General features: G+C 72.1%; 52 protein-coding genes, 1 tRNA gene and 2 pseudogenes (1 of these 55 only partly in view). 22 read left to right on the top strand and 33 right to left on the bottom strand.

Annotated features, from left to right (window positions below):
• The 4 genes from ACWC97_RS14755 to ACWC97_RS14740 all read left to right on the top strand — a co-directional run.
• Positions 1-869: the 3' portion of a metallophosphoesterase gene (locus ACWC97_RS14755; RefSeq protein ID WP_352275649.1), read on the top strand. 70 nt of this gene lie to the left of the window's left edge; the window shows 869 of its 939 coding nt (coding positions 71-939); its start codon lies beyond the left edge, outside the window; its stop codon occupies positions 867-869.
• Positions 870-970: 101 nt separating this feature from the next.
• A tRNA-Pro gene (locus ACWC97_RS14750) sits at positions 971-1,044 on the top strand.
• Positions 1,045-1,289: 245 nt separating this feature from the next.
• Positions 1,290-2,123: a DUF4365 domain-containing protein gene (locus ACWC97_RS14745; protein WP_450649510.1), complete on the top strand. Its 834-nt coding sequence runs from the start codon at positions 1,290-1,292 to the stop codon at positions 2,121-2,123.
• Entirely contained in the window at positions 2,120-2,275 is a 156-nt protein-coding gene (locus tag ACWC97_RS14740; RefSeq protein WP_450649508.1) for a hypothetical protein, read from the top strand. Before ACWC97_RS14745 ends, ACWC97_RS14740 begins: the two co-directional genes overlap by 4 nt.
• A gap of 46 nt (positions 2,276-2,321) precedes the next feature.
• Here ACWC97_RS14740 and sigJ read toward each other — a convergent pair whose 3' ends face one another.
• The gene (sigJ, locus tag ACWC97_RS14735; protein WP_450649507.1) at positions 2,322-3,320 is read right to left on the bottom strand and encodes an RNA polymerase sigma factor SigJ; all 999 of its coding nucleotides are present in this window, start codon (positions 3,318-3,320) and stop codon (positions 2,322-2,324) included.
• A gap of 105 nt (positions 3,321-3,425) precedes the next feature.
• On the opposite strand from sigJ, the gene ACWC97_RS14730 reads away from it, so the two are divergent.
• The 3 genes from ACWC97_RS14730 (at position 3,426) to ACWC97_RS14720 (ending at position 5,291) form a co-directional block, all read left to right on the top strand.
• A complete protein-coding gene (locus ACWC97_RS14730; RefSeq protein ID WP_450649505.1) occupies positions 3,426-3,848 on the top strand; it encodes a hypothetical protein in 423 nt (140 codons plus the stop codon).
• A 108-nt stretch (positions 3,849-3,956) separates the two neighbouring features.
• Positions 3,957-4,136 carry a hypothetical protein gene (locus ACWC97_RS14725; RefSeq protein ID WP_352275657.1) on the top strand — a complete coding sequence of 60 codons (180 nt, stop codon included), beginning with the start codon at positions 3,957-3,959 and terminating at the stop codon, positions 4,134-4,136.
• 348 nt (positions 4,137-4,484) lie between these two features.
• On the top strand, positions 4,485-5,291 hold the full coding sequence (locus ACWC97_RS14720) for an SGNH/GDSL hydrolase family protein (RefSeq protein ID WP_352275659.1): 807 nt from the start codon (positions 4,485-4,487) through the stop codon (positions 5,289-5,291).
• On the opposite strand, the gene ACWC97_RS14715 is transcribed toward ACWC97_RS14720, so the two are convergent.
• A complete protein-coding gene (locus ACWC97_RS14715; protein WP_450649503.1) occupies positions 5,261-5,806 on the bottom strand; it encodes a nuclear transport factor 2 family protein in 546 nt (181 codons plus the stop codon). The genes ACWC97_RS14720 and ACWC97_RS14715 overlap by 31 nt on opposite strands.
• Positions 5,807-5,883: 77 nt before the next feature.
• Positions 5,884-6,720 carry a class I SAM-dependent methyltransferase gene (locus ACWC97_RS14710; protein WP_450649501.1) on the bottom strand — a complete coding sequence of 279 codons (837 nt, stop codon included), beginning with the start codon at positions 6,718-6,720 and terminating at the stop codon, positions 5,884-5,886.
• A 70-nt stretch (positions 6,721-6,790) separates the two neighbouring features.
• On the opposite strand from ACWC97_RS14710, the gene ACWC97_RS14705 reads away from it, so the two are divergent.
• Positions 6,791-8,647 (top strand): S9 family peptidase, encoded by a 1,857-nt coding sequence (locus ACWC97_RS14705; protein WP_352275662.1) that lies wholly within the window; start codon positions 6,791-6,793, stop codon positions 8,645-8,647.
• 98 nt (positions 8,648-8,745) lie between these two features.
• Positions 8,746-9,645, top strand: coding sequence for an SURF1 family protein (locus tag ACWC97_RS14700; RefSeq protein ID WP_450649499.1), 900 nt, complete (start codon positions 8,746-8,748; stop codon positions 9,643-9,645).
• A 137-nt stretch (positions 9,646-9,782) separates the two neighbouring features.
• Here the strand turns inward: ACWC97_RS14700 and ACWC97_RS14695 are convergent, their stop codons facing one another.
• The 7 genes from ACWC97_RS14695 to ACWC97_RS14665 all read right to left on the bottom strand — a co-directional run bounded on the left by ACWC97_RS14695 (position 9,783) and on the right by ACWC97_RS14665 (position 16,388).
• Positions 9,783-11,105, bottom strand: a complete 1,323-nt coding sequence (locus tag ACWC97_RS14695) for a hypothetical protein (RefSeq protein ID WP_450649497.1) — start codon at positions 11,103-11,105, stop codon at positions 9,783-9,785.
• The gene (locus ACWC97_RS14690) at positions 11,102-11,677 is read right to left on the bottom strand and encodes a SigE family RNA polymerase sigma factor (protein ID WP_352275814.1); all 576 of its coding nucleotides are present in this window, start codon (positions 11,675-11,677) and stop codon (positions 11,102-11,104) included. Before ACWC97_RS14690 ends, ACWC97_RS14695 begins: the two co-directional genes overlap by 4 nt.
• Positions 11,678-12,044: 367 nt before the next feature.
• Positions 12,045-13,109, bottom strand: a complete 1,065-nt coding sequence (locus ACWC97_RS14685; RefSeq protein WP_352275668.1) for an aspartate-semialdehyde dehydrogenase — start codon at positions 13,107-13,109, stop codon at positions 12,045-12,047.
• Positions 13,106-14,377: an aspartate kinase gene (locus ACWC97_RS14680; RefSeq protein ID WP_352275670.1), complete on the bottom strand. Its 1,272-nt coding sequence runs from the start codon at positions 14,375-14,377 to the stop codon at positions 13,106-13,108. The genes ACWC97_RS14685 and ACWC97_RS14680 overlap by 4 nt, the downstream gene beginning before the upstream one ends.
• Positions 14,378-14,578: 201 nt before the next feature.
• A complete protein-coding gene (locus ACWC97_RS14675) occupies positions 14,579-15,238 on the bottom strand; it encodes a DUF5063 domain-containing protein (protein ID WP_352275673.1) in 660 nt (219 codons plus the stop codon).
• Positions 15,239-15,397: 159 nt separating this feature from the next.
• Positions 15,398-15,997, bottom strand: coding sequence for a recombination mediator RecR (recR, locus tag ACWC97_RS14670; protein ID WP_124719582.1), 600 nt, complete (start codon positions 15,995-15,997; stop codon positions 15,398-15,400).
• A gap of 55 nt (positions 15,998-16,052) precedes the next feature.
• Complete coding sequence (locus ACWC97_RS14665; RefSeq protein WP_352275815.1) at positions 16,053-16,388, bottom strand: YbaB/EbfC family nucleoid-associated protein; 336 nt, start codon at positions 16,386-16,388, stop codon at positions 16,053-16,055.
• Between the two features lie 348 nt (positions 16,389-16,736).
• Between ACWC97_RS14665 and ACWC97_RS14660 the strand changes: the two genes are divergently transcribed.
• Positions 16,737-17,585, top strand: a complete 849-nt coding sequence (locus tag ACWC97_RS14660; RefSeq protein ID WP_352275675.1) for an SLATT domain-containing protein — start codon at positions 16,737-16,739, stop codon at positions 17,583-17,585.
• Between the two features lie 101 nt (positions 17,586-17,686).
• Here ACWC97_RS14660 and ACWC97_RS14655 read toward each other — a convergent pair whose 3' ends face one another.
• The 3 genes from ACWC97_RS14655 to ACWC97_RS14645 form a co-directional block, all read right to left on the bottom strand.
• Positions 17,687-18,337, bottom strand: a complete 651-nt coding sequence (locus ACWC97_RS14655) for a hypothetical protein (protein WP_352275816.1) — start codon at positions 18,335-18,337, stop codon at positions 17,687-17,689.
• Positions 18,338-18,447: 110 nt separating this feature from the next.
• A complete protein-coding gene (locus tag ACWC97_RS14650) occupies positions 18,448-19,143 on the bottom strand; it encodes a GntR family transcriptional regulator (RefSeq protein ID WP_352275677.1) in 696 nt (231 codons plus the stop codon).
• Positions 19,144-19,334: 191 nt separating this feature from the next.
• Positions 19,335-20,690 carry an aspartate aminotransferase family protein gene (locus tag ACWC97_RS14645; protein WP_352275679.1) on the bottom strand — a complete coding sequence of 452 codons (1,356 nt, stop codon included), beginning with the start codon at positions 20,688-20,690 and terminating at the stop codon, positions 19,335-19,337.
• A gap of 232 nt (positions 20,691-20,922) precedes the next feature.
• Between ACWC97_RS14645 and ACWC97_RS14640 the strand changes: the two genes are divergently transcribed.
• Entirely contained in the window at positions 20,923-22,830 is a 1,908-nt protein-coding gene (locus ACWC97_RS14640; RefSeq protein ID WP_450649493.1) for a protein kinase domain-containing protein, read from the top strand.
• 18 nt (positions 22,831-22,848) lie between these two features.
• On the opposite strand, the gene ACWC97_RS14635 is transcribed toward ACWC97_RS14640, so the two are convergent.
• Positions 22,849-23,256, bottom strand: a complete 408-nt coding sequence (locus tag ACWC97_RS14635) for a hypothetical protein (RefSeq protein WP_450649492.1) — start codon at positions 23,254-23,256, stop codon at positions 22,849-22,851.
• A 155-nt stretch (positions 23,257-23,411) separates the two neighbouring features.
• On the opposite strand from ACWC97_RS14635, the gene ACWC97_RS14630 reads away from it, so the two are divergent.
• From ACWC97_RS14630 to ACWC97_RS14620, 3 genes are all read left to right on the top strand, one after another.
• Positions 23,412-24,248, top strand: coding sequence for a helix-turn-helix domain-containing protein (locus ACWC97_RS14630; protein WP_450649490.1), 837 nt, complete (start codon positions 23,412-23,414; stop codon positions 24,246-24,248).
• Entirely contained in the window at positions 24,245-24,481 is a 237-nt protein-coding gene (locus tag ACWC97_RS14625; protein ID WP_450649488.1) for a DUF397 domain-containing protein, read from the top strand. The genes ACWC97_RS14630 and ACWC97_RS14625 overlap by 4 nt, the downstream gene beginning before the upstream one ends.
• A gap of 164 nt (positions 24,482-24,645) precedes the next feature.
• The gene (locus ACWC97_RS14620; RefSeq protein WP_450649486.1) at positions 24,646-26,634 is read left to right on the top strand and encodes a YncE family protein; all 1,989 of its coding nucleotides are present in this window, start codon (positions 24,646-24,648) and stop codon (positions 26,632-26,634) included.
• A gap of 74 nt (positions 26,635-26,708) precedes the next feature.
• On the opposite strand, the pseudogene ACWC97_RS14615 reads toward ACWC97_RS14620, so the two are convergent.
• Positions 26,709-26,828: pseudogene (locus tag ACWC97_RS14615) on the bottom strand (VOC family protein); the annotation flags it as partial.
• A 75-nt stretch (positions 26,829-26,903) separates the two neighbouring features.
• On the opposite strand from ACWC97_RS14615, the gene ACWC97_RS14610 reads away from it, so the two are divergent.
• Both ACWC97_RS14610 and ACWC97_RS14605 read left to right on the top strand, forming a co-directional pair.
• Complete coding sequence (locus ACWC97_RS14610) at positions 26,904-27,725, top strand: S1 RNA-binding domain-containing protein (protein WP_352275687.1); 822 nt, start codon at positions 26,904-26,906, stop codon at positions 27,723-27,725.
• Between the two features lie 66 nt (positions 27,726-27,791).
• Positions 27,792-28,226 (top strand): annotated as a pseudogene (locus tag ACWC97_RS14605) (GNAT family N-acetyltransferase).
• Between the two features lie 256 nt (positions 28,227-28,482).
• Here ACWC97_RS14605 and dnaN read toward each other — a convergent pair.
• Entirely contained in the window at positions 28,483-29,619 is a 1,137-nt protein-coding gene (dnaN, locus tag ACWC97_RS14600; RefSeq protein WP_450649484.1) for a DNA polymerase III subunit beta, read from the bottom strand.
• 426 nt (positions 29,620-30,045) lie between these two features.
• On the opposite strand from dnaN, the gene ACWC97_RS14595 reads away from it, so the two are divergent.
• Positions 30,046-31,569: a helix-turn-helix domain-containing protein gene (locus ACWC97_RS14595; protein WP_450649645.1), complete on the top strand. Its 1,524-nt coding sequence runs from the start codon at positions 30,046-30,048 to the stop codon at positions 31,567-31,569.
• 93 nt (positions 31,570-31,662) lie between these two features.
• Here ACWC97_RS14595 and ACWC97_RS14590 read toward each other — a convergent pair whose 3' ends face one another.
• The 3 genes from ACWC97_RS14590 to ACWC97_RS14580 all read right to left on the bottom strand — a co-directional run bounded on the left by ACWC97_RS14590 (position 31,663) and on the right by ACWC97_RS14580 (position 35,291).
• Positions 31,663-32,553 (bottom strand): glycoside hydrolase family 19 protein, encoded by an 891-nt coding sequence (locus ACWC97_RS14590; protein ID WP_352275692.1) that lies wholly within the window; start codon positions 32,551-32,553, stop codon positions 31,663-31,665.
• A gap of 325 nt (positions 32,554-32,878) precedes the next feature.
• On the bottom strand, positions 32,879-33,760 hold the full coding sequence (locus ACWC97_RS14585; protein WP_450649482.1) for a glycoside hydrolase family 19 protein: 882 nt from the start codon (positions 33,758-33,760) through the stop codon (positions 32,879-32,881).
• A 247-nt stretch (positions 33,761-34,007) separates the two neighbouring features.
• Positions 34,008-35,291: an adenylosuccinate synthase gene (locus ACWC97_RS14580; protein ID WP_450649480.1), complete on the bottom strand. Its 1,284-nt coding sequence runs from the start codon at positions 35,289-35,291 to the stop codon at positions 34,008-34,010.
• A 186-nt stretch (positions 35,292-35,477) separates the two neighbouring features.
• On the opposite strand from ACWC97_RS14580, the gene ACWC97_RS14575 reads away from it, so the two are divergent.
• Positions 35,478-36,332: a diacylglycerol kinase family protein gene (locus ACWC97_RS14575; RefSeq protein WP_352275696.1), complete on the top strand. Its 855-nt coding sequence runs from the start codon at positions 35,478-35,480 to the stop codon at positions 36,330-36,332.
• Positions 36,333-36,379: 47 nt separating this feature from the next.
• The gene (locus ACWC97_RS14570) at positions 36,380-37,975 is read left to right on the top strand and encodes a hypothetical protein (protein ID WP_450649478.1); all 1,596 of its coding nucleotides are present in this window, start codon (positions 36,380-36,382) and stop codon (positions 37,973-37,975) included.
• 141 nt (positions 37,976-38,116) lie between these two features.
• Here the strand turns inward: ACWC97_RS14570 and ACWC97_RS14565 are convergent, their stop codons facing one another.
• Positions 38,117-38,563, bottom strand: a complete 447-nt coding sequence (locus tag ACWC97_RS14565; RefSeq protein WP_352275822.1) for a GbsR/MarR family transcriptional regulator — start codon at positions 38,561-38,563, stop codon at positions 38,117-38,119.
• A gap of 242 nt (positions 38,564-38,805) precedes the next feature.
• Here ACWC97_RS14565 and ACWC97_RS14560 point away from each other — a divergent pair, with 242 nt between their 5' ends.
• The 3 genes from ACWC97_RS14560 to ACWC97_RS14550 all read left to right on the top strand — a co-directional run bounded on the left by ACWC97_RS14560 (position 38,806) and on the right by ACWC97_RS14550 (position 41,775).
• Positions 38,806-39,729, top strand: coding sequence for an ABC transporter ATP-binding protein (locus tag ACWC97_RS14560; RefSeq protein ID WP_450649476.1), 924 nt, complete (start codon positions 38,806-38,808; stop codon positions 39,727-39,729).
• Positions 39,726-41,372 carry an ABC transporter permease gene (locus ACWC97_RS14555; RefSeq protein WP_450649474.1) on the top strand — a complete coding sequence of 549 codons (1,647 nt, stop codon included), beginning with the start codon at positions 39,726-39,728 and terminating at the stop codon, positions 41,370-41,372. The genes ACWC97_RS14560 and ACWC97_RS14555 overlap by 4 nt, the downstream gene beginning before the upstream one ends.
• Before the next feature lie 73 nt (positions 41,373-41,445).
• Positions 41,446-41,775, top strand: a complete 330-nt coding sequence (locus tag ACWC97_RS14550; RefSeq protein WP_352275702.1) for a hypothetical protein — start codon at positions 41,446-41,448, stop codon at positions 41,773-41,775.
• A 111-nt stretch (positions 41,776-41,886) separates the two neighbouring features.
• Here ACWC97_RS14550 and ACWC97_RS14545 read toward each other — a convergent pair whose 3' ends face one another.
• From ACWC97_RS14545 to ACWC97_RS14485, 13 genes are all read right to left on the bottom strand, one after another.
• A complete protein-coding gene (locus tag ACWC97_RS14545) occupies positions 41,887-43,116 on the bottom strand; it encodes a cytochrome P450 (RefSeq protein WP_450649472.1) in 1,230 nt (409 codons plus the stop codon).
• Between the two features lie 107 nt (positions 43,117-43,223).
• The gene (locus tag ACWC97_RS14540; RefSeq protein WP_450649470.1) at positions 43,224-43,922 is read right to left on the bottom strand and encodes a response regulator; all 699 of its coding nucleotides are present in this window, start codon (positions 43,920-43,922) and stop codon (positions 43,224-43,226) included.
• Positions 43,919-45,235 (bottom strand): sensor histidine kinase, encoded by a 1,317-nt coding sequence (locus ACWC97_RS14535; RefSeq protein ID WP_450649643.1) that lies wholly within the window; start codon positions 45,233-45,235, stop codon positions 43,919-43,921. Before ACWC97_RS14535 ends, ACWC97_RS14540 begins: the two co-directional genes overlap by 4 nt.
• A 245-nt stretch (positions 45,236-45,480) precedes the next feature.
• Positions 45,481-46,365, bottom strand: a complete 885-nt coding sequence (locus tag ACWC97_RS14530; RefSeq protein ID WP_450649468.1) for an alpha/beta hydrolase — start codon at positions 46,363-46,365, stop codon at positions 45,481-45,483.
• Positions 46,366-46,525: 160 nt separating this feature from the next.
• The gene (gene kynU / locus ACWC97_RS14525) at positions 46,526-47,734 is read right to left on the bottom strand and encodes a kynureninase (protein WP_450649466.1); all 1,209 of its coding nucleotides are present in this window, start codon (positions 47,732-47,734) and stop codon (positions 46,526-46,528) included.
• A complete protein-coding gene (locus ACWC97_RS14520; RefSeq protein ID WP_352275710.1) occupies positions 47,727-48,575 on the bottom strand; it encodes a tryptophan 2,3-dioxygenase family protein in 849 nt (282 codons plus the stop codon). The genes kynU and ACWC97_RS14520 overlap by 8 nt, the downstream gene beginning before the upstream one ends.
• 213 nt (positions 48,576-48,788) lie before the next feature.
• Positions 48,789-49,202, bottom strand: coding sequence for a DUF3151 domain-containing protein (locus ACWC97_RS14515; RefSeq protein WP_352275712.1), 414 nt, complete (start codon positions 49,200-49,202; stop codon positions 48,789-48,791).
• A 46-nt stretch (positions 49,203-49,248) separates the two neighbouring features.
• Positions 49,249-50,829, bottom strand: a complete 1,581-nt coding sequence (locus ACWC97_RS14510; RefSeq protein ID WP_352275714.1) for an MFS transporter — start codon at positions 50,827-50,829, stop codon at positions 49,249-49,251.
• Positions 50,830-50,972: 143 nt separating this feature from the next.
• Positions 50,973-52,148, bottom strand: coding sequence for a MalY/PatB family protein (locus ACWC97_RS14505; protein ID WP_450649463.1), 1,176 nt, complete (start codon positions 52,146-52,148; stop codon positions 50,973-50,975).
• Positions 52,149-52,244: 96 nt separating this feature from the next.
• Positions 52,245-53,276: a class II fructose-bisphosphate aldolase gene (gene fbaA, locus ACWC97_RS14500; RefSeq protein WP_385203314.1), complete on the bottom strand. Its 1,032-nt coding sequence runs from the start codon at positions 53,274-53,276 to the stop codon at positions 52,245-52,247.
• Between the two features lie 210 nt (positions 53,277-53,486).
• Positions 53,487-54,026, bottom strand: coding sequence for an orotate phosphoribosyltransferase (gene pyrE, locus ACWC97_RS14495; RefSeq protein WP_136326594.1), 540 nt, complete (start codon positions 54,024-54,026; stop codon positions 53,487-53,489).
• A 72-nt stretch (positions 54,027-54,098) separates the two neighbouring features.
• Positions 54,099-54,899 carry an aldose epimerase family protein gene (locus ACWC97_RS14490; RefSeq protein ID WP_450649461.1) on the bottom strand — a complete coding sequence of 267 codons (801 nt, stop codon included), beginning with the start codon at positions 54,897-54,899 and terminating at the stop codon, positions 54,099-54,101.
• 75 nt (positions 54,900-54,974) lie between these two features.
• Complete coding sequence (locus ACWC97_RS14485) at positions 54,975-55,928, bottom strand: carbon monoxide dehydrogenase (RefSeq protein WP_450649459.1); 954 nt, start codon at positions 55,926-55,928, stop codon at positions 54,975-54,977.
• Between the last annotated feature and the right edge of the window lie 35 nt (positions 55,929-55,963).

The raw sequence follows: 55,963 nt of genomic DNA, 5'->3' as shown, positions 1-55,963 counted from the left end.
CCTACGCCGCCGGATTCGAGGCCCGCTCGTTCCGGCTGCGACGGGTCACCATCCCCGTGCTGCCGCACGGGGCACGCCCGTTGCGGGTGCTCCAGGTCTCCGACATCCACATGGTGAGCGGCCAGCGCAAGAAGCGCGCCTGGCTCCAGTCGCTGGCCGGCCTGCGCCCGGACTTCGTCGTGAACACCGGCGACAACCTCTCCGACCCCGAGGCCGTGCCCGAGCTGCTCGACGCGCTCGGCCCCCTGATGGAGTTCCCGGGGGTGTACGTCTTCGGCTCCAACGACTACTACGGCCCGAAGCTGCGCAACCCCGCCCGCTACCTGGTGGAGAAGGCCCGCGGCAAGCACGGCCTCAACGGGAACGCCCCCGCGGTCGGCGTCGTCCACAACCCGTGGGAACCCATGCGCGACGCCTTCGACGAGGCGGGCTGGCTGGGCCTGTCCAACACCCGGGGCCGCCTCAAGATCGACGGCATGGAGCTGGCCTTCACCGGCCTGGACGACCCGCACATCAAGCGCGACCGCTACGCCGAGGTGGCAGGCGGCCCGGAGACCGGCGCCGACCTCTCCATCGGCGTCGTCCACGCCCCGTACCTGCGCTCCCTGGACGCCTTCACCATGGACGGCTACCCGCTGATCCTGGCCGGTCACACCCACGGCGGCCAGCTCTGCATCCCCTTCTACGGCGCCCTGGTCACCAACTGCGACCTGGACACGGACCGGGTCAAGGGCCTCTCCACCCACTCCGTGGACGGTCGCCGCGCCTACCTCCACGTCTCCGCCGGCTGCGGCACCAACCGCTACACCCCGGTCCGCTTCGCCTGCCCCCCGGAGGCGACGCTCCTGACCCTGACGGCCCGGGACTGAACCACCGGCCCCCTTCCCCGCCCCGCTCCACAGAAACCGGATTTCGTCTGCGGGCGCGGGTGGGCTAAAGTAATCGATGTCGCCGGGACACCAGCGACGATCGGGGTGTAGCGCAGCTTGGCAGCGCGCTTCGTTCGGGACGAAGAGGTCGTGGGTTCAAATCCCGCCACCCCGACAGCCAGTAAGACCAGGTCAGGGGCCTGATCCGAGAAATCGGATCAGGCCCCTGAGTGGTTTCCGAGACCTTTCGGGAGCCGTTTGGCACCCCCGCTCGGGCCACGGATCGAGCGAGGGTGCCGCTCCGGCGCCCTGGCCGTCCCACGCCCGCCGCTCTCCACACGAGGCGCCTTCCCTTACCCCGTTGTCAGACCCTGGTGGCACGCTGAAAGCGGACAACCACGGATCGTGAGGGGGCGGGGCATGACGAGGATCCCGAGTGGGCGGAGGGTGGAACAGGCGGCGGTGAACGCCTTGCGGGCGCTGCTGCAGAGCCACGATCACGTCGTGGAGGAGATCTCGGGGCAGAACGACTACGGCGAGGATCTGTACGTCACCTTCGCCCACGCCGGGCGGGTGACCAACGACGTCATCAAGGTCCAGGTGAAGGGCGGCGTCTCGTGGAGACGGTCGTACGGCTACGCGGTGCCGGTGCGGCAGCACGGCGAGACGTGGGCAAACGGCAACGTGCCCGTGTTCTGCGTCGTCTTCGATCCGGACACGGAGCAGTTGTACTGGGCCAACGCCACGAAGCAACTCCGCGTGGGAAGACAGAAGGGCCACCGGCCGCGCACCATCAGACTGTCCGGGTCGTCGGTGCTGGACGACAACACCGTGGCGGACTTCGTGAACGAGGCCCGTGCGTACGTCGGCGGGTACCGGGGACGGAACGCGGTCCTGGCCCACCTGGGAGAGATGGCGGGGGTCGTCTTCGATCGCTCGGACCATGTCCTGCACTGGGTCAACGAGTTCGATGAGCAGCTGATCTTCTGGCAGCGCCCCGGGGAGCCCCATGCCACCCTCCTCCACAGCGACCTCGACTGGAATCCGATACCGATCAGGCCGAGCGGGCTGCTTCTGCCGGGCGCCTGGGCCCAGGGGCTCGATCTCGGCGGGGACTTCCCGGAGGAGCTCCGGCGGAGCATGCCCATCCCGTTCATCAGTGGAGTGATCCTGAACATGCCGGAGGCCCTGTGGCTCGCGTCCTGCTTCTCCTCAACGGAGCGAGCCCGGCGCGGTGTCGGGGTATCGGGATGAGAGAGGTCGGCGCCCAGGCCCTCGCCGATCCCGCCGCCGGGATCGCCTACAGCTACACCCGGAGGCGGTTCTCGTTCGGCGGGGGTGGAGGAGCGCCCGAGAACCACCGGCTGATCGCGGCGGTGGCGGCGTGCGCCCGGAGCGTCGGCTGAAAGTGCGGGCCGTGTCGGGCTCCCTGGACGGGTACGGCCCCTGCTGTCACTCCTCGTTCTTTGTGTCCCCCGCGCCTCCCGTGCCCCCTGCGCCTTCCGTGTCTCCCGCGCGGCCTCCGCCGCCTGTCCAGGGGCGGAGCTTCTCCGGATTGCGGACGGCCCAGATGTGGCTGATGCGATCGCCGGTGAGCTGGAACGCGGCCACGGTCAGCGTGACCCCCGCGTGCTGGGCGACCAGGCCGGGGCGGCCGTTGACCGAGCGTTCCAGGAGTTCCAGCCCCGGGGCCTTGTCGGCGATGTAGATCATGTACTGGGCGATGCGCTCACTGCCCTCGACCGGCCGGAGGACGGCACCGACCAGGCCGCCGCCGTCGGCGGTCAGTGCGGCGTCGGGATCGAGGAGGCCGACCAGGGCCCTGATGTCCTTGGCCTCCCACGCCTCCTTGAAGTGCCGCACCAGCCCGGCCTGATCGGACACCGGAAGGGCCGGAGGCCGTGCCCGTTCGGCCCCGATCCGCCGACGCGCCGAGGAGGCCAGTTGCCGGCAGGCCGCGGGCGTACGGTCCATGATCCCGGCGATCTCCGCGAAGCTGTACCGGAAGACGTCGTGCAGGACGAACGCCACGCGCTCGGCGGGCGTCATCGACTCCAGTACGACGAGAAAGGCCATGTCCACCGACTCGTCCAGGGTGACCTGGTCGGCCGGATCGGCCGCCTCCGCAGCGCCGCCGACCGGCCGCCCGCCGAGCCACTCCATCCGGTCGGGCAGTGGGTCGGGGATCCACGCGCCGACGTACGCCTCGCGCCGGACCCGTGCCGAGCCGAGCACATCCAGGCAGATGCGGCTCGCCACCGTCGTCAGCCAGGCGGCGGGTGATTCGACGGCCTCCCGACGCCGCGGCGACAGCGCGTACCAGCGGGCGTAGGTCTCCTGTACGGCGTCCTCCGCCTCGGCCAGCGAGCCGAGGAGCCGGTAGGCCAGGTTGATCAACCGGCGCCGCTCGCCGTCCATCGCCCCGGGGGCTCTGTCGAACGCCGTACTCATGACCATGTTCGCCCCCCGTTGCCGCCTCACATTCCGTGGGGCTGCTTCGTCGAATCATCGAGAGGTTACTGACCACCGCCGCGAGGCAGAAGAGGGGACCGTGTCATGGCCATACGGGCGACGGAAGTACCGGGTACGGCGGAAGCGGACGCGGGCACGACATCGGGGGGCCTGGTCACCTTTGTGCAGGTCGCGACGGTTCTGCAGACCTTGGCGATCTTCTTCCAGGCGGTGACGGCGGGGCTGCTGCTCGCCACCTCCTACGGTGAGACGCTGCACGGCGTCGGTGCGCGGGTGATGTACGGGGCGTCGATGCTGTACGTACTCGCGGCGGTCCTCCTCTGGCGGCCGGGCGGCGGTTCGCCCCGGTCGATCGTGTACGCGTCCGGTTTTCTCGTACTCGCCTCGGCGCAAGTGGTGCTGGGGATCGCGCATGTCCCCTCGGTCCACGTTCCGCTCGGGGTCCTGATGTTCGGGCTGAGCGTGCTGGTGCTGGCCCAGGCGCTGGTCCGCCGCCCGAGGGCGTGATCCGGAGAGAGCCGCACTCGACAGACACAACCCGGAATGCACCTTTTGTCACCGCGTGCGAGTCTGGTCATGGCCCATCGTCCGAAAGCCGCAACAGGAGGCACGATCGTGGGCAAGAAGCAGACTCGACAGAATCGGGGCGCCCGCACCGGCGGCCACGAACGCAGCTCCACCCCGGAGACCAAGGGGACCCAGGAGCAGGAGCGGCCGACGGCCGCCCAGGAAACGGTGCGCTCGATCTCGGAGCAGGTCTCCCACCGGAAGCAGCGGAGGTTCGGCCACAACTGACCCTCCCACCCCCAGACGATGGCGGAAACGGGTCACGCCCAAAGCTGATCCGCCGGGCAGCCCCCGAACCGCCACCCCAACCGCCCTCCGCGGCGGCACTCCCACCGGGTGCCGCCGCGGAGGGCGGTTTCACGTGGTGAATTCCTGACTCCGCGCGCCTCCGCACCACCCCCGTCCGGGGCTCGGACGGGGGTTTGTCTACGCGCGGAGTTATGACACCCGAACGATCATTCGGGCATATCAGACTAGTTCTTCCCCAGCTATTACCGGCCGGTACTGACAGCTGCTAGAAACGTGGCGCTCGATCAACCCCCCACCCACCCCCCACATTTCGGAGGGCTGACAGCCATGTCAGTACGGAGATTCTGGGCGTCCGCATCCACCCTGGTCCTTGCCGCCGTCGCCGCACTGGGCGTTGCCCAGCCCGCTTCGGCAAGCTCCTCGGCCGCCGCCGGCGGGTACGTCGCCCTCGGCGACTCGTACTCCTCCGGCGTAGGTTCCGGAAGCTATATCTCGGACAGCGGCGACTGCCGCCGCAGCACCAAGGCCTACCCCTACCTCTGGGCCGCCGCCAACTCGCCTTCCTCGTTCGCCTTCGTGGCCTGTTCGGGCGCCACGACCAGCTCGGTGGCCTCCACCCAGCTCGGGTCGCTCAGCTCGTCCACCGGCCTGGTCAGCGTCACCGCGGGCGGGAACGACGTCGGTTTCGCCAGCGTCATGCAGGACTGTGTGCTGTCCGGTGAGACCGCCTGTCTCAGCAGCATCTCCACCGCTGTCTCCCAGATGAACAACTCGCTTCCTTCCGGCCTGAGTTCGCTCTACGCGTCGATCCGTTCGCGGGCGCCGCAGGCCCATGTGGTGGTGCTGGGCTATCCGCGCTTCTACCAGCTGAGCGGCAGCTGCATCGCGGGCCTCACCGAGAAGGAACGGTCCGCCATCAACAACGCCTCGGACGTCCTGAACGGGGTCATCGCCAAGCAGGCCGCCAACGCCGGGTTCACCTTCTCCAGCGTGGTCGACGAGTTCACCGGGCACGAGCTGTGCTCCGGCGACGCGTGGCTGAACAGCGTGACGCTGCCGGTCTACAACTCGTACCACCCCAAGGCCGCCGGTCAGTCCGGCGGCTATCTGCCGGCCTTCCGCTCGGCCGCGTAGGACGCGGGCGACGGAGGTACGGGGCGCGGCGGGCCGCCCGGGTTCTCCCACGGCGGTCCGCCGCGCTCGGACGACTCGGGCGACTCGGACAACTCGCGCGGCTCGGGCCGGAAGCCGGTGATCGCGCTGATCCGCCCCGCCTCGTCGAACACGAAGAAGTGCAGGGCGAGCGACTCCCCCGGGTGCCGGTGCGCCCCGGGCGCACCGGCCTCCGACGCGCCCGGGTCCAGGTCCGGGTCCAGGCCCAGGTCCGTTTCCATCACGAAGCGGGTTCGGACGGCGGCCCGCCGCGCCCCGGCGTCGGTCACCACGGACTCGACGCGCACGCTACGGCCCTCCGGGCACGCGCGGCTGAACCGGAGGTACCGCTCCTTCCCGCGCACGTACTCACGTGTCTGCGGCACCTCGTACAGCACGTCGTCGGCCAGGGTGGCGGCGAGGGCGTCCCAGTCGCGGGCCTCGGCCGCGCTCCAGTACGTCTCCACCGCGGCGCGCAGATCGGCAGTCGTCGTCATGGATCCGAGTGTGGACCCCGGCACTGACAACCGGCCCGGACCAGGGCCTGGGCGCGTCCCGGGATCCTCTCCGGATCTCAGGAAGCGACGGCCCTCGACGCCTTGATGGAGTACATGAGCGGAATGCGCGGCCGGTCGGCGGGGAAGCGGTAGAAGCCGTCGTCCCGCCGCTCCAGCGTGGGGAACCGGGCGAAGAGCGAGACGTCGTGCTCGTGCAGGAACTCGATGCGCAGCCCGGTCGCGGCCAGCGCCGAGACGACCTCGCCGATCGGGTGCGTCCATTCGACGCTGCGGTTGTGGACGGTGGGCGCGTCGAAGTCCGCGTACGTGCCCGGCGTCTCGTCCACCCAGGCGTCGCGGCTGAAGTAGTCGTACGCGATCGTCGTCCCGGTCCCGTCGTCCAGACAGTCCGTCATCGGGTGGAACTCGGCGAGGTAGAGGAAGCCACCCGGTGCCACGAGCGAGGCGGCGGTCTCGGCCCAGCGGACGATGTCGGGCAGCCAGTTGAGCGCGCCGACGCCGGTGTAGACGATGTCGTACGAGGAGTCGGGGACGGCCTGCGCCGCGTCGTAGACGTCGGCCGCGACGAACGCCGCCCGGTCCGGGGAGAACCCCAGCTCGTGGGCGAGGGAGCGCGCGGTCTCGACGGCCGGTTCGGAGAAGTCCAGGCCGACGACCTGCGCGGCGCCGTGCCGGGCCCAGGAGAGGGTGTCGACCCCGATGTGGCACTGGAGGTGCAGGAGCGACCTGCCGGTGACGTCGCCGACCTCGGCGAGTTCGAAATCGCGCAGGGCCTCCTTGCCCGCGCGGAAGGAGGCGAGGTCGTAGAAGTCGCTCCCGGCGTGGATGGGGACCCGCTCGTCCCAGTGTGCGCGGTTCCCCTCGTGCCAGTCGGCGGGGGTCGGTAGATGCATGGTCCGGAGGTTATCCACAGGCTGGGGGCGGGGCGAACGAATTGTCGGCGTCGCCGCGCAGAATGGGGGCATGACTGAGACCACCGGCTCGACCGGACCGACCGGATCGACAACGCCCGCTCCCGCTTCCACGCCGACGTGGGAGCAGCGCTTCCGGGCGCCGCGGGTGTCGCTGCCCGACTGGGCGGAGGACGCCCCCGACCGCGCGCTGTTCGTCTCCAACGCGACGGGCACGTACGAGCTGTACGCGTGGGACCGCGCCACCGGCGAGCAGCGGCAGGTGACCGACCGACCCAACGGCACGACGGACGGGGCGCTGACGCCCGACGGGGAATCGATCTGGTGGTTCGACGACACCGACGGGGACGAGTTCGGGGTGTGGATGCGCCGGCCGTTCCACGGTGGCGGGGCCGACGAGCCGGCGGCGCCCGGTCTCGGGCCCGCGTACCCGGCCGGGCTCGCCATCGGCCGGGACGGCACGGCGGTGATCGGTCGCTCCACCGACGAGGACGGGACGACGGTCCATGTCGTGCGGCCCGGGGAGCCCCCGGTGGAGATCTACCGCCACCGCGAGTCGGCGGGCGTCGGCGACCTCAGCCAGGACGGGACGCTGATCGCCCTGGAGCACACCGAGCACGGCGACGCGATGCACTCCGCGCTGCGGGTGGTCCGGCCGGACGGGTCGACGGTCGCCGAGCTGGACGACACCGAGGGCGGTACGAAGGAGCTGGGGCTGACCGTGCTGGGCTTCGCGCCGGTGGCCGGGGACACCCGGCTGCTGGTCGGGCATCAGCGCCGGGGCCGCTGGGAGCCGATGATCTGGGACCCGACGACGGGCGAGGAGACGGAGCTCTCGATCGGCCTGCCCGGTGACGTGGTCGCCGAGTGGTATCCGGACGCCTCGGCGCTGCTGGTCGTGCACGCCTTCGAGGCCCGCAGCGACCTGTGGCGGTACGTGCCGGGGGCGGAGGGCGGGCCCGTCCGGGTGGAGACGCCCGCCGGTTCGGTGTCGGGGGCCACGGCCCGGCCGGACGGCACGGTGGAGTACCTGTGGTCCTCGGCCGCGCAGCCGCCGGTGATCCGGTCCACCTCGGGGGCGGTGGTGCTCGATCCGCCGGGCCCGAAGGCGCCGGGGTCGGTCCCGGTGGAGGACGTGTGGGTGGACGGGCCCGGCGGCCGGATCCACGCGCTCGTGCAGCGCCCCGCCGCCCCGGCCGAGGGGCCGTTCCCGACGGTGTTCGAGCTGCACGGCGGCCCGACCTGGCACGACAGCGACGCCTTCGCCTCCGGCCCGGCCGCCTGGGTGGACCACGGCTACGCGGTCGTCCGGGTCAACTACCGCGGTTCCACCGGTTACGGCCGGGCGTGGACGGACGCGCTGAAGCACCGGATCGGGCTGATCGAGCTGGAGGACGTCGCGGCGGTCCGGGAGTGGGCGGTGAAGTCCGGCCTCGCGGACCCGGAGCGGCTGGTGCTCTCCGGCGGCTCGTGGGGCGGTTACCTGACCCTGCTCGGCCTCGGTACGCAGCCGGACGTCTGGGCCCTCGGCCTCGCGGCGGTCCCGGTCGCCGACTACGTCACGGCGTACCAGGACGAGATGGAGGACCTGAAGGCGATGGACCGCACGCTGCTGGGCGGTACGCCGGAGGAGGTGCCCGAGCGCTTCGAGGCCTCGTCCCCGCTGACGTACGTCGACGCGGTGCGGGCGCCGGTCTACATCTCGGCGGGCGTCAACGACCCGCGCTGCCCGATCCGCCAGATCGAGAACTACGTGGACCGGCTGAAGGAGCGGGACGCGCCGCACGAGGTGTACCGGTACGACGCGGGGCACGGTTCGCTCGTGGTGGAGGAGCGGATCAAGCAGGTCCGGCTGGAGCTGGACTTCGCCCGGCGCCACCTGGGCGGGGCTGAGGCGCCCGGCGCGTAGGCGGAAGGCGGGAAGTGGAAGGCCGAGGGGCGGGGTGCGCGACGCGTGGGCGGGCACCCCGCTCCGGGCGGGCGGAGGGAGGACCGTACCGTGGAGGGGTGTACCGGTTCCTGCTGACCCCGCGCTGGTGGGGGATCAACCTCTTCGTCGTGCTGGCCATTCCGTTCTGCGTGTTCATGGGCACCTGGCAGCTCGGCCGTTTCGAGGACCGCGTGCAGACGCACGACGCGGCCGAGAAGCAGCCCGCACCGGGCACGAGAGCCGCCGAACCGATCGACCGGCTGCTGCCCGTGAGCACGGTGACCTCGGGCCGCCCCGCCACCGCCACCGGCCGGTACGCCGACCAGTTCCTGGTGCCCGGCCGGGAGCTGGACAAGAAGCCCGGCTTCTACGTCCTGAGCATGCTCCGCACGGACAGCGGCAAGGCGCTGCCGGTGGTACGGGGCTGGCTGCCCGGTGAGCCCGGCCGGACCGCCGTGCCCGCCGCGCCGACCGGCACGGTCACCGTGACCGGCGACCTCCAGGCGTCCGAGACCGCCTCCACCGACGGGGTCGACACGCGGGGCGGGCTCCCCGCCGGCCAGCTCGGCATGATCAGCGCCGCGTCCCTGGTCAACCTCGTCCCGTACGACGTCTACGACGCGTGGGTGACGGTCCAGGACACCGGGGAACCGGGGGCGGCCAAGGCGTCCGGGGCGCTGCGTCCCGTACCGGCGGCGGTGGCGCAGGGCACCGGGCTCGACCTGAAGGCGTTCCAGAACCTCGGCTACACCGGCGAGTGGTTCGTCTTCGCCGGGTTCGTGCTCTTCATGTGGTTCCGGCTGGTCCGCCGCGAGGCCGAGGCGGCACGTGACCAGCAGCTGGGTCTGGTCGCGGAGACCGGACCCGAAGCCGGGGCGGATGCGGAGGCCGGAGCCGAAGCCGGAGCCGATGCCCAGGCGGGCGCGGCCGCCGACCACGGGGACGACAAGGCGGAGGCCCCGTCCCGGACGGCCTGAGGGCCCGTGGGCGGTACGTACGTGCACGGTACGTACGCCGCACGGGTCCCATGCGTACCGCGTGCCGCGTGCGTCGCACGTATCGCGGTGCGCCGCGGGTGCCATGCGTGCCGCGTGCGCTGTGCGGGACGACGGGGTCAGGAGGCCGGGGCCAGTACTCCGGTCCGGTAGATCGTGCCCGAGCAGGCGTTGGAGATCCGCGTCTGTGCGACCGGCGCCCCCGCCTCCGGGATGTGGGTCACGGCGATGCTGCCGTCCTGCGTGCCGCCGCTGCCGTCCTCGCTGCCCAGCTGCGCGACGGTGGCCGCGTTCCCGTCGCCGCTGCCCGCTCCGGCCGCGGCGCCGCCCGCCCCGCCCGTGTCGTCGCTCGGCGTCGGGCTAGGCGAGGCTCCGGTGGACGGGCAGGTGTCCTTGGGCACCCAGGCGAACTTCACCTCGTACGCCATCGACGGCTTCAGCAGCACCATCCGCTGCTCCTGAGAGGGGTCGGGCAGCCCGGACGCGGCGTCACCGGCGGTGTGCTGGACGACCGCGATCCTGGACGGGTCGGCCGCGCCGATGGCCTGGAAGCCCACACTGCCGCTCGCGCTGACCGAGCACTCCGTGCCGGAGACGTTGGCGATCCGGAAGGTGCCGTAGACCGTCCCGTCGGGGCCGGCCGCGCCGGTTTCGGCCGAGGCGACGCCGAGTTGCCCCGCGTCGCAGCTCGGCAGGGAGTCGGCCGAGGCTCCGTGCGGGTCGGCGGTGCCGCCGGACAGCCCCCCGCCTCCGTCGGAACCGTTGGTGTCCGCAGGGCCGTCGGCGCTCGCGGGCCGGTCCGGGTCGCCGTCGCCCTGGCCGTCGGTGGACCCGTTGGTGTTCTTCCCGCCGGCCTGTGCGCCGCGGTCCGTTCCGTTGCCGCCCTGCGCCTGCTCGCCGTGTCCGGCCATCGCGGTCTTGGCGGTGCTGGACCCGTCCGAGTTCGCGACGTGCACGAGGGCGGGTACGGCGGTGCCGATGAGCAGCGCCGCCGCGGCCATACCGACGACGGCCTGCCGCCGCTTGGCCCGCCGGGCGGGAACCGCGCGCTTGAGGTGGTCGAGCGTGCCGTCGACGGGCTTCAGGTCCTTGACGGCGCCGTGCATCAGGTCGCGCAGCACGTCCCCGTCGAAGGCGCGCCCGCCGCCGTCACCGTCCGGGGCTTCGCCCGGGGAGTCGTCGGGGGCGTCGTGCGGCCCCGCTCCGAAGAGCCCTCGCAGGTCCCGTACGTTCCGCAGGTCGCGCAGGTCCTTCAGCGCCCGCGGATCACTCAGGTCACCCAACTCGTCCGGACCGGCCGGCTCATCGGGACCGGCCAGTTCGTCGGGGCCGACCGGCTCGTTCCGGTCCTCGGCGCCGGCGGGGCGGGGAGCCTCGCTCCCGTTCCCGTTCCCACGTTCCTGTTCGTGCTCGGGACCGTTTCCGTTCGTACGGCGGCTCATGCCTGCGCCTCCATCACGACCCGCAGCGCGGCGATCCCGCGTGATCCGTACGCCTTGACCGAACCCAGGGATATCCCGAGCGTCTCGGCGACCTGAGCCTCCGTCATGTCCGCGAAGTAGCGCAGTACCAGCACCTCCCGCTGGCGCCGCTGCAGCCCCCGCATCGCCTTGATCAGCGCGTCCCGCTCCAGCTGGTCGTACGCCCCCTCCTCCGCGCTCGCCATGTCCGGCATGGGCTTGGAGAGCAGCTTCAGCCCGAGGATGCGGCGGCGCAGCGCGGAGCGGGAGAGGTTGACGACGGTCTGGCGCAGATACGCGAGCGTCTTCTCCGGGTCGCGCACCCGGTTGCGCGCCGAGTGCACCCGGATGAACGCCTCCTGCACCACGTCCTCGCAGGAGGCCGTGTCGTCCAGGAGCAGGGCGGCGAGGCCCAGCAGCGACCGGTAGTGGGCCCGGTAGGTCTCGGTGAGGTGATCGACCGTCGTTCCGGCGGCCACGCCCTCCTCAACGCCCCCGCGTTGCGCGGGCAACCTGGTGGAGCGGGCTGCGGGCATGGGCGCGATCACCGGCATGCCGCCGGGCGCGCGGGGCCGCCGGAGCGGGCGCACCGAAGCGCCGCGCAACGGGCCCACCACTGTGATGTCGAGAACCTCTGCCACGCCAGTTGGACACATTTCCCCCCGTCAGGGTTGTACGCGCGCGGCACCGCGTTCCCCGCCGTGCGACATGCCCTCATACGTACCTGCTCTTCCCCGAAGACCCCGGATGCCCCGAATGCGCGCCCCGCCGCGCCAGGGGTGACGACAGAGACGCACCTCTCCGGGCCAGTGGTTGCAGCAGGCCGGAAATCATCGTCGGATACCGCGACACCCCAGCTCAAGAGGTTGAGAGTTTCAACTTACTCACAGAGCGTTCACAGACCGTACAAAAGTGGTCCGTTCAGGACCGGGGGAACTCGGCGGCCACCGATTCGGCGATCTGTGCCACGTTCAACGCGGCCCCCTTGCGGAGGTTGTCGCCGCAGACGAACAGCTCCAGGGCGCGCGGATCATCCATCGACCTGCGCACTCTTCCGACCCAGGTCGGGTCGGTGCCGACGACGTCGGACGGTGTCGGGAAGTCGCCCGCCGCCGGGTTGTCGTACAGCACGACGCCCGGTGCCGTCGCCAGGATCTCGTGGGCCCGGTCGACCGCGATCTCGTTCTCGAACCTGGCGTGGACGGACATCGAGTGCGTCGCGACGACGGGTACGTACACGCAGGTGGCCGAGATGCGCAGCTCCGGCAGGTCGAGGATCTTGCGGCACTCCTCGCGGATCGCCAGTTCCTCCGACGACCAGCCGTCCCCGGCCTCCGTTCCGGCCCAGGGCACCACGTTGAGCGCGACGGGCGCGGCGAAGGGGCCGGCCTCCGCGTCGCCCAGGACCCGGCGCACGTCGCCCGGCTTGGTGCCCAGCTCCGTACCGGCGACCAGCGACAGCTGCTCGCGCAGTGCCGCGACGCCGTCCCGGCCGGCCCCGCTCACCGCCTGGTAGGAGGAGACGACCAGTTCCCGCACCCCGAACTCGGCGTGCAGCGCGCCGACCGCGACGATCAGCGCGAGCGTGGTGCAGTTCGGGCTCGCGACGATGCCGCGCGGCCGGATCCGTGCGGCATGGGGGTTGATCTCGGGGACGACCAGCGGGACGTCCGGGTCCAGCCGGAAGGCGGCGGAGTCGTCGACGACGACCGCGCCCTTGGTGGCGGCGATCGGTGCCCACCGCGCGGAGACCTCGTCGGGGACCAGGAACAGTGCCACGTCGACCCCGTCGAAGACGGATTCGGTGAGTTCGAGGACCTCGCTCTCCTCGCCGCGCACGACCAGCTTGCGGCCGGCCGAGCGCGACGAGGCGACCAGTCTCACCTCGCCCCAGACGTCCGCGTGCTGCGAGAGGATCTGGAGCATGACGCCGCCGATCGCCCCGGTCGCGCCGACGACCGCGAGCGAGGGGCGGCGGGCGGTCATCGGCCGGTGCCTCCGTAGACGACGGCCTCGTCGGAGTCGCTGTCGAGGCCGAAGGCGGTGTGCACGGCGCGGACGGCCTCGTTGACGTCGTCGGCGCGGGTGACGACCGAGATGCGGATCTCGGAGGTCGAGATCAGCTCGATGTTGACCCCGGCGTCCGACAGCGCCTCGAAGAAGCCCGCGGTGACCCCCGGGTTGGTCTTCATACCGGCGCCGACCAGCGAGATCTTCGCGATCTGGTCGTCGTAGCGCAGCGAGGCGAAACCGATGCCGTCGCGGTTGCGCTCCAGGGCGTCGATGGCCTTGCGGCCCTCGGCCTTGGGCAGGGTGAACGAGATGTCGGTCAGCCCGGTCGACGCGGCGGAGACGTTCTGCACCACCATGTCGATGTTGATCTCCGCGTTCGCGATCGTGCGGAAGATCGAGGCGGCCTCGCCCGGCTTGTCCGGCACTCCGACGACGGTGATCTTGGCCTCGGAGACGTCATGGGCGACTCCGGAGATGATCGCGTGCTCCACCTTCTGGTCCCCTTGCGGCTCGTTGCTGACCCAGGTGCCGCGCAGTCCGGAGAAGGACGAGCGGACGTGGATCGGGATGTTGTAGCGGCGTGCGTACTCGACGCACCGGTGCAGCAGCACCTTGGAGCCGGACGCGGCCAGCTCCAGCATGTCCTCGAAGGAGATCCAGTCGATCTTCCGGGCCTTCTTGACGACCCGGGGGTCGGCGGTGAAGACGCCGTCCACGTCGGTGTAGATCTCGCAGACCTCGGCGTCCAGCGCGGCCGCGAGGGCGACGGCGGTGGTGTCGGACCCGCCGCGTCCGAGGGTGGTGATGTCCTTCTTGTCCTGGGACACGCCCTGGAACCCCGCGACGATCGCGATGTTCCCCTCGTTCAGCGCCGTACGGATCCGGCCCGGCGTCACATCGATGATGCGCGCTTTGTTGTGGACCGAGTCGGTGATGACGCCTGCCTGGCTGCCCGTGAACGACTGGGCCTCGTGGCCCAGGTTTTTGATCGCCATCGCCAGCAGGGCCATGGAGATCCGCTCTCCGGCGGTCAGCAGCATGTCGAACTCGCGCCCCGCAGGGATCGGGGAGACCTGCTCCGCGAGATCGATCAACTCGTCCGTCGTGTCGCCCATCGCGGACACCACGACAACCACCTGGTTGCCGTTCTTCTTGGCATCGACGATTCGCTTGGCGACGCGCTTGATGCCCTCGGCATCGGCTACGGAGGAGCCTCCGTACTTCTGCACGACAAGGCCCACGTGCGCTCCTCGCTCAGTCCATTACTGCGGTCGACTCAGTCTAACGAGCGGTCCGAAAACGCCCCGTTGATACCACATGGTGAGATGTTTCGCTCACCAATCGATCACCGACGCTCCGCACCGGGCCAACCGCACCGGCCACATCGGCCGCACGATCCGCACCCCGACCGCACGCGGACGCGAGCAGCAGGAACAGCTCCGCTACTGCACCGGGCGCAGGCCCAGCGGGCCCGCGATCTCCTCGGCCATGACGCGGCCCGCCTCCTCGGCCAGCTCGTCGTCGATGGTCTCCGAGTCGGTGTCCAGACCGTCCAGCTCCTGGAGGGGCTGGTTGAGGCGGATGTGGGCGATCAGGGACTGGAGGGCGCGCAGGGTGGCGGAGGCGGTGGAGCCCCAGTTGGAGAAGTAGGAGAACTGCCACCACCACAGGGCCTCGGTGGTGCGGTCCTCCTCGTAGTGGGCCAGGCCGTGGCGCAGGTCGGTCACCAGGTCGGCCAGGCCGTCCGAGATCCGGGCGGGGACCGGGGCCTTGCGGGGCTCGTACGGGTCGAAGACCTCGGAGTAGACGTCGATCGGCTCCAGCAGGACGGCGAACCGCTCGCGCAGCCCGTCCGCGTCCGGCTCCGCGCCCAGGTCCGGCTCGTAGCGCTCGTCGGGGACGATGTCCTCGTACGCGCCGAGCCTGCCGCCCGCCAGCAGGAGCTGGGACACCTGGAGCAGCAGGACGGGAACGGCTTCCTCGGGCTCCTCGACCCTGGACACCTCGGTGACCGCGACGATGAACGTCTTGATCTGGTCGGCGATCTGGACGGCGAAGTCGTCCGGGTCCTGCGTGACGGAGTTCAGCGTGGCGTCGGACATCGAGGGGACCTCCCGCGGAGCACGGTCGCAAACGGTGAGTAGAACATAGCGCCGCCGAACCTAAAGCTGCCGTGAGTCGCGGCACCGGTCGGGTAAACGGCCGCCGGAAGAACACCGAAGGACGCATCGCCTCCGGCTCCGGCACCCGCACCGGCGGTGTCAGACATCGAGCAGGCGCCTCCCCTCGAAGGCACGGCCCAGGGTCACCTCGTCCGCGTACTCCAGGTCGCCGCCGACCGGCAGACCGCTGGCCAGCCTCGTGACCCGCAGGCCCATGGGCTTGACCATCCGGGCGAGGTACGTCGCGGTGGCCTCGCCCTCCAGGTTGGGGTCGGTGGCCAGGATCAGCTCCGTGATCGACCCGTCGGCGAGGCGGGCCAGCAGCTCGCGGATACGCAGATCGTCCGGGCCGACGCCCTCGATCGGGCTGATCGCACCGCCCAGTACGTGATAACGGCCGCGGAATTCGCGGGTCCGCTCGATCGCGACGACGTCCTTCGGCTCCTCGACCACGCAGATCACCGACGGGTCGCGGCGTGTGTCCCGGCAGATGTTGCACTGCTCCTGCTGCGCGACGTTGCCGCAGACCGAGCAGAACCGCACCTTGTCCTTGACCTCCAGGAGCGCGTGGGCGAGCCGGCGCACGTCGGTCGGCTCGGCCTGGAGGATGTGGAAGGCGATCCGCTGCGCGCTCTTGGGACCGACGCCGGGCAGCCTGCCCAGCTCGTCGATGAGGTCCTGAACCACGCCTTCGTACAACGGGAACGCCTTCCTTTCCTACCTGCGTCGTCTGGTTTCTCGGTGGGCGCGGGGCTCAGAAGGGGAGGCCGGGCATGCCGCCCAGGCCCTGGGCCAGCGGGCCCAGCTTCTGCTGCTGGAGCGCCTGCGCGTTCTCGTTCGCCGCCTGGACCGCGGCGACGACGAGGTCCGCCAGCGTCTCGGTGTCCTCGGGGTCGACCGCCTTCGGGTCGATCACCAGGTTGCGGAGCTCGCCGGAGCCGGTGACGGTGGCCTTCACGAGACCGCCGCCCGCCTGGCCGTCGACCTCGGTCCTGGCCAGTTCCTCCTGGGCCGCGGCGAGGTCCTGCTGCATCTTCTGGGCCTGCTGCAGCAACTGCTGCATGTTGGGCTGCCCGCCACCGGGGATCACGGTCACTCCTGGCAATTCGACGACAAAAAGCTTCGGTATGCCGAGCCTACGTGCTCCCCGGACAACGCGCCCCACTCACTCACGGGCAACTCTTTCGGGTGAGTTTCAGGCGGCCCTTGCCGCGCTCGTATACCTGATCACAGGACCGGCGCAACCGGTAATCACGCGTTTTCTCCCCCATGGCCCACCGTTCGGCGATAGGAAGGGCATACACATCAGGACACCCAGGCACATCGGCCGTCACTCAATGTCACCGTCACGGTACTGTCGGCCACGCCGGAAAGCAGTGCGCACCCACCCCGTCTCGCCCATCGCCATGTCAGGCGTCGCTACGCAGAGGAGTACCCGGTGAGCCAGCCGGAGATGCAGCCCGAGGGGCCGCCCCGCAACGAGCCCGGTCCGGGCTCCGGCTCACGAGGCCGGGACGACCGGGGGCGGGACGATCGAGGCCGGGACGATGACGATCGGGGACGGGACGACCGGGGGCGGGCGGTTCGGGGACGCCGGGGGCGGGGCGGGGACCTGACCGTCGCACCGTTCCCGCTCGGCGACTGGGGCGAGCCCTCCGACCGTCTCGACGAGGTCTACCGCTGGGTCGAGGCCGACGCGCTGCGCACCGCCACGTGGTACCTGGGCGACCGGGTGCGCAAGCGCCGGGCGGCCAGGACGCTGCGGATGGGCACCGCGCTCGGGGCGGTGGCGGGCGCCGCGCTGCCGCTGCTCGATCTGACCGGGGCACTGCGCGGGGTGGCGGGCTGGGGCTATCTGTCGCTGTTGCTGGGCGCCGCGTGCATGGCCTGCGACCGGTACTTCGGGCTCACCTCGGGCTGGATAAGGAATCTCGCCACCGCCCAGGCCGTGCAACGGCGGCTCCAGGTACTCCAGTTCGACTGGGCGTCGGAGTGCGTACGGGAGATGCTCGGGCCGACCGAGGGGACGGCCAGCGAGGCGGCGGAGCGGTGCCTGGGGGTGCTGCGGCGGTTCTCGGAGGACGTCGCGGAGCTGGTGCGTACGGAGACGGCGGACTGGATGGTGGAGTTCCGGGCCGGGCCCGCGCCGATGGGGATGCAGGCCCTGTCGTCGAACGCCGGGAGCACCGCGCGTCCGGACCCGGGGACGCTGTCCGGGCGGTTCCCGCTGCAGACGCTGGCCCGGCCGAACATGCCGCGCCAGCGCCCGCCGGAGTCCCCCCGCTGACACTGCCGGAGTCCCCCGTTGAGACCCCCGGGGCCCTCGCTGACACTGCCGGAGTCCCCCGCAGAGCCCCTGAGGCCTCTCCGGCCCCCAGGTCCCGGGGCCTACCCGAAGACGATCATCGATCCCTGGGCCAGGCTCCGGGTCGCCGCCGCGTGCAGCCCGAGCCAGACGTGCCGCTCGCGGGCGAACGGGCCGTCGTCGTACGGCGTCGACGCGGACGGCTCCTCCAGGGAGGTAGGCGCGGCGGGCGGCAACGGCGCGGCCGGCGGGTTCGCCGGGTCGATACCGATGGCCGGGGCGACGAACTCCAGCTCCCGCAGCAGCCCGTGCGAGGAGCCGAGCGGGCCGCCGCCCTCCAGCAGGTCGTCGGCGGCGAGCGGGGTGGCGAAGTCCAGCGGGACGTACGCCCCGGCGTGGTCGTAGTGCCAGACCAGGTGGGACTGGCGGGCCGCCTCCTCGAACATCTCCAGCAACTGCTCGTAGTCGCTGCCGAGTTCACCGACCGGGGTGACGGCCAGTCCGCTGAGCTGGAGCAGGTGGGCGCGGCGCAGGCAGTGCAGCGCGTCGTAGTCGAAGCCCGCGACGGGGGCCACTTCGCCGGTCAGGCCCGGCATGTAGGCGTACACCGGGACGGACGGCAGTCCGGCCTCGCCCAACGCCTTGTCGTAGGCGGCGATCTCTTCGGCGAACGGGTTGTCGGGGCTGTGGCACAGCACATCGACGAGGGGGACCAGCCACAGGTCACAGGCCACGAGGTCTCGCTCTCCCACGGGTGCGCATCGGAATGTTCGGGGTGGTCGGGACAGCGTAATGCGGCGTGCGCGCCACGCACAGTGGACCCGGTCCTCCGCGCCCCCGCGCGCTACCGGTTCTCCGTCGCGAGCCGGTCCGCCCAGCCCAGCGCGTGGTTCTGATAGTCGTCCAGCACGGTGCGCACCGCGCCGGGGTCGCCGATCGTGATCGCCGCGACCAGGTCCTCGTGCCCGTTCCAGAGCGCGTCCCGGCCGCCGGCGTCGCGGCGCAGGTACGGCACCGCGAACACCCATGCCTGTACGCGGAGTCGGTGCAGGAACTCGTTGATGTACGCGTTGCCGACGAGGGCGCCCAGCTCGCGCCAGAACCGCAGGTCGTAGCCGATGAGGATGTCCAGGTCGCCGCCGCGGGCCGCCCGCGCGGCCTCCTGGGCGCGGCGGCGTACGGCGACCAGGCGGTCCAGGTACGCCGAGGGGGGCGCGACCGGGGCCCCGCCGCCGAAGTAGACGCTGCGGACCACGCCGTCGATGACCAGGCTGCGGGCCTCGACCAGGGACCGGTAGTCGGCGACGGTGAACTCCCGCACCCGGAAGCCCCGGTGCTGGTCCGTCTCCAGCAGTCCCTGGGCGGAGAGATCGAAGAGCGCCTCGCGCACGGGGGTCGCCGACACGCCGTACTGGTCGGCGATCTGCTTGACCGTGAACTCCCGCCCCGGCTGGAGCCGTCCGGCGAGAACCTCGTCACGGAGCGCGTCCGCGATCTGCTGCCGCAGTGTGCTGCGGGTCACAGCTCCGCTCGCGCGCATGGCGCCCCTCCCCGTTCCTTTTACCTGCGGTCACCTTAATCCAGGGCCGCCGTGCCCGTATCCGGGCAGAAGGGGAACCTGAGCGGTGTCGGAGGGCTGGGGAGGGGCGCCATCACGTCACGAGGGGTCCGTCACGCAGCGCGTCACGGGGTGCGCCACACGGTGTGTCACGCGGCGCGTCACGGGGTGCGTCACGCGGTGTGCTCGTCGGCCACCGAGAGCGCGGCGTCGAGGGCCGCGAGGCCCTCCTTCGCCTCGGCCTCGGTGATGTTGCAGGCGGGCACGGCGTGGGTGCGGTTCATGTTGATGAAGGGCCACAGGCCGTTCTTCTTGGCCGCCGCGCCGAAGGCCGCCATCGGCGCGTTGGCCTCGCCCGTCGCGTTGTACGGGACCAGCGGCTCGTGGGTCTCCTTGTCGCGGACCAGGTCCAGCGCCCAGAACGCGCCGAGGCCGCGGACCTCGCCGACGGACGGGTGGCGCTCGGCGAGTTCGCGCAGGCCGGGGCCGAGGACCGTCTCGCCGATACGGGCGGCGTTCTCGACGACCTTCTCGTCCTCCATCACCCGGATGGTGGCGACGGCGGCGGCGCAGGCCAGCGGGTGGCCGGAGTACGTCAGTCCGCCCGGGTAGGGGCGGGTGTCGAACGTCGCGGCGATCTCGGCGGAGATCGCGACGCCGCCGAGCGGCACGTAACCGGAGTTGACGCCCTTGGCGAAGGTCATCAGGTCGGGCACCACGTCGAAGTGCTCGGCGGCGAACCACTTGCCGGTGCGGCCGAAGCCGGCCATGACCTCGTCGAGGATGAAGACGATGCCGTAACGGTCGCAGATCTCGCGGACGCCCTTGAGGTAGCCGGGCGGCGGGGTCATGATGCCCGCGGTGCCGGGGATGGTCTCCAGGATGATCGCGGCGATGTTGGCGGGGCCCTCGTAGGCGAGGGTGTCCTCCAGGTGCTGGAGGGCGCGGGCGCACTCCTCGGCCTCGGTCTCGGCGTAGAACGGCGAGCGGTAGAGGAACGGCGCCCAGAAGCGGACGACGCCCGCCGAGCCGTTGTCGGACGGCCAGCGGCGCGGGTCACCGGTCAGGTTGATCGCGGTGGAGGTGGCACCGTGGTACGAGCGGTACGCGGAGAGAACCTTCGTGCGGCCGGTGTGCAGCCGGGCCATCCGGACGGCGTTCTCGACGGCCTCGGCGCCGCCGTTGGTGAAGAAGATCTTGTCCAGGTCGCCGGGGGTGCGCTCGGCGATGAGGCGTGCGGCCTCGGAGCGCGCCTCGATCGCGAACGCGGGGGCGAAGGTGGCGAGCTTGCCCGCCTGCTCCTGGATCGCGGCGACGACGGTGGGGTGCTGGTAGCCGATGTTGGTGTAGACGAGGCCGCTGGTGAAGTCGAGGTAGCGGTTGCCGTCGTAGTCCCAGAAGTACGCCCCCTCGGCGCCGGCGACGGCGAGCGGGTCGATCAGGCCCTGGGCGGACCAGGAGTGGAACACGTGCGCTCGGTCGGCGGCCTTGACGGCCGCACCGGCGGCGGGGTCGACATGAGGGGTCATGCGGCGAGCGTAGGCCGTACCGGGAGCGTTCCGACATGACCACCTTGTATGGCGTGGGGCGTTCCGCTGGGCAGGGTGTCGGGTCGCCGGAAGTGCTTCCGGTGGTTCCGGAACCGCAACCGCTCCGGGCGTGCCCCGCGTGCATCCCTATGATCGTGCGGGCATCGGGCGGACCAGACCGGGCCCGGCCGGGCAGAGTGCCGATCCCTGGGGGAAGGACGTGTCAGCGTCAATGCAGAGCCTGACACCGCAAGATCCGCGCACCATCGGCGCCTACCGGCTGTTGGGACGGCTCGGCGCCGGGGGCATGGGCCAGGTCTATCTGGCCCGGTCCGAGCGGGGCCGGACCGTCGCGATCAAGCTGGTACGCGCTGAGCTGGCCGAGAAGCAGGAGTTCCGGGACCGCTTCCGCCAGGAGGTGCGGGCCGCCCGCCAGGTCGGGTCCGCGTGGACGGCCCCGGTGCTGGACGCGGACACGGAGGCCGCCGTGCCGTGGGTCGCCACGGGGTACGTCGCCGGGCCCTCGCTGCACGCCACGGTGACCGGCCGCCCGCGCGCGGCGGGGGCGCCCTCGGGGGCGTACGGTCCGCTGCCGGAGCGCTCGGTGCACATCCTGGGGTCCGGGCTCGCCCACGCACTCGGGGCCATCCACGCGGCGGGGCTGATCCACCGCGATCTGAAGCCCTCCAACATTCTGCTGACGATCGACGGTCCGCGTGTCATCGACTTCGGCATAGCCCGGGCCTTCGACACCGCCACCGACGGCGGGGTCACCCGCACCGGCGCCCTGGTCGGTTCGCCCGGGTTCATGGCGCCGGAGCAGGTGCGCGGCGAGCGGGTGACCCCGGCGTGCGACGTGTTCTGCCTCGGCACGGTGCTGGCGTACGCCTCGACCGGCCGGCTCCCGTTCGGCACCGGCGACAGCCGGGTGCACGCGCAGATGTTCCGGATCGCGCAGGAGGACCCGGACCTGACCGGGGTCCCGGTGGACCTCGTCGACCTGGTGCGGGACTGCCTGCACAAGGACCCGGCCGCCCGCCCGACGACCGAAGCGATCCTGGACCGGCTGGCGGACGCCGACCCCGCCGAGCCGTGGCTCCCGGGCGCCTTGATCGCCCAACTCGGCCGTCACGCGGTTGAGTTGCTGGACTCCGAGGATCCTGAGGACCCTGAGGTTCCGGAGGGGGCCGCGGGGTCCGCACAGGCCGCCGGGCCCGAGGGTGCCCGGGGGTCCGAGGGCCCGGAGGATCTGTCGGGCTTCCCGGGGGAGCGGTCCCGGGAGCACCCCCGGACGACCCCGCCTCCCGGTTACGGCCCGGCCCCCGGCCACGGCTACCCGCAGCAGACCCCGGCCCCGGCCCCCGGCTACGGTTACCCGTCGCAGACCCCGGCCCCCGGCTACGGCTATCCACCGGCCGCCCAGCCGCATCCCGGCGAGGGTTTCGGTGCGCCGCAGCCCCCCATTGGGTACGGCTACCCGCCGCAGCACCAGCAGGCGTCGTACCCGCACACCGGCTTCGGGCCCACGCCCCCCTTCGGCCCCACCCACCCCGGCAACCCCCACCCCGAGCCCGAACCGGCCCGCCGTGGCAAGGGCTCGACCATCGCGCTCGTCATCGTCGCCGTGCTCGTGGCGATCGGCGCGGGCGGCTCGGTCTACACGCTCATGAACGAGGAGCCGACGGACCACCACCGCCCCGACCGCTCCACCACCGCCCCGTCCTCCCCTGACGCGGACGGCCCGGCCCCGTCCCCCGGCACGGACGGGAAGAACGGCGACGGCGCCATCCCCACCGGCTACCTCGGCACCTGGACCGGCACCATCGACAACCCGGCCGGGCGCTCCACCCGGAAACTCGTCATCCAGCAGGGCTCGGTCGGCCAGAGCGTCCTGACCCTCACCGCCGAGGGCCCGCTCGACAACGGAAACACCTACCGCTGCGTCTTCCGGGCCGACCTCGCCGCGGAGCCCGCCGAGGGCGGCCCGGTCAGGGTGGGACCGTCCGAGGTCGAGTCCGGCGAGCCGATGACGTCCTGCACCGCCGGCGGCGCCACCACACTGACCCTGCACCCGAACGGCACCCTGACCCGCGAGAACAGCGCCAGCGGCGACCGGCTCACCTACACCAAGGGTGGCTGACCTCGCGGCCCCACGCCCTCAGTTCAGTATCGCCGTGGCCGTGCTGAGCAGCAGCAACGTGTGGACGAACCTGCCGGGAGCGGTGGGCGGGAAGTACCACGACACCGGCCAGGTACGGCCGTGGAGAGCCGGAACCGGTACGTAGCTGACCCGGCCGGGCGCCGCGTTCAGCACCACGGCCCCGTCCGGCCACGCCTTCCCCTCGGCGCTCCCGGCCGGCACGAGGAAGTACACCGACCGTTTCCCACTGGCCTCGGCCACCACCGGACCGGGCTCACCGCCCGTGATCGTCTCCATCATCAGGGCGAGCCGACGCCCTGCGTCACCGTCGAAGCGCACGGCGTCGAATTGGACTCCTGTTTTGCGCAGTTGAAATCCGGAGTAAGGAATCCACCCGAATCCGACCGCACTTTTCGTTGCGTTCACAGGACCAGTCTTCCCCTGACTGGCTAGCGTTTCCTCAGGCCACACAGGGGCGTCGCACACTCGTTGACCTGCGCGAACTCCTCTGAATTCCAGTCGAGTCGGGCTGATTCGAGTAGTGACCGGTTGAGACCGGTCGAGTCGAAAGGGGATCGCACATGGCGCGAGCGGAGAACAAGGAAACGGCCAGTGCCATGGCCAGGATCGTCGCCGACATGGCGCGTGATCTGCGCACCGAACGGGGCTGGACGCAGACCCGGCTGGGCGAAGAGCTCGGCTACTCCGCGGCAGCGGTGAGCGCGATGGAGACCTGCGCCCAGCCAGCCAGTGACGAGATGTTGGTGGGTCTGAACGAGGTGTTCCACGGCGAGACGAAATTCTTCAACCGCTGCCGCCGGTACATGCGGCTGGAGACGTACCCGGAGCAGTTCAAGAACTACGCGCTGCTGGAGCAGGAAGCGCTCAGCCTTCGGCTGTACGCCACCTATCTCATCGATGGTCTCTTCCAGACCGAGGCATACGCGCGAGCGCTGATCGGCGGAGGATACCCGCCACTGCCCCACGATCGGGTGGAGGAGCTGGTCAGCGCGAGGATGGCACGTAAGGCACTGTTCGACCGCGAGCCGCCGGCTCTGATCGAGGTCGTTCTGGAAGAGTCGGTGCTCAGGCGGATCATCGGCAGCAAGGAGATCATGCGGGAGCAGATGCAGTACTTGGTCGAGTGCGCCCAGCGCCGCAATGTCACGCTTCGGGTGCTCCCTCTGGACGCCGGGCTGGGCGGGGAGTACGCCGGAGGACATGGCGGCCTGAGCCTGATCGAGACTCCGGACCACCAGCACCTCGCCTACTTGGAAGCACAGGAGGAGAGTTGGACGCTCAGCGACCCGGCGAAGGTGAGTACGTACTCCCAGCGGTGTGCGAAGATCCAGTCACAGGCCATGGGTCCTCGTGAATCGCTGGACCTGTTCAAGCGGTTGGCAGGAGAAACGGAATGAGCACGTCCCTCCGGTGGTTCAAATCCAGCTACAGCAACGCCAGCGGCGGCCAGTGCGTCGAGGTGGCCTTCGACTGGCACAAGTCCTCGTACAGCAACGCCAGCGGCGGTGACTGCGTCGAGGTGGCCACTTGCCCGCACGCCGTCCATGTCCGGGACTCCAAGGTGACCGACGGGCCCGCCTTCGCCGTGGCTCCAGGAGCCTGGGCTGCGTTCCTCACCTGGGCGGACTGAGCGAAACGGAACAATTCGCGGGTCGGGGACGGTCATCCGGACCCCGGCACCGCAAATGTGTGCGACCCGTGGACGTACATGTCATACCCTGCGTGCGTGGGGTCGCGTCCCGTCTCTTGTCGACGGATGCCTCGGCCCCCCTCTTACCGTGGGGGTAATTCATTTTGCGTACGCGCAGAATCTCGACCGCGACCACGCTCGCGGTCCTCTTCAGCTCAGTGGTTCTGGTCGGCGGGGCGGCGAATCCGGCCGCCGCCGACTCCAGCAAGGTCATTCCCGCCGCTTCCGTCGGCGATGTCGTCGCGGACGGCGTGCACCACCGGGTCTTCATCAGTGACCCGGTCACCGGCAAGGTCCTCGCCACCGACTACAGCGGCAACGTGGTCGGCACCATCCCGTCCCTGCCCGGTGTGAAGGGTCTCGAACTCTCCGCCGACTCCGGCACGCTGTACGCCGGTGTCCCCGGCGCCGACGCCATCGCCGTGATCGACACCGCCGCTCTGGTGGAGTCCGCCCGGTACGCGACCGGCGAGAACACCAAGCCCGCCTATCCGGCGCTGGCCGGCGGCAAGCTCTGGTTCGGCTACGGGGCGGCGGCCGAGGGCAACATCGGCTCGCTCGACCTGTCCGGCGAGGAGCCCGTCGTGGCCCTGGACCAGGACCCGGACCGTACCTGGTACGCGGCGCCGACCCTGGCGTCCACGCCGGGCGCCCCGAACACCCTGGCCGCCGGGATCGAGGGGCAGAGCCCCGTCCAGCTCGCTGTCTACGACGTCGCCTCGGGGACGGCCACGCGCACCGCGCAGACCCGTACCGACGGGAGCAACCTGCGCGACCTGGCGCTGACGCCGGACGGTTCGCAGGTCGTGGTGGCCAGCGGGTACCCGTACAACCACCAGTCGTACAAGACCGCGGACCTGACGCCGGGGATCGCGTACCCGTCCAACTCGTACCCCAACGCCGTGGACATCGCACCGGACGGCACGGTGGCCGCGGGCATCGACGGCATATACAGCCCGGACGTGTACGTCTACAAGCAGGGCTCCACCAAGGCGATCCGGACGTACGACTTCCCCAACACCGGCAACACCAGTGGTGCGGACACGCTGACCCCGGCCGGACTGGCCTGGGCTCCGGACAACAGCCGGTTGTTCGCGGTCACCGAGAACAGCTACGGTGTCCGCTCGCTGCGGGTGCTGACCGAGGCGATGAAGTCGCCGACGACGGTCACGGTCAAGGCTCCGGAGAAGTCGGCGCTGAACAAGAAGCTGACCGTCACCGGCAAGGCAAGCTCGGCGAGCCCCTTCCCGGCCGGCGCGAAGGCCACGGTCACCCGCACCGACATCGAGTCGCCCAAGGGCAAGGCACTGCCCGCGGTGACGCTGAAGTCGGACGGCAGCTTCTCGTTCACCGACGCCCCGACCGCGGGCGGCCAGGTCACGTACAAGGTGACGTACGCGGGCGACGCGTCCCACTCGGCGGGCTCCGGCTCCGCGAAGGTCTCCGTGCCCCGCACGGTGCCCTCGCTGACCCTGAACCACAACAAGGCGCTGTACTCGTACGGTGCCGACGTGACGTTCACCGCGCACCTCGGCAAGACGTACAAGAACCGCACCGTCGAGCTGTGGGCGGACCCGTTCGGCGCGGACAAGCCGAACAGGCTGGTGAAGACCGGCAAGGTCAACTCCAAGGGCAACCTGTCCGCCGTCATCGCCATGACCCGGGACACCACCGTCACCGCGGTCTTCAAGGGTGACGGCCGGTACGCGGGCAAGACGACCAAGTCGACCTCGTACGCGAAGGTGAAGGTCTCGACCTCCATCTCCAAGCAGTACAAGACGGCGAAGATCGGCAAGACGTCGTACAAGTACTTCCACAAGAAGACCGACCCGGTCTTCACGACGTCGATGACGTACTACAAGAACCGCGCCCACAAGCTGTCGCTCCAGCTGAACTACCAGGGCAAGTGGTACGACGCGGGCTCGGACTACTTCAAGCTCGGCACCAATGGGAAGACCATCATCACGCTGAAGGGCACCCATGAGACGGGGTACCGGATGCGTATGCGGGTTTCCTACATCAACGGCAGCTCGGGCGACTCGGTGAACTCCACCACGCACAGCTCCTGGCAGTACTTCTACTTCACCAAGTAGCCGTACGCCGAAACGTCGTTCGACCGCGGGGCCGGGTGATCCACCCGGCCCCGCACCCGTCCGTCCGGCCCCGGTTACAGATACGGGCCGGTGATCAGCTCGATCGCGTAGCCGGAGGGGTCCTTGAAGTACACGCCTCGGCCGCCGTGCTCGTTGTTGATCTCGCCCGAGCAGCGCATCTGCGGGTCGGCCCAGGCCTTCCAGCAAAGGCAGTTGGTGGACAAGGCGGCCTTGTCCCTACAGGCGGCACGGCCCGTAGACTCGCCTCCGTGTCCGAGCCGACCCCCGACCCCCGCCTTCGGGCCTTGACCGACCGTCTCCGGCCGGGGGCCGCGAGAACGGTGAAGGTCGTCGGTTTCGACGGAGCGGACACCCTGGTGCGGCTGGTGGACGCCGGAGCAGAGACGGCCGAGATCGGTCGGATTCCTCAACACGAAGCGTCGATGCGCCGGACGGGGCACCCGTCCGAGCTGTTCGAGCTGGGCCAGGAGATCAGGGCCGAAGAGATCGGACGCTGGCGGGAAGGGCAGCTGCACTTCTCCGCCAGGGCGTGCGAGATTCCGGCCCTGCGATCCTTCCTCCTCGCGCTGGACCCCGGGCAGGTCGTCACCGGCACAGTTGCCGCGGTGCACAACTTCGGGGTGTTCGTCCACGTCGACGGCGAACCGGACGGTCCGTGCACCGGCTTCATCCGGGTGCCGGACCTGTCGTGGGAATGGATCACCCACCCCTCCGAGGTGGTCGAAGCCGGCCGGCGGATCGCCGCCGAGGTGATCATCGCGGAGACGCGCTCCGGGCAGGCCATGCTCTCCCTGAAGGCTCTGAAGGAAGACCCACTCATCCGGTTCGCGGATCAGCTCGGGCGCGTCCTCACCGGAACGGTCACCAGGATCGTCCCCTTCGGTGTGTTCGTACGGCTCGCCCCCGACGTGATGGGATTCCTCCACCTCTCCGAGCTGACCGCCGAGCCGGAGCGCGCCCCGGAGCAGTTCGTCGATGAGGGCGAGCCCATCACGGTGAGGGTCACCGAGGTCGATCTCCCGCGTCACCGGGTACGACTCGCCCTCGTCCACGGGTCCGACAGAAGCTGAGACGTCATCTCGGCACATGGGGCGGCCACTTGGAGGAGCCGGGTGTCACGGATACGCTGCCGCTCCATGGTCACCAGCGGTGGAAGCAAGGGGTACGAACTCTCGACGGACCCGGATCGCCTCGATGTGGAACGGGTGCACCACTGGCTCTCGACGGACGCGTTCTGGGCACTGGGACGCAGCCGGAAGACGGTCGAGGACGCGGTGCGCGGATCGCTGAACTTCGGCATCTACGACGCGGAAGGCACCTAGGCCGCCTACGCCCGTGTGGTCACCGACCGTGCCACCTTCGCCTGGCTCTGCGATGTCTACGTCGCCCCGGCCCATCGTGGCAGGGGGCTCGGAACGTGGCTTGCGACAGCGGTCCGCGACCACCTCGCCCCTTATCGGCTCAAGCGCATTCTCCTCACGACCCTCGACGCGCACGCGATCTACGCGAAGGCCGGATTCGTCGTCGTGCCGAACCCGGAGACCTTCATGACCCTCAGCGCCGAGGAGTGAAGGGGGGCGCGTGACAGGCGCCCGCACGCAGCTCCTGCCCCGCTTCCGGGTGGCACGTCGACGAGCCGAGCCGTACCGGTAGCCAGTGCGGGAGTACGTAGCCGGTGCGGGAGCACACCGTCCCGTCGACGGGCCCGCCGCCGGCGCGCTCCGATGGGCTTTCCCGGTCGGTCAGCGCCCGCCACTCGCGGTCGAGAAGTTCAGCAGCCGTCATGACGCCGATCCGGCCAAGTTCCGTGCAGGGTACGGACGTACGTCAGAGGAGGGGCTTGACCGACATCAGCAGGTGCTGGTGGGACGTCTCCCGCTCCGGAAATTCATCGTCCGGGGATTCCTGGCCCGGGGTCCGGCCGGTGACCATCGCGCGCTGGCCGGGGCCCATCAGCTCGAACCTGATCACCGGGGCGTCGAACGACCCCAGCGCGTCCATCAGGTAGGCCGGGTGGAAGGCGACGGTCAGCTCACCGGCACCGCCCCACACGGCGGGGATGCGCTGGGAGGCGACGTCGTCGTCGAACCCCGCCTGGAGCAGGGCCGAGTCGCTGGAGAAGGTGAAGTGGAGCGGATTCCCGCCCTCCGCGACGACGGCTACCCGCTTCACGGCCGCGAGCAGCGGCACCCGCTCCATCTCGGCGATGGACGCGCCGGTCAGCGTGAACAGCTGGGCGTGGCGCGGCAGTCGGCCATCGAACAGGCGCACCGTCGTCCGCGTACCGGCCTGCTCGAAGCCGGCGGAACCACCGTCCAGCGCGAGCCGGACCGGGCTGGACGGGCTGAGCGCGCGGGCGATCTCGGTGAGTCTGCGGGCCGGGACCACGGCATCGGCGAGGACCCCGTCCCGGCCGGGCTTCCAGGTGAGGGTGCGCACCGCGAACCGGTAGCGGTCCGTGGCGGCCAGGGTCATCGTGTCCCCGTCCAGCGCCAGCCGGACGCCGGTGAGGGTCGGCAGCGCGTCGTCCCGGCCCGCCGCCACCGCCACCTGGGAGACGGCCGCCGCGAACTCCGCCGCGTCCACCTCGCCGAGCGCCTCCGGCACCACCGGAGCGGCCGGGTAGTCGTCGAGCGGCAGCACCGAGAGGCCGAAACGCGCACCGCCTCCGGTCAACGAGAACCGCGAACCCTCCACCGCGCACTCCACCACCTGGTCGGGCAGCACCCGGCAGACGTCGAACAGGCGGCGCCCCAGCACCAGAACCCGACCGGGCAGTACGGTCTCCGCCTCCACCTCGATCCGGGCGGACGCCTCGTAGTCCAGCCCCGAGACGCGCAACCGGCCGTCCGCCGCCTCCAGCAGCAACCCGCCCAGCACCGGAACGGGTGAACGCGTGGGCAGCACCCGGGCGGCCCAGGCCACGGCATCGGTCAAGGTGGCCCGGTCAATACGGAATTCCATGGTGCGGCTTCTCCCGGTCGGCTCGGCTCGCGGACGCGAAGGCGTGGCCCGACCCTAGAAGCCGTCACTGACAACGGAGAGAAGAAAGAACGGCTGCGGCCGACGACAGCGGCCACCCCCGTAAGCCGCGGCCGCCGCCCCCAACCCCTCCCCCAAGGGGTGTGCCGCAACCGTGTTCGGACTTTAGGTCTTCGGGTACATGGCCGAAAGCTTCAATTCGCACGGTGTGGACCGCTGCGGGTATCAGCACGCACAATCAAACCGGCAGCCTTGATTCCGCTTAACCGTGGCACGGTCATGGCCGCCGACTCCGGCCGACCGTTTCGGCCGGTGACTCCGGAGCCAGATCCGGACAGACGTTCGACTGAACTTCAGGTGGATGGAGGATGGGTGCGCGCGCGAGAACGGGCCGATGACGTCATGCGGATGCACCGGCTGGCCCGGTCGGGCGGCTCGCGGGAACTCCTGCACTGGGTGTCCGGCCGGGCGGCGGGCTGGGCCGGACTGCTCGACGGGGCCGGCACCGTGCTGCACGCCGTGGACCGGGGCACGGACGGTACGGGCACCACGGCGGCCGCGCTGGCGGGCGCGTACGCCAAGGACATCGCGGGGCTCGACGCGCGCGCCTTCTCCTTCGACCACGAGCAGCACACCGCCCTGCTCCTCCCGCTGGACGGACCGGACGGCGCCGCCGGGCCGATCCTCGCCGTGGTCGCGCCGAACCCGCTGCCGAACGGGCTCGCCCGGCTGCTCTCCGACGTGGCGACACCGCTCGCCCTGTGCTGGACGGCGGAGGAGGTGGAGAGCAAGCGGCGCCGCGTCGAACTCGCGGAGTCCCGCAGCCGGGAGGCGGTGCTGCACCTGCTCATGACGGGCCAGCTGTCGATAGCGCACCAGGTGGCGGGCGCCCTCAGACCCCCGCTGCCGGACCCGGTCCGGGTGTACGTCGTGGAGTGCGCGAACGGGCGCCGGGACGAGGTGGCCCGGATCTGCACGGAGCTGTCCGGCGGCCGGTCCTGGATCGTCCGCTGCCCGGTCTACGCCCGCCACCTGATCCTGATCGTCCCGACGGACACGGACGCAGGCGCGGGCGCGGGCTCCGGCACGGACGCGGGGGCGGAGGCGGATGCCGCCGAACACCGGCTCGGGCTGCGGGTGGCCGAGGCGGTGCCCGAATGCGTCGTGGGCGTCAGCGCGGACCTGCCGTTGCCCGACACCGCGACCGGCTATCGTCAGGCCTTCCACGCACTGGCCGTGGCCCGCACCCTGCCGGACCGGCACTCCCGTTTCGGTTCTTCGCCCGACCCGGCGGTGGCCACCGGGGCGGCCGGGGCGCGGTGGGCCGACCAGTTGCTGCACCCCCTGCTGGCCCATCTGCCGCGACGGGCCCAGGACCCGGGCAGCCAGGAGCTCTCGGCGACGCTGGCCTCCTGGCTCGCCTTCGCCTCGCACGCGACCCACCACCTGAAGATCCACCGCAACACCCTCGCCGCCCGGCTCCGGCTCATCGGTGAACTGCTCGGGCTCGACCTGAACCGGGTCGGCGACCAGGCCACCCTCGACCTGGCCCTCCGTATCCGCGCCACGCCCACCGAGCCCCGCGCCCCCCACCGGCCCGACGAACGGACACCGGCCGGAACACCGCCCGACCTGGACGAACTGCTGCGCGCCCCCGCCGTACGGGAGTGGGCCGCCCAGCAGCTGCGCCCGCTCACCGGCGGGCCCGAGACGCCCCGGAACACCGCCGACCCGCTCGCCACCCTCCGGGTCTGGCTGCGCCACGAGGCCCAGCTCACCCCGGCCGCCGAGGCCCTGGGCATCTCCGTACCGGGGCTGCGCAAGCGCCTCACCCGGCTCGAATCCGTACTGGGCCGCTCGCTGCTCCAGGCGCCCAGCGCCCGGTACGACCTCTGGCTCGCCCTGCGGTCCCTGGACGCCCCGGACGGCTGAACCACCACCCCCGACACCGAGAAGGGGCGCGCCCGGCCGAAGCCGGACACGCCCCTGTCGGGTGGGGTCGCGCGTACCCAAGGGGGTACGGGGTCAGCAGCTCAGGTTGTTGCCCGGCGTGGTGCCGAGGATCGCCGTGAACGCCTTGTAGCGGTCGATGCGGCTCTGGACCTGGGCGGGGTTGCCGCCGTTGCACTCCAGGGAGCCGTTGATGGAGCGGATGGTCTCGCCGAACCCGGCGCCGTTCACCATGGCCTGATGGGCGGTCATGGTGCCCGGCCCGTTCTGGGTGTTCCAGTACCAGAGGCCGGTCTTCCAGGCGACCGAGGCGTTCTGCTCGACGAGGTACGGGTTGCTCAGCAGATCGATGCCGAGCGCGTCGCCGGCCGCCTTGTAGTTGAAGTTCCAGCTGAGCTGGATCGGGCCGCGGCCGTAGTAGGCGGCCTGGCCGGCCGGGCAGCCGTAGGGCTGGGAGGCGTCGCAGTAGTGGGGGTAGTTGGACGTGTTCTGCTCGACCACGTACACCAGGCCACCTGTCTCGTGGCTGACGTTGGCGAGGAACGCCGCCGCCTCCTGGCGCTTGACGGTGTCGCTGCCGGTGTTCGCGAAGGCCGGGTAGGCGCTCAGTGCCGCGGTCAGCCCGCTGTACGTGTAGAACGAGTTCCGGCTCGGGAACATCTGGTTGAACTGCGCCTCGCTGACGACGAAGCCGGACGGGTTCGGGTTGCCCGGGTCCGTGCCGCCACCGCCGCAACCGCCCTGGTCGGCCCAGACGTCGGAGCTGCCAGGGGTCTCGTTCTGGGTCCACCACTTGGCGGACCAGTTGTGCCCGTTGTACGAGGCCGTCATGCCGCCGGTGTAGACGGAGGAGGAGTTCCAGGGTGCCGCGCAGTCGGCTGCCGCGGCGGTGGTCGCGGGAAGCGCGACGACCAGTGCGACGACCGCTCCCAGCGCTGCCAGCAGGCCCATGAGGCGTCTGATCATGCGATCACTACTCCTTCGGTGCGGCACAACGGACCGGCGGGCCGAGCGGTGCGCCGCGAGAGGGGGGTTGACGGCCACTGAAGCGTCGCTGGTCTGAACCTGTCAAGGTCTGGACCATTCGGGAAAGTGTTCGCAACCAGGCGCCCCCACCTCTCCCCGCCCGATGTTTCGCGTCGCTATCCGCCGCCTCAACAGGGCGAATTCCGGAGGGGGTTCGTCCGGAACGACGGGCGCGACGGGGACGGGCCCGAAGGTAAAAACCTCCGGGCCCGTCCAGCATGCGGGACGGCATCCCTCGACAGCTGGACGCCGCGACGGCTCCCGGTCAGCAGCCCAGCCGGGAGCCCGGGGCGGCACCGAGGACGCCGGTGATCCGTTCGTACCCGGCGACCCGGGCCGCGACCGAGGCCGGATTGCCGCCGTCGCACTCCAGGGCGCCGTTGAGCGAGCGGATCGTCTCGCCGAACCCGGCGCCGCCGACCATCGCCTCGTGCGAGGTCATGGTGCCGGGGCCGTTCTGGGTGTTCCAGTACCAGAGCGCGGTCTGCCAGGCGACGGACGGGTCCTGCTCGACCAGCCAGGGGTTGTTCAGGAGGTCGAGGCCGAGCGCGTCACCGGCCGCCTTGTAGTTGAAGTTCCAGCTGAACATGATCGGGCCCCGGCCGTAGTACGCCTTCTGCCCGGCGGGGCAGCCGTAGGGCTGGCTGTAGTCGCACTTGCGCCAGTAGTTGTCCTCGTTGATCTCCTTCACGTACCGGAGCCCGACCGATTCGAAGTCCGCGTGCGTGAGGAAGGCCGCGGCCTCCTGGGCGCGGGTGGTGGGGGTGCCGGTGTTGGCGAAGCGCGGGTAGGCGTGCAGGGCGTCGATCAGGCCCTGGTACGTGTAGAAGGGGTTGCGGTCCGGGAAGATCGCGTCGAACTGCGCCTCGCTGACGACGAAGTCCGAGACCCCGCCGGTGCAGGCCCCCTGGTCGGCCCAGACGCCCGTGGCACCCGGATTCTCGTTCTGCGTCCACCACTTGGCGGTCCAGTTGCGGCCGTGGTGGGAGACCGTGCCGCCCTGGGTGTAGGCGGTCGTGGAGTTCCACAACGGTGCGCACCGGGCGGCCGGTTCGGCGGCGGAGGCGGAGACGGGAGTGGGAGCGGGGGCGGCGGAGGCGGTGGTGGCGGGGAGGAAGGCCGTTGCGGCGATGACGGAACTCAGCACGACCAGGAGGCTCTTGATGCGTTTCAGCGCTGCTCACTCCTTCGGCGGGGCACGCCGAGCACCTCAGCGGGCCGTCGGGACATCCCGCCACTCAAGCCCCGCTGGTCTGAACCTGTCAAGGTCCAGACCATTGGGGCTCTCGTGCTCCACCAGCATCCGCATGTCTCCTCGGTAGGAGCACCGAGGGGCCGCCACATGTCGTGGCGGCCCCTCGGGGGTCTTCCGGAAGCGTTTCCCGAAGGTGCTGCTAGAGGAAGGAGTTGATCTCGATGGTCTCGGTGCGGCCGGGGCCGACGCCGATCGCGGAGATCGGGGCGCCGGACATCTCCTCCAGCGCCTTCACGTACGCCTGCGCGTTCTTCGGCAGGTCGGAGAAGGTCTTGGCCTTCGTGATGTCCTCGGACCAGCCCGGCAGCATCTCGTAGACCGGCTTCGCGTGGTGGAAGTCCGTCTGGCTGTAGGGCAGCTCCTCGACGCGCTTGCCGTCGATCTCGTACGCCACGCAGACCGGGATCTGCTCCCAGCCGGTCAGCACGTCCAGCTTGGTGAGGAAGAAGTCCGTGAGGCCGTTGACCCGGGTCGCGTACCGGGCGATGACCGCGTCGAACCAGCCGCAGCGGCGGTCACGGCCGGTGGTGACACCGCGCTCGCCACCGATCCGGCGCAGCGCCTCGCCGTCCTCGTCGTGCAGCTCCGTCGGGAACGGGCCGGCGCCGACGCGGGTGGTGTACGCCTTGAGGATGCCGATGACCCGGTTGATCTTCGTCGGGCCGACCCCGGCGCCGGTGCAGGCGCCTCCTGCGGTCGGGTTCGAGGAGGTGACGAACGGGTACGTGCCGTGGTCGACGTCGAGCAGCGTGCCCTGACCGCCCTCGAAGAGGACGACCTTCCCGGCGTCGATCGCGTCGTTGAGGATCAGCGTGGTGTCGGCGACGAAGGGCTTGATCTGCTCCGCGTACTGGAGCATCTCCTCGACGATCTTCCCGGACTCGATCGCGCGCCGGTTGAAGACCTTGGCGAGGAGCTGGTTCTTCTGCTCCAGAGCCGCCTCGACCTTCTGCTCCAGGATCGACTCGTCGTAGAGGTCCTGGACGCGGATGCCCACGCGGTTGATCTTGTCGGCGTACGTCGGGCCGATGCCGCGACCGGTCGTACCGATCTTCCGCTTCCCGAGGAACCGTTCCGTCACCTTGTCCATCGTGACGTTGTACGGGGTGATCAAATGGGCGTTGCCGCTGATCAGAAGCTTGGACGTGTCCACGCCGCGGTCGTTCAGCCCACTCAGCTCGGAGAGCAGGACGGCCGGGTCGACGACGACACCGTTTCCGATGACCGGGGTACAACCCGGTGAAAGGATTCCGGAGGGGAGGAGATGCAGTGCGTACTTCTGGTCACCGACCACCACCGTATGGCCGGCGTTGTTGCCGCCTTGGTAGCGCACCACGTAGTCCACGGATCCACCGAGGAGGTCGGTGGCCTTTCCCTTGCCCTCGTCACCCCACTGAGCACCGAGCAGCACAAGTGCGGGCACAGGCGTACACCCCTTCCGGGCGGGGCATGTCCAAGGTCAGGGGGCGTACGTGAACGTCGTACATGCCGTACGACGATGTACGACACGGCCTGAACCGTCGAACCGGTTGCCCCGGAATAGACGAAGCCCCTGGCGCAATAGCGCAAGGGGCTCTTGCACCAAGATGCTACCCGAGGAAGGACCGAGGTGTCGGCTGCCCAGCCCCCCGGCGACGGTGCGCACCAGCTGCTGGTGGTCATCGACCCGGTCGCCCGCCGGACCGACGGCGAGTCCGTACGTATCGCGAAGGACGTCCTGAGCGCCGGATCGCACGCCAAGATCTGCCTGCCCGACGGGCCCGAGGAATTTGCCCGCGCGCTCGCCCGTCGGGGTGGTCGGCGGCCGGTGGTGGTCGGCGACGACCGCGCGCTGCGGCGGGCCGTGGCCCAGCTGCACCGGGAGCGCGAGCCGTCCGGCGGCGCTCTGGCGCTGGTCCCGGTGGGCCGGGCGGGCACGCTGGAGCTGGCCCACGCGCTGGGGGTGCCCCGGAGCGCGGTGGTGGCGGCGCGCACCGCGCTGGACGGCGCCGTGCGGCGGCTGGACCTGCTGGTGGACGACAGCGACGGGGTGGTGCTGGACGCGTTGCGCATCCCGGCTCCGAGCGTGCTGCCGGGCGCGGCGGCCGCGCACACCGGGGCCACCGCCGTGTGGGACACCTGCCGCAACCTGGTCCGCACGCTGGTGCGCCCGGCTCCGGCGGCGTCCGCGGAGCCGCCGCCCGTGCACCGGCTGCGGGTCGAGGCGGACGGGGCCCTGCTGAACGGCCTGGACCGGCCGGTCGAGTCGGTGACCGTGACCCCACGCGCCGGCGGGGGGCTCGCGGAGGTGGTGATCCGGCCGCCGTCGGCCGCCCCGGAGACGACGGAGGCCAAGGCCGTCACCGTCTCGGGCGCCGACTTCCGCTACCGGGCCGACATACAGGTCGGCGGCCCGGTCCGGACGCGGACCTGGACGGTGCGGGAAGGGGCCTGGGGACTGATGCTCCCGGCGAAGGAGCGGTAGCGTCCGGCAGCGGTGGAATCACGGAGAAAACGTGACGGGGGTGCGGCGTGTCGGACGCGGATGCCTGCGCGGGCGCGAGCGCGGGTGTCTGCGCGGGCGCGAGCGCGGGTTTCTGCGCGGGCGCGAGCGCGGGTTTCTGCGCGGGCGCGAGCGCGGGTTTCTTCGCAGGCACGGGCGCGGGCGCGGACGGAGGTGCGGGCGCGGGCGCGGACGGAGGTGCGGGCGCGCCCGTGGCACTGGACGTGCCGGAGACGGCGCTCGGGCTGGAGCGCTACCGGGGCACGGCGTGGCGCTGGGTCGCCGCCGGCATGGCGTGGGTCGTGGTGTGCGTGCTGCTCGCCGTGTTCGTCGACGGGCCGTTCCTCGGGGTGCTTCCGGAGGCGGTCGGCTGCGGCCTGGCAGCGGCGCTGACCGGGGTGCTGGTACGGCGGCGGGCCCGGCGAATGCGGCGGGTGCTGGAGGCGCGGCCGTGGCAGGCCCGCTCCTCGGTCGCGGTGATGTCCGGGATGAGCGGGGCGGCGGTGGTACTGGGCGGCGGGGGCTCGGCGGACGAGCTGCTGCCGCTGCGGCCGCTCACGGCGCAGTGGCGGTTCCCGCTGCTGAGCGGGCCCGCCGGGGTGCTGTGGTGGTGCGGCGACCCGCGTACCGGTGGGGTCTTGGCCCCGCCCGGTGGCGGGCAGCTGCTCTGGGCCGGACCGCTGCGGGGGCGCCGGGCCCGCGCGCTCGTGGCCCGGGCCGAGATCGACGCGCTGCGCACCCGCCCGGTGCCCGTGGCCCCGCAGGTCCCCATCGGCGGGGCGGACGGGGACGGGGGTGGGAACAAGAACGCCGGGGCCGATGTCCGGGAGGCGGGCCTGCGCCACTCCGTGCTGGCCGCCATGGCGGAGCGCCACAGCGAGCTGCGGGGGCCGGACCGGCCCGGGAGCGGAGCGAAGGCGGAGGCGGGAGCGAAGAGGGAGCCGGGCGGGGCCCTGCCGGTCGGCCCGGACCGGCCGGTGACCTGGTGGCGGGTGCGGGCGCTGCGGCGGCTCTCCGATCTCGGTCGGGCCGCCTGGCCGCTGGCGTACACGGCCCTGATCGTGGTGCTCCACGGGGTCATGGGGGCCGATACCGTCTCGGGCCCGGCCGCGGCGATGGCACTGCTCAGCGGGCCCGTCGGGATCTACCTCGGCTGGCGGACGCTCCGTTCGGGCATTCCGCTCGCGCGCCGGATGGCCCGGGCGGCCACGGCGCCGGAGTCGCGGACGCGGCGCTACGTGCTGCTGTCCGACAGGCACGGCGCGGAGGCCGGTCCGCTGCTCCTGGTCTTCCCCGCCGAGGAGGGGGACGTCCTCCCGGCCCGGGAGGGGGACATCCTTCCAGCAGAGGAGGGGGACGCGAGTGGGGACGACCTTCCGGAGGGGATGCTGCGGCTGCTGCCGCCGGGGTCGGAGAAACGCCCCTGGGAGGGGCTGCCCGCGCCCACCGGGACGGTCCGGCTGCGGGGGTGGATCGACGGGGTACCGCTGGTCGTCGCCTGGATCGAGGGGCAGCCGTACTGGCCGCAGACCCCGTACGAAGCCATCGACCCGTCCGACCTGGAGGCCCTCCGCGCGGTGGCGGAGATGCTGCCGGGCCCATGTGACGGCTCCCGAGGGCGGTGACCGGGGCGGGCCCGCCCTGCTCGCTGACGGGCTCCTGCCCCGGTGACTGACCCGGGCCCGCCCCAGTGGCCGACGCGGGTCCTTCCCGGTGGCCGACGCGGGTCCTTCCCGGTGGCCGACGAGCCGGCCGCCGGGCGTCCGTCAGGCGCTCGCGTGCTCCTCGTGGGGCGGAAAGCCGAGCGTCTTGCGATGCTCGCGCCAACGCCCCATCACGCCGACCAGCTCCGCCTGGAGGAACTCGAAGAACGCCACGGTCTCGGCGAGCCGGGCCCCGGCCGGGGTGTCCTCGCCCAGGACGCGGACACCGTCCCTGAGCGTGTTCTCCCAGCGGGTCAGCACCCGGTCCCGGTTGGCGAAGGTCGTGTACCAGACCTCGTCGTGCAGCCGGTACCGGTCGCGGCGCGAACCCGGCTCGCGCTCGCGGCCGACCATGCTGACCTGCGTGAGGTAGCTGACCGCGCCGGACACGGCGGCCGGGCTGATCTGCAACGCGAGGGCCAGCTCCGCGGAGGTCATGGAGCCGTCGTCGTCCGCGAGGAGCGCGGCGAAGACCCGGGCCGCCATCCGCTGCATCCCCGCCTCGGTCATCTCGGCCGCGAACCGCTCCACGAACCGGGACACGGCCTCCACGTCCCGCCCCGAGTCACGGCTCTGCCCGGATTCGCCATCCTGCCGGGACCCGTCCCGCCCGGACTCCGCACGCGCCGTCTGTTCGGTCTCGCTGGTCATGGCCCGATCGTCTCCCCTGTCCTTCCGGCCCCCGCCGTGACGCCAACTTTATACGCTTCCTTAACTTCACAAATTTGTGAACGTAGCGTAGATTCAGAAACATGACTAGGGCGATCACCGTGGCCGGACTGCACAAGTCGTTCGGCCGGACGCATGCGCTGGACGGGCTCGACCTCACCGTCGAGACCGGCGAGGTCCATGGCTTCCTCGGGCCGAACGGGTCGGGGAAGTCCACCACCATCCGGGTGCTGCTGGGCCTGCTCCGGGCCGATGCCGGCGCCGCTCAGCTGCTCGGCCGCGACCCCTGGCGGGACGCGGTGGAGCTGCACCGCTCCGTGGCCTACGTCCCCGGTGACGTCACGTTGTGGCGCAACCTCTCCGGCGGCGAGGTGATCGACCTGTACGGCAGACTGCGTGGCGGGCTGGACGCGACCCGCCGGGCCGAGCTGATCGACCGCTTCGAGCTGGACCCGACCAAGAAGGGGCGCACGTACTCGAAGGGGAACCGGCAGAAGGTGGCCCTGGTCGCCGCCTTCGCCTCCGACGTGGAGCTGCTGATCCTCGACGAACCCACCAGCGGGCTCGACCCGCTGATGGAGGAGGTCTTCCAGGAATGCGTCGCCGAGGAGCGGGCGCGCGGGCGCACGGTGCTGCTCTCCAGCCACATCCTCAGCGAGGTCGAGACGCTCTGCGACCGGGTCAGCATCATCCGCCAGGGGAGAACGGTGGAGACCGGCTCGCTGGCCGACCTGCGCCATCTCACGCGGACGAGCATCGCCGCCGAGCTGGCCGGTGCGCCCGACGGGCTCGCCGGGCTGCCCGGGGTCCACGACCTGGACGTCCAGGGGCACCGGGTCACCCTCCAGGTCGACACGGACAAGCTGGACGCGGTGCTGCGCACGCTCACCGCCTCGGGCGTACGGACGCTGGCGAGCACCCCGCCGACCCTGGAGCAGCTGTTCCTGCGCCACTACGCGTCGGACGCCCCCGGGGACACCGCCCCCCAGGGGGTGACCGCGCGATGAGCGCCGCGACCACGACCGCCCCGGCCGGCGCGGACAGCCGGAGCGGGCGCCGGAGCGGTGGCGGGACGGGCCGGTTCGCCGGTACGGGGGTGCTGCTGCGGCTCGCCCTGCGGCGGGACCGGATCATGCTGCCGATCTGGGTGCTGGCGCTCGGCGGCTCCTTCTCCTCGGTGGCCGGTTCGATCGCCTCGCTGTACGGCACCGCCGCCCAGCGCGCCGATCTCGCCGCGTCGATGAACGCGAACAGCTCGCTCCGGGCGATGTACGGGCCGGTCTTCGACGACTCGGTCGGCGGGCTGGTCGGCTGGCGGATGGCCTCGCTCGGGGCGGTGCTGGCGGCCGTGATGAGTCTGATCGTCGTCGTCCGGCACACCCGGGAGGAAGAGGAGACCAGCCGTCAGGAAATGCTCTCCGCCGCGATGGTGGGGCGCCGCGCCCCGCTGACCGCCGCGCTCCTCACGGCGCTGATCGCCGACGCGGCGCTGGCGCTGGTGATCGCGGCGGGTCTGGCGGGCTCCGGGGCGGGCGGGGCGGGGGCGGTGGCCCTCGCGCTGGCGGTCGCAGGGACCGGCGCGCTGTTCGCCTGCACGGCCGCGATCGCCGCCCAGCTGACCGAGAGTGCCCGGCTGGCCAAGGGGCTCACGGCGGCGGTGATCGGCGCCGCGTTCGTCCTGAAGGCGGCGGGCGACGCGGCGGCGGACGACGGCTCGTCCGTACTGACCTGGCTCTCCCCCATCGGCTGGACGGAGAACGTCCGGGCCTACGCGGACGAGCGCTGGTGGGTGCTGCTCCTGCTCGCGGCGGCCGTCGCGGCGCAGGCCGCCCTCGCCTACGCCCTGGCCGGGCGGCGCGACCTCGGCATGAGCTTCCTGGCGGCGAGACCGGGGCCGGCCCGGGGGCGGATCGGCACGGCGGCCGGTCTCGCCCTGCGGCTCCAGCGCGGCGCGCTGACCGGGTGGACGCTCTGCTTCGCCGTGGTCGGGGTCGCGTTCGGCGGGCTGGCCGACGGGGCGGCCGATCTCGTCGGCGGCAACGAACGGACCAGGGAGATCGTCGAGCGGATGGGCGGGCAGTCCGGCCTGACCGACGCGTTCCTCGCCACGATGGTCTCGATGCTCGGCATGGTCGCGTCGCTGTACATCGTGGCGTCGGTGCTGCGTCTGCACGGCGAGGAGACCGCCGGGCGTGCCGAGCCGGTGCTGGCGGCCGGGGTCGGCCGGATCGCCTGGGCGGCCGGTCATCTGGTCATCGCCTTCGGCGGCGCGGCCCTGCTCATGACGGTCGGCGGGCTCGGCCTCGCGGCGGGGTACGGCCACGACCTCCCGGCGGTGCTGGGGGCGGCGCTGGTGCAGCTTCCGGCGGTCTGGCTGCTGGGCGGGGTGGCGGTCCTGCTGCACGGGGCGGTCCCGAAGGCGACGGTGGCGGCCTGGGGCGTCGCCGGGGTCTGCCTGGTGCTGGGATGGCTCGGTCCCGCGCTCGACCTGCCGCGGCTGGTGATGGACCTGTCCCCGTTCACGCATCTGCCGAGACTCCCGGGCGGCACGGGAATGGCCTGGGGTCCGGTGCTCGCGCTCACCGTCGTGGCGGTGGCCCTGGTCGGGGCCGGGGCGTCGGCCCTGCGCAGACGGGACATGCTGAGCTGAGCTGAGCCGGGCCGGACGGGACGGCCGCCCCGGCGGTGCAACCTCGCCGGGGTGGCCGTGCGTCACACCGATCATGGACAACCGAAGCGAAGCATTCCGCGGGGTCGCCGGATGCCTGGTCGTCGCCGCGGGCGGCGTCGCCGGGATGCTGGCCTGGGCGCCGTACGGCAGGCACGGCCTCATCAGCGGTTTCGAGGGAGCGAAGGAGTGGAACGTGCTGTGGCTCGGGCTGCCGGTCATGACGCTCGGCGGCATGGCGGCCGGGCTCACCCTCGCCGCTCTCGCGGGGCGGAAGTGGCGGCGCGCGCTCGGGGCGGCGACGGCGCTCGCGGCCCTCGCCGGATTCGGGGTGGCCTTCGACGTACTGGAGGGGCCGCCCCTGGCCTGCGGCCCGGGATGCTGAGAGGGCGCGGGGAAGCCGGGTCGCCGCTCCGGGCCGGGGCACCGGCCCGCCCGCGCCCCGCGCCCCTCTCGTCAGCTCGTTGGCTCGTCAGCCCGTCAGCCCGTCAGCCCGTCACAGTTCGACGCGGAGTTCCTTCAGGCCCCTGATCACATAGCCCGGGTTCCACTCGGGCTCGGCGGCCAGGCGCAGGGCCGGGGCGCGGCGCAGCAGTTCGCCGAAGGAGGCGGCCAGCTCGACCCGGGCCAGCGGGGCGCCCAGGCAGAAGTGGATGCCCGCTCCGAAGGTGATGTGCGGATTGTCCCGCCGGGCCAGGTCGAGGGTGTCCGGTTCGGCGAACCGGGCCGGGTCGCGGTTGGCCGAGCCGAAGAGCAGGGCCACCTCCGAGCCGCGCGGAACGACCGTGCCGTCGATCTCGATGTCGTCCAGCACCCAGCGCTCGAACATCTGCAAGGGGGTGTCGTAACGCATCAGTTCCTCGATCGCCGTCGGCAGCAGACCGTGGTCGGCGCGGAGGGCGGCCAGCTGCTCCGGGTGGCGGAACAGGGTCCACCAGCCGTTCACCGTGGTGTTGACGGTCGCCTCGTGCCCGGCGTTGAGCAGCAGCACGCAGGTGGAGACCATCTCCTGCTCGGTCAGCCGCTCGCCCTCGTCGTGTGCGGCGATGAGCGCGGAGATCAGATCCGTACCGGGGTTCTCGCGCCGCCGGGCGATCAGCTCGCGCAGGTAGGCGGAGAATTCGAGCGAGGCGCGGACGGCGGCGTCGGCGGTCTCCTCGGACGGGTTCAGCTCGAACATCCCGACGATCGCCGCCGACCAGGGTCGCAGCAGGCCCCGGTCGGACTCCGGGATGCCGAGCATCTCGGCGATGACGGCCACCGGCAGCGGTTCGGCGACGGCGGTGAGCAGGTCGCCGCCGCCCGCCTCGACGAGGGAGTCGACGAGTTCGGCCGCCAGCCGCCGTACGGTCGGGACGAGCCCCTCGACCGTGCGCGGGGTGAACGCCTTGGAGACCAGGCGCCGGATACGGGTGTGGTCGGGGGCCTCCAGGTCGAGGAGCCCCTGCCCGTTCAGGGTGTGGAAGGGCTCGTGCGCGGCGGGCGGCGGGGTCCGGCCGAACTCCTCGTGGGTGAAGCGGTGCAGATACGTACGCCCCAGCCGGCGGTCGCGCAGCAGCGCGGACACATCGGCGTAGTGCGGGACGAGCCACTGGTCGGTCGGCTCGAAGCGGTGCACCCGGCCGGTGGCGCGCAGCGCGGCGTAGGCCGGGTACGGGTCGGCGACGAAGGCCGGGGACCAGGGGTCGAAGGGGGCATCGGCCGCGGAACGGGGAGAAGGGCGCATGACCGGACGCTAACCGCACCCCGCCGTGACCGACCACCCGCCCCGGGCGCCCCGGCCCCGTACCCCCTGGTCCCGACCATCTGCTCCCAACGCCCCGGTCGTCGTTCTCAGGACGGGGTGACCAGGCGGGCCTCGTAGGCGAAGACGGCCGCCTGGGTGCGGTCGCGCAGCCCCAGCTTCACCAGGATCCGGCTCACATGCGTCTTGATGGTGGACTCGGCGACCACCAGGTGCGAGGCGATCTCGGCGTTGGAGCGGCCCTGCGCGATGAGCACCAGCACCTCCGTCTCGCGCTCCGTGAGATCGCCGATCCGGGCGAGCGCCGGTGAGCGCGGCGCCTCCGCGAGCTTCGAGAACTCGTTGATCAGCCGCTTGGTGACGGTCGGGGCGAGCAGCGCCTCACCGGCGGCCACCACCCGTACCCCGTCGGCGAGCTGGCGGGCGGAGGCGTCCTTCAGGAGGAAGCCCGAGGCCCCGGCGCGCAGCGCCTGGTAGACGTACTCGTCGAGGTCGAAGGTGGTCAGCACCAGGACCTTGGCGTCCGCGTCGGCGGCGACGATCTCGCGGGTGGCCTCGATGCCGTTCAGCTCCGGCATCCGGATGTCCATCAGGACCACGTCGGGGCGGAGCGCCGCGACCTGTGCGATGGCCTGCCGGCCGTCGACCGCCTCGCCGACGACCTCGATCCCCGGCATGGCGTTGAGCAGCACCGAGAAGCCCTCGCGGACCATCATCTGGTCGTCGACGATCAGCACCCGGATGGACGGAGCGGCGGAGCCGGTGGGGGTGGCGGGGAAGGTGCTCATGCCCGGCCCGCCTGTTCCGCCGCCGCGCCTGCGGCCGTGGGGCCGGTCTTGTCGAGCACCACGGTCCGCGTACCGTCCTGGTCGCGGGTCCCGGGCTCGGTCTGTACGGGGATGAACGCGGTGATCTCGTAACCGCCCTCGCCGGTCGGCGCGGCCGTCATCTCCCCGTTGAGCATCGCGACCCGTTCCCGCATCCCCGTGATGCCGTGCCCGGCCCCCGGTGAGGGCTTCACCGGACCGGTCGGCGCCCCGTTGACGACCCGCAGCCCGACCCCGCCGAGCACATAGCCGATCTCCACCCGGGCGGTGGCGCCCGGCGCGTGCCGCAGCGTGTTGCTGAGTGCCTCCTGGATGATCCGGTACGCCGACAGCTCGACCCCCTGGGGCAGCTCCCGCACCGCGCCGGTGATCGTCTTCTCCGTCTCCAGTCCCGCCTCGCGCACATTGGCGAGGAGCCCGTCGAGCTGGGCGAGGGTGGGCTGCGGGGCGTCCGGGGCCTGGTAGTCCTCGGCCCGTACGACTCCGAGGACCCGGCGCAGCTCGGTCAGGGCGGCGACGGCGTTCTCCCGGATCGTGGCGAAGGCCTGCTCCAGCTCGGGCGGAGGGTTCTCCACCCGGTACGGGGCGGCCTCGGCCTGGATCGCGACGACCGACATGTGGTGGGCGACGACGTCGTGCAGCTCCCGGGCGATGGTGGTGCGCTCCTCCAGGAGGGTGCGCCGGTCGCGTTCGACGGCGGTCACGGTGCGCTGCACGGTGACCTCGCGCTCCGCGTCCCGGCGGGTCTGCACCAGGGCGACGACGAGCAGGGCGAACGCGGAGACGACGCCCATGGCCACGGTGGTGGTGCCGGGCCGCCAGACCATGTTGTCCATGAACGTGCCGAGGAGCACGGTCAGGGTCCACATCCAGGCGGCGGTGCGCGGCCGGGTCCGGGCGGCGACGACGACCAGCACGACCAGGTGCGCGAAGAAGGTGGTCGGCCCCCACGGCCATTCGTGGTCGCCGAAGACCGCGAACACCGGGGTCGTCCCGAGCGACACCCAGAACGCCCCGACGGGCCTGATCAGCGTCATCGCCACGGCGATGGCCGGGAACAGCGTCAGCAGCTGGGCGAGCGGGTCGTCCGACCGGGACATCCCGGCCAGGAAGACCACGAGCGCCGTCAGCAGCACCAGCGCGTGCGGGGCCCGCACGGCGCGGGCCCGTATCCGCTCGGGCAGCAGGCGGACCAGCGGCCCGTCGTCCCGCATCGGCGGCAACGGGCGGTACGCGAACGCCTCGTGGAAGAGGGCCTGCCGGAGGCCGCCCATCGCCCCCGCGGCCATCCGGTACTCCGGGCTTCTGCTCTTGGTCTCGGTCACGCCACCACGGTAGGTGGCGGCCCCGGGCCGGGGCGTCCGCAGTGAAGCGGATTCCGGGCCGTCCGTCGCAAGTACTACCCGCCCCGCCGCGCCCGTCCGTATCGCCGACGCGCGACGCCCCCAACGCCGGGAACACCCCCGCACCGCTCCCCCACAGGCCCCGCACGCCCCGCCCGTACCGCAGGCACCCGGGCTCACCAGGCGAGTTGGGCGATCTCCTCCGCCACCACCGCGCAGGCGTCCGTCGCCGGGTCGATCAGCGGGAAGTGGCCGACGCCGGGCAGCAGGGTCAGCCCCACCGTCTCGCCCGCCCGTGCCGCCGCGTCGGCGAAGGCCTCCGCGACCGCCCTCGGCACGACGATGTCCGTGGTCCCCTGGACCACGGTGGTCGCGATGCCGGTGGGCAGCAGGACGGCCGGGTCGGTGAGGCGGGCCCGCTCGTCGAACTCCGCCCCGCCCGGCCCGCCGCCGAGGAACTGGCCGATCGCCCCGGAGCACACGTCCAGCGCGACCGCCGAGGCGAAGTCCGCGATCGGGGCGAGCGCGACGACGCCGCGCAGCGGCGGCGGCTCCGGCAGCCGCCACGGCGCGTCCCCGGGCAGCACGTGCCGGGCGGCGGCCCACAGCGCCAGATGGCCTCCGGCCGAGTGCCCCGTGACGACGATCCGCCGGGGGTCGGCCGCCGGAGCCTCCCGGGCCAGCAGCGACGGCAGCGCGTCCATCGCCTCGGCGACGTCGTCGAGGGTCTCCGGCCAGCGCCCCGCGACCGGGTCCGTGCCCCGCTGCGCCGGGATCCCGCCCCCGCGCCGGTACTCGACGCTCGCGACGGCGAATCCGCGCCGGGCCAGGAAGTCCGCGAACGGCGACACATGGGCGCGGTCGTACGGCGCCCGCCATGCCCCGCCGTGCAGCACGACCACGACCGGCGCCCCGGTCCGCCCGTCGCGCGGGGCGTAGAAGTCGATCAGCTGGTCGGGGTGGTCGCCGTAGGCGGCGGACGCGTCGGGGGCGACCGGTGGATGCGCCAGGGCCGCCTCGGTCTCGGCGGCGTCCCGATCGCGCGCGGCGGAATCCGACATGCTGCCCCACCCTCCGGTAACTGAGCCCCACTGGCCTGACCTGCGGGGACGGTACCAGTACGAAAGGTTCCCGTCCCCGCTCACGACCCACCGACGTACCGGCCGGCGGACCGGCCGAGCCACCGGTGTACCGGCCGGCCCACCGATGCACCGGTCCGGGCTACTCCGGCGCCGGTACGCCGTCCAGCACCTCGGCCAGCACCCGCGCCGCCCGCTCCACGTCCGCGAACCCGACGTACAGCGGGGTGAACCCGAACCGCAGCACGTCCGGGCGGCGCAGGTCCCCGACGACGCCCCGGGCGATCAGCTCGGCCATCACCGGCTCCGCGTCCGCGCAGCGCAGCGCGACCTGGCTGCCGCGCTCCGCGTGCGCGACCGGGGTCACCGAGGCGACCCGGCCCTCCGGCACGTACGCGGCGACGCACTCCAGGAAGAAGTCCGTCAGCGCCAGCGACTTGGCCCGCACGTCCTCGACCGACACCCCGTCCCACACATCGAGCGAGGCTTCGAGCGCCAGCATGGAGAGGATGTCCGGGGTTCCGGCCCGGCCCCGTACGGCACCGTCGGCCGGGGTGTACGCGGCCGTCATGCCGAACGGGTCGGCGTGCGAGGTCCACCCCGGCAGCGGCGAGTCGAAGGCCGCCTGATGGCGCTCGGCGACATACAGGTAGGCGGGCGAACCGGGCCCGCCGTTCAGGTACTTGTACGTGCAGCCGACCGCGAGGTCCACCCCGTGCGCGTCCAGCCCGACCGGCAGGGCGCCCGCGCTGTGGCACAGGTCCCAGACGGCGAGCGCGCCCGCCGCGTGCGCGGCGGCGGTCAGTCCGGGCAGGTCGTGGAGCCTGCCGGTGCGGTAGTCGACGTGGTTGAGCAGCACGGCCGCGGTCCGCGGGCCGAGCGCCCCGGGGACGTCGGCGGGGGCGACCGGGACGAGCCGGTGGCCGGTCATCCGGGCCGCGGAGGCGGCGATGTACCCGTCCGTCGGGAAGGTCGTCGCGTCCACCAGGATCTCGTCGCGGCCCTCCGGGGCCAGCCGGGTCGCGGCGACGACGGCTTTGAAGACGTTCACGCTCGTCGAGTCGGACACGACGATCTGCCCGGGGGCGGCCCCGACGAGCGGGGCGATCCGGTCGCCGATCCGCTCCGGCGCGGTCCACCAGCCGCTCTCGCCCCAGGACCGGATGCGCAGCTCGCCCCACTCCCGGGTGAGGACCTCCTGCATCCGGGCGGGAACGTGCGCGGGCAGCGCCCCGAGCGAGTTGCCGTCCAGGTAGACGGTGTCGTCGAGGACGAAGAGCTTCCGGGTGCCGGCGAGCCGGTCGGCGGCGTCGAGCGCGGCGGCCCGCGCGGCGAAGGAGCTGTCAGACATGGCTGCGCGCCGTCCACAGCTCGGGGAAGACGTTCTTCGCGGCCCGCTTCTCCAGCCAGGCGACCCCGGCGGACCCGCCCGTACCGGTCTTCGAGCCCATCGCCCGCCGGGTGGCGACCAGGTGGTCGTTGCGCCAGCGCCACACCAGCTCACCGACGTCGGTGAGCGCCTCGGCGAGCCGGAGCAGCTCCTCGTGGCGCTCGGGCTCGGCGTAGATCTCCACCCAGACGGCCTCGACCTCGGGCGACGGCTCGTACTTCCGGGTCAGGTCGCGGGTCAGGACGGCCTGCGGCACGGCGAAGCCGCGCCGGGCGAGCAGGGCGAGCACCTCGTCGTACAGACCGGGCTCGGCCAGCGCCTTCTCCAGCTCGGCGTGGACCCGGGGGGCGCCGCGGTGCGGCACCAGCATCGACGCCGACTTGTCGCCCAGCAGGAACTCCATCCGCCGGTACATCGCCGACTGGAAGCCGGAGCCCTCGCCGAGGGCGCCGCGGTAGGAGTTGAACTGGGCGGGGGTGAGCTGGGCCAGCGGGTGCCAGGAGGCGTTGAGCGCCTCCAGCTCCCGCACCGACCGCTTGAGCGCGTCGCGCGCCACGGTCAGCCGGTCCTCGCGCAGGGCGTGCGCGGCGGTCTCCCACTCATGGACGATTACGGTGAACCACAACTCCATGACCTGGGTCGTCACCAGGAACACCATCTCGCCCGGATCGTCGGAGCGGGGGTGCTGGAGGTGGGTCAGGACATCCGCCTGGACATAGTCCTCGTACGGAGTCGTTCCCGCGAAGTCGAGGTGCGGGGTCTCCGCACCGGTGGCTTCGGGGTCGGGGTGGATCGTCGACATCGCTGTCTCCTCGACACAAGCTTCCGGGTAGCGGTCCGCCCCTTCCGTGAGGTGGTGGAGCTCCGGTCCCCTGTTCGCATCCTACGAACAACACGGACCCCGTGGGCAACCGCTCCCCACGAGGTCCGTCCGGCGACAACGCCCAGGTCGCGCCGAGGCGCCCCGTTCCGGATCCGGCCGGGTCCGGCCCCGGCAGAGCTCCCCGGGAGCTTTCTAGCCCAGGGTCTCGGCGGCGGTCGGCGAGGAGTCGCGCAGGAAGGCCGTGCAGCGCTCGTACTCCTCCTTCTCGCCGATCGCACCGGCGGCCCGCGCCAGGGCGTGCAGGGCGCGCAGGAAGCCCCTGTTCGGCTCGTGCTCGAACGGCACCGGGCCGTGGCCCTTCCAGCCGGCCCGGCGCAGCGCGTCGAGCCCGCGGTGGTAGCCGGTGCGGGCGTAGGCGTACGACTCGACGGTCCGGCCGCCCTCGAACGCCTCGTCCGCGAGCTGCGCCCAGGCCAGGGAGGAGGTCGGGTGCTTCGCGGCGACGTCGGTGGGGGGCGTGCCGTTCGCGAGCAGCTCGCGCGGCTCCGGGTCGTCGGGCAGGTGGGTCGGGGGCGGGCCCCCGAGCAGGTTCTCGTGGATCGACATGGGTTCCAGTGTGCCTGGCGCCCGCGTGCCGGGATACCCGGCGTGGTCAGCCCGTACCGTCCCCCGCCCGGCCCGCGTCGCGCCGCCCGCGCCCCGTCCCCTCCGCCCGCCCTGCGCTCGCGTCCTGCTCCGGCGCGGGCTCCAGCGGCGGGGCGGCGATCCCGCAGTGCACCGCGCATTCGGGCCGCGCCTGCTCGTGCTCCTCGGGCGCGGGAGCGGGCGTACGCACCGTCGCCCAGGCGATCCCCGCCCCCAGGACGAGCAGCCCGGCGCACATCGGCATCGCCCGGCGGAAGGTCGCGGCGAACTCCCCGGCGTCCCGGTACGCCTCCGGCCCCATGCCGGCCAGCAGCGGCAGCGCGGCCACGGCGATCAGCCCGGCGGCGCGGGCGGCCGCGTTGTTGATCCCGCTGGCGAGGCCGGCCCGGGCGGTGTCGACGGAGGCCAGCACGGTCGCGGTGAGCGGGGCGACCAGGGTGACCAGCCCGACGCCGAGCACCCCGACCGCCGGAAGCACCTCGGTGAGGTAGCCGGAGACGGAGCCCGACCCGGGCCCGACCCGCAGCATCAGCAGCATGCCCGCGGCGGCGATCAGCGGCCCGGCGGTCAGCGGGATTCGGGGCCCGATGCGCTGCCCGAGCTCGCCCGAGGCGGCCGAGAAGAGCAGCATCAGCACGGTCGTCGGCAGCAGCGCCGTGCCCGCGCCGAGCGCCGAGTACCCGGCCACCACCTGGAGCTGGATCGCGGCCAGGAAGAAGTAGCCGCCGAGCGCCGCGTACACGCAGAGGGTGATGACGTTGACGGCGGTGAACTGCCGGGAGGCGAAGACCGAGGGCGGCAGCATCGGTTCCGCCCGGACCTGCTCCACCCGTACGAAGACCGCCCCGAGCAGGACCCCGCAGACGGCCGCCCCGATCACCGGCGCGGAGGCCCCCTGCCCCGGCGCCTCGATCAGCGCGTAGGTCACCAGGGCGAGGGCGAGCGCCGCGAGCACGGCCCCCAGCACGTCGAAGCGGCCCCGCGCCCGCGGGTCCCGCGACTCCGGTACGTGGCGCAGCGCCACCGGTACACAGATCGCGGCGAGCGGCACGTTGAGCAGGAAGACCCACCGCCAGCCCGGCCCGTCGACCAGCCAGCCGCCGACGAACGGCCCGACGGCGGCCCCGACCCCGCCGAGCCCCGACCACAGCCCGACCGCGCGGGCCCGGTCGTCGGGGTGGAAGCTCGCCTGGATCAGGGCCAGCGAACCGGGGGTGAGCAGGGCCCCGCCGATGCCCTGGAGGGCGCGGGCGCCGACGAGCACGGCGGCGTTCGGCGCCAGGCCGCAGAGGGCGGAGGCGGCGGCGAACCAGACGACGCCGACGACGAAGACCCGCCGCCGCCCGTACCGGTCGCCGAGGGAGCCGCCGAGGAGGATCAGCCCGGCGAGGGTGAGCATGTAGGCGTTGACGGTCCACTGGAGGGCGGCCAGGTCGGTGCCGAGGTCCTTGCCGATCCGGGGCAGGGCGACATTGATGACGGTGGAGTCCAGCATGACCATGCTGGAGCCGAGGACGGTGGTGAGGACCACCCGGCGTCCGGTGGCGGAGGCGACGCGGATGGCTCCCGGCTCGGCTGCGTCAGACATACGAGCAGCATCCCCGCTTCCCCCGGCCCGTGCCATCGGAACGACGGCTCCGCACCCGGACCGTCACGCGGCCCGTGCCACCTCGCCCCGGCTCACACGGCCCGTGCCGCCGGAACAGCGGCCCGTGCCACCTCGCCCCCGGCTCACGCCGCCCGGCCCGTCACCGCCCGTACGCCCCGGATCAGCGCCTCCACCCCGGCGGCGGCCTTGGAACGCGGGCACCCCACGTTCAGCCGTACGAAGCCCTCCGCCCCGTACACCCCGCCCGGCATCACCGCGACCTTCTCCCGTTCGATCAGCACCCGCTGGAGCTCCGCGTCGCCCTCGACGCCCGCCGGACGCAGATCGATCCATGCCAGGTAACCGGCCTCCGGCGGCCGCCAGCCCAGCTCCGGAAGCTCCTCGTCCAGCCGCCGCGCGACCAGCTCCAGGTTCCCGGCGACGTACTCCCGGGCCGCGTCCAGCCACGGGGCCGACTCCCGGTAGGCCGCGATGTGCGCGGTCAGCGACAGCACCGCCGGGGAGGCCAGCCCCTCCGCGGTCTCCATCCGGCGCAGGAACTCCGTCCGGTCGGCCGGGTCGCCGATCAGCCCGTACGAACCGGACAGCGCCGGGAAGTTGAACGCCTTCGACGCGGAGGTGACCAGCGCCCAGCGGGTGGCGCCCGCGACCCGCGTCCACGGCACATGGGTCCGCCCGGCGTGCGCGAAGTCCGCGTGTATCTCGTCGCTGATCACCGCCACCCCGTGCCGGGCGGCGAGCGACGCGAACGTGCGCAGCTCGTCCTCCGTCCACACCCGGCCGGTCGGGTTGTGCGGGGAGCACAGCACCAGGACCCTGCTGTCCGGGCGGGCCAGCTCGCGCTCCAGCGCGGCCCCGTCCCCCACCGGCACCCCGCGCAGCTCCCGCCGCAGCCCGGTCACCGCCTTGCGGAAACCGTCGTAGGTGGGGGTGTGGACGACCACCCCGTCGCCCTCCTCGGTCCACATCTGGAGCAGCTGGGAGAGCTGGCTGAGCACCGAGGGCCCGTAGACCAGCTGTCCGGTGTCCACCTCCGTGCCGTACCGGGTCGCGTACCAGTGGGCTATCGCCGAGCGGAAGTCGTCCTGCCGCCAGTCCGTGTAACCGAACACCCCGTGGTCGATGCGGGAGCGCAGTGCGTCCAGCACCTGCGGGGCGGTGCGGAAGTCCATGTCGGAGATGGTGAACGGCAGCAGTCCGTCCACCCCGAACCGGTCCGCGACCCCGTCCCACTGGACACACCAGGTGCCCCGGCGGTCGACGACGGTGTCGAAGTCATAGCGCGCGCTGGAACCCACAGCGACCCCTTCGGCTTGCGTATGTGTGTGTCGGACATGCCGGGGGCCCGGCACCCCACGGGATACCGGGCCCTCGACAACACTTCGTACCAGGTGCTACTTCAGCCGGGTACCGGTGGAACGCAGGTTGGCGCAGGCCTCCGTGACGCGCTTGGCCATGCCGGCCTCGGCGGACTTGCCCCAGCTGCGCGGGTCGTAGACCTTCTTGTTGCCGACCTCGCCGTCGACCTTCAGCACACCGTCGTAGTTGCGGAACACGTGGTCCACGATCGGGCGGGTGAAGGCGTACTGGGTGTCGGTGTCGAGGTTCATCTTCACGACGCCGTTCTCCAGCGCGGTGGCGATCTCCTGCTCGGTGGAGCCGGAACCGCCGTGGAAGACGAAGTCGAAGGGCTGGCTGCCGGCCGGCTTGCCGTACTTGGCGGCGACGCCCTCCTGGAGGTCCTTCAGCAGCTCGGGGCGGAGCACGACGTTGCCCGGCTTGTAGACGCCGTGGACGTTGCCGAAGGAGGCGGCCAGCAGGTAGCGGCCCTTCTCGCCCAGGCCGAGCGCCTCGGCGGTGCGCAGCGCGTCGTCGACGGTGGTGTACAGCTCGTCGTTGATCTCGTGCGAGACGCCGTCCTCCTCGCCGCCGGTCGGGGTGATCTCGACCTCAAGGATGATCTTGGCGGCGGCGGCCTTGGCCAGCAGCTCCTGGCCGATGGCCAGGTTGTCGGTCAGGGTCTCGGCCGAACCGTCCCACATGTGGCTCTGGAACAGCGGGTTCTCGCCGCGGGCGACGCGCTCGGCGGAGATGTCGAGCAGCGGACGCACATAGCCGTCCAGCTTGTCCTTCGGGCAGTGGTCGGTGTGCAGCGCGACGGAGATGCCGTACTTGGCGGCGACGATGTGCGCGAACTCGGCCAGGGCGACGGCGCCGGTGACCATGTCCTTGCTGTACTGACCGCCCAGGAACTCCGCCCCACCGGTGGAGATCTGGACGATGCCGTCGCTCTCCGCCTCGGCGAAGCCGCGCAGCGCCGCGTGCAGGGTCTGGGTCGACGTCACGTTGATGGCCGGGTAGGCGAACTTCCCCGCCTTCGCCCGGTCGAGCATCTCGGCGTAGACCTCGGGGGTTGCGATGGGCATCTGACCGCTCCTTGGGATATGCGGGTGTGCGTGCTGGTTCCCTGACCTGGGGGCGACGTCATCGTCGCCCCCATCTTCCCAGACTCCCGTCCAGGCTCCACCCCGCGGTGTGCCCCAGGCCCTGTCCCAGGGCCCGCCGACCGGTCACGGGCACGCGAAAGGGGTGGGGTGTTTCACGTGAAACACCCCACCCCTGAAAGAAACCGCAGGTCAGGCCAGGTCGAGATCGGCGACCGAGTAGACGTGGACATACGGAAGGCCGGCCTCGGCGATCGCCGGGGCCGCACCGCGCTCCACGATCACGGCCACGGCCACGACCTCGCCACCGGCCTCGCGGACCGCCTCCACGGCGGTCAGCGGCGAACCGCCGGTGGTCGAGGTGTCCTCGACCACCAGGCAGCGGCGGCCCTTCACGTCCGTGCCCTCGATGCGGCGCTGCATCCCGTGCGCCTTCTGCGCCTTGCGGACGACGAACGCGTCCAGCTCCTGCCCGCGCGCGGCGGAGGCGTGCAGCATCGAGGTGGCGACCGGGTCGGCGCCCAGGGTGAGCCCGCCCACGCAGTCGTAGTCCAGCTCGGCGGTGGCGTCGAGCATCACCTGACCGACCATCGGAGCGGCCTTGCCGTCCAGCGTGATGCGGCGCAGGTCGATGTACCAGTCGGCCTCAAGACCCGAGGAGAGGGTCACCTTGCCGTGTACCACGGCCTTGTCCTTGATCTGCTGGAGCAGCTCAGCACGTACGTCAGTCATGGCTACGAGCTTAAGCGGCACACCGGACGCCGACTTTCACGCCGCCTCCCGGGGCCCGCCGGGCACCGCCCGTCACAGCCGGCGCCAGCTCCAGGTCGTCGCGATCTCCAGCGGATCGATCGGGGTCACGTACCGGGGCGCGGTGTTCAGCCCGTTCGGCGGGCCGGACTGCGGCTCCACGCAGACCGCCGCCTCCTGCTCGTCGTAGATCACGACCCACTCGGTGCGGCTCATCACGGTCAGCTCCAGCTGCTCCGGCCAGGTGAGCGTCACCTCCACCCCGTCCGGCATCCCGAAGCAGTCGTCCCAGGGGCCGTCCAGCGGCGGGATACGGCGGCCGGTCGGCAGATGGTCGGCGCCGCGCTCCTCCTGCCAGGCCGCGTCGAAGGAGAGCCGCACCTCCTCGCCGTCCTCGCCGAGCCTGCGCAGGAACCACGGGTGCCAGCCCGCCTGTGCCGGGAACGAGTCGCCGTACGTCTCGATGCCGAAGGCGAGGGTGAGCGAGTCCTCGGACAGCTCGAAGGTCTGGGTCACCCGGCCCGGGTACGGCCAGGGGTCGGCCAGGTCGTAGTAGAAGGACGCCTCGCGCTCGGCCACTCGGGCGGTGTGCCAGGCGGTGTCCCGGCCGGTGCCGTGGATGGCGTGCGGCGGGGCGTTCACCGGCAGCCGGTGCGGGACGTCGCCGTTGTGGAACAGGCCGTTCCTGGTGCGCCCGCACCACGGCACCATCGGGAAGCAGCCGTAGTGGTCCCCCTGCCTCAGCAGTTCGGTGCCACCGATCCGCAGGCTGTCGATGCGACAGCCGTTGGCGGGATTCACGGTCAACTCTGCGTCGCCGACGGACAGCCGGACGTCCTTCTCGCTGCTACTCACCCGACGAGGTTACTGACCCGGCCCGACCGGGGGAAAACCCTTGCCGCCGCCCTGGCGCGCCCCGGACCGCACCGCTCACCGCCGCCGTCGCAGCGCCCTGGTCACCACCACCGCGGACGCCACCGCGAACGCGGCGGCCGGGACGATCCAGCGGAGCGCGGCGCCCGCGTTGACCGCGTCGGGCGACGGGACGGGGGCGTACCGGCCGCGCGGCGGCGCGTGGTCGACCTCCTCGGCGCTACGGCCGATCATGGTGCGCCGGGCGTGCGCGGCCTCCGCCGGGGGCTCCTCGGGAACGGTGAACTCGACCTCGGAGACCGGATCGAGCGAGGGCGGCGGTACGGGGGCGTCGAAGACGGCGCCGGTGCCCGGCGGGTTCCCGCGCCCGTCCGCGTTCTCGTCCGAGTCCCCGTCCGCATCGCCATCCGCGTCCGCATCCGCGTCCGCGGGAGACGTACCTCCGGCGGCCGCCCCGGTCGTGTCGGCCTCCTCCGCCGCCTCCTCGATGGCCTGCTCCACGGCCTCGCCCACGGACCGCTCGGCGGCCGCCCCGTCCCCGCCGTCGGCCTCGGTGCCGCCCGCCAGCGTCTCCGTCACCAGCTGCTGGGCGAACCGGTCGAGCAGCCGCCGGGCCGCCGCGAGCGCCGCCGCCGCGTCCAGCTCCAGGATCCGGCCGTCGCCGTCCGCCGTACCCGCGAAGCCGATCGCCGTGCCACCGTCCCGCCCGGTCAGCCGGACCGTGAGCCGCAGCCGCACCGAACCGCCGCCCCGGGCCTCGGTGCCCTCGCCGGTCACCAGGACCGCCGGAGCGTCCCCGGCACCGGTCTCCGCCCCGTCGGCGAGCCGCAGCGCGCCCCGGTACGTGATCGTGTGGCCGTCCACCCTGATCCTGAGCCGGCCGGACAGCGGGTCCGCGGACGCGTCGGCGTCCTGCTGAAGCCCCGGAACGCACCGAGCGACGCGGGCGGGGTCGCCCAGCGTCCGCCGGAGGGACGGGACCGGAACCGGAACGAACACCTCATGCTCCATGGAAACCGAGCCTACTCAGCCCCGGCCGTCCCGTC

The sequence above is a fragment of the Streptomyces sp. NPDC001108 genome (assembly GCF_053598535.1).
Note: the sequence above shows the minus strand (reverse complement) of the source record. Positions and strands in the feature narration are given on the sequence as shown.

Coding starts and splice junctions, on each gene's coding strand:
- ACWC97_RS14745 (WP_450649510.1), top strand. CDS start 1,290: ATGACGAGGATCCCGAGTGGGCGGAGGGTGGAACAGGCGGCGGTGAAC.
- ACWC97_RS14740 (WP_450649508.1), top strand. CDS start 2,120: ATGAGAGAGGTCGGCGCCCAGGCCCTCGCCGATCCCGCCGCCGGGATC.
- sigJ (WP_450649507.1), bottom strand. CDS start 3,320: ATGAGTACGGCGTTCGACAGAGCCCCCGGGGCGATGGACGGCGAGCGG.
- ACWC97_RS14730 (WP_450649505.1), top strand. CDS start 3,426: ATGGCCATACGGGCGACGGAAGTACCGGGTACGGCGGAAGCGGACGCG.
- ACWC97_RS14720 (WP_352275659.1), top strand. CDS start 4,485: ATGTCAGTACGGAGATTCTGGGCGTCCGCATCCACCCTGGTCCTTGCC.
- ACWC97_RS14715 (WP_450649503.1), bottom strand. CDS start 5,806: ATGACGACGACTGCCGATCTGCGCGCCGCGGTGGAGACGTACTGGAGC.
- ACWC97_RS14710 (WP_450649501.1), bottom strand. CDS start 6,720: ATGCATCTACCGACCCCCGCCGACTGGCACGAGGGGAACCGCGCACAC.
- ACWC97_RS14705 (WP_352275662.1), top strand. CDS start 6,791: ATGACTGAGACCACCGGCTCGACCGGACCGACCGGATCGACAACGCCC.
- ACWC97_RS14695 (WP_450649497.1), bottom strand. CDS start 11,105: ATGAGCCGCCGTACGAACGGAAACGGTCCCGAGCACGAACAGGAACGT.
- ACWC97_RS14690 (WP_352275814.1), bottom strand. CDS start 11,677: ATGCCGGTGATCGCGCCCATGCCCGCAGCCCGCTCCACCAGGTTGCCC.
- ACWC97_RS14685 (WP_352275668.1), bottom strand. CDS start 13,109: ATGACCGCCCGCCGCCCCTCGCTCGCGGTCGTCGGCGCGACCGGGGCG.
- ACWC97_RS14675 (WP_352275673.1), bottom strand. CDS start 15,238: ATGTCCGACGCCACGCTGAACTCCGTCACGCAGGACCCGGACGACTTC.
- ACWC97_RS14650 (WP_352275677.1), bottom strand. CDS start 19,143: ATGCGCGCGAGCGGAGCTGTGACCCGCAGCACACTGCGGCAGCAGATC.
- ACWC97_RS14645 (WP_352275679.1), bottom strand. CDS start 20,690: ATGACCCCTCATGTCGACCCCGCCGCCGGTGCGGCCGTCAAGGCCGCC.
- ACWC97_RS14640 (WP_450649493.1), top strand. CDS start 20,923: ATGCAGAGCCTGACACCGCAAGATCCGCGCACCATCGGCGCCTACCGG.
- ACWC97_RS14630 (WP_450649490.1), top strand. CDS start 23,412: ATGGCGCGAGCGGAGAACAAGGAAACGGCCAGTGCCATGGCCAGGATC.
- ACWC97_RS14625 (WP_450649488.1), top strand. CDS start 24,245: ATGAGCACGTCCCTCCGGTGGTTCAAATCCAGCTACAGCAACGCCAGC.
- dnaN (WP_450649484.1), bottom strand. CDS start 29,619: ATGGAATTCCGTATTGACCGGGCCACCTTGACCGATGCCGTGGCCTGG.
- ACWC97_RS14595 (WP_450649645.1), top strand. CDS start 30,046: ATGCACCGGCTGGCCCGGTCGGGCGGCTCGCGGGAACTCCTGCACTGG.
- ACWC97_RS14590 (WP_352275692.1), bottom strand. CDS start 32,553: ATGATCAGACGCCTCATGGGCCTGCTGGCAGCGCTGGGAGCGGTCGTC.
- ACWC97_RS14565 (WP_352275822.1), bottom strand. CDS start 38,563: ATGACCGAGGCGGGGATGCAGCGGATGGCGGCCCGGGTCTTCGCCGCG.
- ACWC97_RS14560 (WP_450649476.1), top strand. CDS start 38,806: ATGACTAGGGCGATCACCGTGGCCGGACTGCACAAGTCGTTCGGCCGG.
- ACWC97_RS14555 (WP_450649474.1), top strand. CDS start 39,726: ATGAGCGCCGCGACCACGACCGCCCCGGCCGGCGCGGACAGCCGGAGC.
- ACWC97_RS14550 (WP_352275702.1), top strand. CDS start 41,446: ATGGACAACCGAAGCGAAGCATTCCGCGGGGTCGCCGGATGCCTGGTC.
- ACWC97_RS14545 (WP_450649472.1), bottom strand. CDS start 43,116: ATGCGCCCTTCTCCCCGTTCCGCGGCCGATGCCCCCTTCGACCCCTGG.
- ACWC97_RS14540 (WP_450649470.1), bottom strand. CDS start 43,922: ATGAGCACCTTCCCCGCCACCCCCACCGGCTCCGCCGCTCCGTCCATC.
- ACWC97_RS14535 (WP_450649643.1), bottom strand. CDS start 45,235: ATGGGCGGCCTCCGGCAGGCCCTCTTCCACGAGGCGTTCGCGTACCGC.
- ACWC97_RS14530 (WP_450649468.1), bottom strand. CDS start 46,365: ATGTCGGATTCCGCCGCGCGCGATCGGGACGCCGCCGAGACCGAGGCG.
- kynU (WP_450649466.1), bottom strand. CDS start 47,734: ATGTCTGACAGCTCCTTCGCCGCGCGGGCCGCCGCGCTCGACGCCGCC.
- ACWC97_RS14520 (WP_352275710.1), bottom strand. CDS start 48,575: ATGTCGACGATCCACCCCGACCCCGAAGCCACCGGTGCGGAGACCCCG.
- ACWC97_RS14515 (WP_352275712.1), bottom strand. CDS start 49,202: ATGTCGATCCACGAGAACCTGCTCGGGGGCCCGCCCCCGACCCACCTG.
- ACWC97_RS14510 (WP_352275714.1), bottom strand. CDS start 50,829: ATGTCTGACGCAGCCGAGCCGGGAGCCATCCGCGTCGCCTCCGCCACC.
- fbaA (WP_385203314.1), bottom strand. CDS start 53,276: ATGCCCATCGCAACCCCCGAGGTCTACGCCGAGATGCTCGACCGGGCG.
- pyrE (WP_136326594.1), bottom strand. CDS start 54,026: ATGACTGACGTACGTGCTGAGCTGCTCCAGCAGATCAAGGACAAGGCC.
- ACWC97_RS14485 (WP_450649459.1), bottom strand. CDS start 55,928: ATGGAGCATGAGGTGTTCGTTCCGGTTCCGGTCCCGTCCCTCCGGCGG.